Annotated in this window: 44 protein-coding genes (1 of these 44 running past the window's edge); 21 read left to right on the top strand and 23 right to left on the bottom strand. The window is 61.8% G+C overall.

What is annotated here, in order from left to right; translation table 11 throughout:
• Positions 1 to 2,001, bottom strand: the 5' portion of a protein-coding gene (locus J2X24_RS12975) for an NAD(+) synthase (protein WP_209722185.1). It extends 42 nt beyond the left edge of the window; only the first 2,001 of its 2,043 coding nucleotides appear in the window; it begins with the start codon at positions 1,999 to 2,001; its stop codon lies off the left edge, out of view.
• Positions 2,002 to 2,221: 220 nt separating this feature from the next.
• Here J2X24_RS12975 and J2X24_RS12970 point away from each other — a divergent pair, with 220 nt between their 5' ends.
• Genes J2X24_RS12970 through J2X24_RS12960 form a run of 3 tightly spaced genes read left to right on the top strand, consistent with a single transcriptional unit; the run spans position 2,222 to position 4,422 of the window.
• The gene (locus J2X24_RS12970) at positions 2,222 to 3,424 is read left to right on the top strand and encodes a threonine ammonia-lyase (RefSeq protein WP_209722182.1); all 1,203 of its coding nucleotides are present in this window, start codon (positions 2,222 to 2,224) and stop codon (positions 3,422 to 3,424) included.
• A gap of 16 nt (positions 3,425 to 3,440) precedes the next feature.
• Complete coding sequence (locus tag J2X24_RS12965) at positions 3,441 to 3,896, top strand: FKBP-type peptidyl-prolyl cis-trans isomerase (RefSeq protein WP_245344677.1); 456 nt, start codon at positions 3,441 to 3,443, stop codon at positions 3,894 to 3,896.
• Position 3,897: 1 nt separating this feature from the next.
• Positions 3,898 to 4,422: an FKBP-type peptidyl-prolyl cis-trans isomerase gene (locus tag J2X24_RS12960; protein ID WP_245344676.1), complete on the top strand. Its 525-nt coding sequence runs from the start codon at positions 3,898 to 3,900 to the stop codon at positions 4,420 to 4,422.
• On the opposite strand, the gene J2X24_RS12955 is transcribed toward J2X24_RS12960, so the two are convergent.
• The 7 genes from J2X24_RS12955 to J2X24_RS12925 all read right to left on the bottom strand — a co-directional run bounded on the left by J2X24_RS12955 (position 4,423) and on the right by J2X24_RS12925 (position 13,868).
• The gene (locus tag J2X24_RS12955; protein ID WP_209722177.1) at positions 4,423 to 6,594 is read right to left on the bottom strand and encodes an FdhF/YdeP family oxidoreductase; all 2,172 of its coding nucleotides are present in this window, start codon (positions 6,592 to 6,594) and stop codon (positions 4,423 to 4,425) included.
• A 56-nt stretch (positions 6,595 to 6,650) separates the two neighbouring features.
• Positions 6,651 to 8,081: a serine hydrolase domain-containing protein gene (locus J2X24_RS12950; protein ID WP_209722174.1), complete on the bottom strand. Its 1,431-nt coding sequence runs from the start codon at positions 8,079 to 8,081 to the stop codon at positions 6,651 to 6,653.
• A gap of 70 nt (positions 8,082 to 8,151) precedes the next feature.
• Positions 8,152 to 9,765, bottom strand: a complete 1,614-nt coding sequence (gene pgi, locus J2X24_RS12945) for a glucose-6-phosphate isomerase (protein ID WP_209722171.1) — start codon at positions 9,763 to 9,765, stop codon at positions 8,152 to 8,154.
• Positions 9,766 to 9,799: 34 nt separating this feature from the next.
• Positions 9,800 to 10,756 (bottom strand): glycosyltransferase family 2 protein, encoded by a 957-nt coding sequence (locus J2X24_RS12940; RefSeq protein WP_209722168.1) that lies wholly within the window; start codon positions 10,754 to 10,756, stop codon positions 9,800 to 9,802.
• Between the two features lie 152 nt (positions 10,757 to 10,908).
• Entirely contained in the window at positions 10,909 to 12,168 is a 1,260-nt protein-coding gene (queG, locus tag J2X24_RS12935; RefSeq protein ID WP_245344675.1) for a tRNA epoxyqueuosine(34) reductase QueG, read from the bottom strand.
• Positions 12,169 to 12,189: 21 nt separating this feature from the next.
• The gene (gene fzlA / locus J2X24_RS12930) at positions 12,190 to 12,891 is read right to left on the bottom strand and encodes an FtsZ-binding protein FzlA (RefSeq protein ID WP_209722165.1); all 702 of its coding nucleotides are present in this window, start codon (positions 12,889 to 12,891) and stop codon (positions 12,190 to 12,192) included.
• 17 nt (positions 12,892 to 12,908) lie between these two features.
• A complete protein-coding gene (locus J2X24_RS12925) occupies positions 12,909 to 13,868 on the bottom strand; it encodes a cation diffusion facilitator family transporter (protein WP_245344674.1) in 960 nt (319 codons plus the stop codon).
• 165 nt (positions 13,869 to 14,033) lie between these two features.
• Here J2X24_RS12925 and J2X24_RS12920 point away from each other — a divergent pair, with 165 nt between their 5' ends.
• Together J2X24_RS12920 and J2X24_RS12915 are read left to right on the top strand one after the other, a co-directional pair.
• A complete protein-coding gene (locus J2X24_RS12920) occupies positions 14,034 to 15,296 on the top strand; it encodes a citrate/2-methylcitrate synthase (RefSeq protein ID WP_310003694.1) in 1,263 nt (420 codons plus the stop codon).
• 52 nt (positions 15,297 to 15,348) lie between these two features.
• On the top strand, positions 15,349 to 16,146 hold the full coding sequence (locus J2X24_RS12915; RefSeq protein ID WP_209722162.1) for an undecaprenyl-diphosphate phosphatase: 798 nt from the start codon (positions 15,349 to 15,351) through the stop codon (positions 16,144 to 16,146).
• An 87-nt stretch (positions 16,147 to 16,233) separates the two neighbouring features.
• Here the strand turns inward: J2X24_RS12915 and J2X24_RS12910 are convergent, their stop codons facing one another.
• Together J2X24_RS12910 and J2X24_RS12905 are read right to left on the bottom strand one after the other, a co-directional pair.
• Positions 16,234 to 17,190 (bottom strand): complex I NDUFA9 subunit family protein, encoded by a 957-nt coding sequence (locus J2X24_RS12910; protein WP_209722158.1) that lies wholly within the window; start codon positions 17,188 to 17,190, stop codon positions 16,234 to 16,236.
• 137 nt (positions 17,191 to 17,327) lie between these two features.
• The gene (locus J2X24_RS12905) at positions 17,328 to 19,361 is read right to left on the bottom strand and encodes a glycoside hydrolase family 43 protein (protein ID WP_209722155.1); all 2,034 of its coding nucleotides are present in this window, start codon (positions 19,359 to 19,361) and stop codon (positions 17,328 to 17,330) included.
• 162 nt (positions 19,362 to 19,523) lie between these two features.
• Here J2X24_RS12905 and J2X24_RS12900 point away from each other — a divergent pair, with 162 nt between their 5' ends.
• The 3 genes from J2X24_RS12900 (at position 19,524) to J2X24_RS12890 (ending at position 23,538) form a co-directional block, all read left to right on the top strand.
• A complete protein-coding gene (locus J2X24_RS12900) occupies positions 19,524 to 20,909 on the top strand; it encodes an alpha/beta hydrolase family protein (protein ID WP_209722153.1) in 1,386 nt (461 codons plus the stop codon).
• Between the two features lie 133 nt (positions 20,910 to 21,042).
• On the top strand, positions 21,043 to 22,314 hold the full coding sequence (locus J2X24_RS12895; RefSeq protein WP_209722150.1) for a type III PLP-dependent enzyme: 1,272 nt from the start codon (positions 21,043 to 21,045) through the stop codon (positions 22,312 to 22,314).
• Positions 22,315 to 22,482: 168 nt separating this feature from the next.
• Positions 22,483 to 23,538: a 1,9-bis(guanidino)-5-aza-nonane synthase gene (locus tag J2X24_RS12890; protein ID WP_209722147.1), complete on the top strand. Its 1,056-nt coding sequence runs from the start codon at positions 22,483 to 22,485 to the stop codon at positions 23,536 to 23,538.
• Positions 23,539 to 23,966: 428 nt separating this feature from the next.
• On the opposite strand, the gene J2X24_RS12885 is transcribed toward J2X24_RS12890, so the two are convergent.
• Entirely contained in the window at positions 23,967 to 28,961 is a 4,995-nt protein-coding gene (locus J2X24_RS12885) for an alpha-2-macroglobulin family protein (RefSeq protein ID WP_209722145.1), read from the bottom strand.
• A 201-nt stretch (positions 28,962 to 29,162) separates the two neighbouring features.
• Here J2X24_RS12885 and J2X24_RS12880 point away from each other — a divergent pair, with 201 nt between their 5' ends.
• The 3 genes from J2X24_RS12880 to ubiB all read left to right on the top strand — a co-directional run bounded on the left by J2X24_RS12880 (position 29,163) and on the right by ubiB (position 32,092).
• Positions 29,163 to 29,657, top strand: a complete 495-nt coding sequence (locus tag J2X24_RS12880) for a response regulator (protein WP_245344673.1) — start codon at positions 29,163 to 29,165, stop codon at positions 29,655 to 29,657.
• Between the two features lie 145 nt (positions 29,658 to 29,802).
• Positions 29,803 to 30,576 (top strand): bifunctional demethylmenaquinone methyltransferase/2-methoxy-6-polyprenyl-1,4-benzoquinol methylase UbiE, encoded by a 774-nt coding sequence (gene ubiE / locus J2X24_RS12875; protein WP_209722143.1) that lies wholly within the window; start codon positions 29,803 to 29,805, stop codon positions 30,574 to 30,576.
• 13 nt (positions 30,577 to 30,589) lie between these two features.
• Complete coding sequence (gene ubiB / locus J2X24_RS12870) at positions 30,590 to 32,092, top strand: 2-polyprenylphenol 6-hydroxylase (RefSeq protein ID WP_209722141.1); 1,503 nt, start codon at positions 30,590 to 30,592, stop codon at positions 32,090 to 32,092.
• Here ubiB and J2X24_RS12865 read toward each other — a convergent pair.
• A complete protein-coding gene (locus J2X24_RS12865) occupies positions 32,089 to 32,706 on the bottom strand; it encodes a hypothetical protein (RefSeq protein WP_209722139.1) in 618 nt (205 codons plus the stop codon). The genes ubiB and J2X24_RS12865 overlap by 4 nt on opposite strands.
• Before the next feature lie 67 nt (positions 32,707 to 32,773).
• Between J2X24_RS12865 and coaBC the strand changes: the two genes are divergently transcribed.
• The 4 genes from coaBC (at position 32,774) to J2X24_RS12845 (ending at position 35,959) form a co-directional block, all read left to right on the top strand.
• Positions 32,774 to 33,964 carry a bifunctional phosphopantothenoylcysteine decarboxylase/phosphopantothenate--cysteine ligase CoaBC gene (gene coaBC, locus J2X24_RS12860; protein ID WP_209722137.1) on the top strand — a complete coding sequence of 397 codons (1,191 nt, stop codon included), beginning with the start codon at positions 32,774 to 32,776 and terminating at the stop codon, positions 33,962 to 33,964.
• Between the two features lie 252 nt (positions 33,965 to 34,216).
• Positions 34,217 to 34,699, top strand: a complete 483-nt coding sequence (gene dut, locus J2X24_RS12855) for a dUTP diphosphatase (RefSeq protein ID WP_209722135.1) — start codon at positions 34,217 to 34,219, stop codon at positions 34,697 to 34,699.
• A gap of 368 nt (positions 34,700 to 35,067) precedes the next feature.
• Entirely contained in the window at positions 35,068 to 35,436 is a 369-nt protein-coding gene (locus tag J2X24_RS12850; RefSeq protein ID WP_209722133.1) for a hypothetical protein, read from the top strand.
• Positions 35,437 to 35,620: 184 nt separating this feature from the next.
• Positions 35,621 to 35,959 (top strand): hypothetical protein, encoded by a 339-nt coding sequence (locus J2X24_RS12845; RefSeq protein WP_209722132.1) that lies wholly within the window; start codon positions 35,621 to 35,623, stop codon positions 35,957 to 35,959.
• Between the two features lie 52 nt (positions 35,960 to 36,011).
• Here J2X24_RS12845 and dapB read toward each other — a convergent pair whose 3' ends face one another.
• The 5 genes from dapB to J2X24_RS12820 all read right to left on the bottom strand — a co-directional run bounded on the left by dapB (position 36,012) and on the right by J2X24_RS12820 (position 43,807).
• On the bottom strand, positions 36,012 to 36,767 hold the full coding sequence (gene dapB, locus J2X24_RS12840; protein WP_209722130.1) for a 4-hydroxy-tetrahydrodipicolinate reductase: 756 nt from the start codon (positions 36,765 to 36,767) through the stop codon (positions 36,012 to 36,014).
• A 265-nt stretch (positions 36,768 to 37,032) separates the two neighbouring features.
• Entirely contained in the window at positions 37,033 to 38,205 is a 1,173-nt protein-coding gene (gene dnaJ, locus J2X24_RS12835; RefSeq protein ID WP_209722128.1) for a molecular chaperone DnaJ, read from the bottom strand.
• Positions 38,206 to 38,401: 196 nt separating this feature from the next.
• On the bottom strand, positions 38,402 to 40,303 hold the full coding sequence (dnaK, locus tag J2X24_RS12830) for a molecular chaperone DnaK (RefSeq protein ID WP_209722126.1): 1,902 nt from the start codon (positions 40,301 to 40,303) through the stop codon (positions 38,402 to 38,404).
• Positions 40,304 to 40,540: 237 nt separating this feature from the next.
• Complete coding sequence (locus tag J2X24_RS12825; RefSeq protein ID WP_209722124.1) at positions 40,541 to 41,722, bottom strand: alpha/beta fold hydrolase; 1,182 nt, start codon at positions 41,720 to 41,722, stop codon at positions 40,541 to 40,543.
• A gap of 69 nt (positions 41,723 to 41,791) precedes the next feature.
• A complete protein-coding gene (locus tag J2X24_RS12820; RefSeq protein ID WP_209722122.1) occupies positions 41,792 to 43,807 on the bottom strand; it encodes a M3 family metallopeptidase in 2,016 nt (671 codons plus the stop codon).
• A 133-nt stretch (positions 43,808 to 43,940) separates the two neighbouring features.
• On the opposite strand from J2X24_RS12820, the gene J2X24_RS12815 reads away from it, so the two are divergent.
• Positions 43,941 to 44,402: a BLUF domain-containing protein gene (locus J2X24_RS12815; RefSeq protein WP_209722120.1), complete on the top strand. Its 462-nt coding sequence runs from the start codon at positions 43,941 to 43,943 to the stop codon at positions 44,400 to 44,402.
• A 106-nt stretch (positions 44,403 to 44,508) separates the two neighbouring features.
• Positions 44,509 to 44,781, top strand: a complete 273-nt coding sequence (locus J2X24_RS12810) for an usg protein (protein WP_209722118.1) — start codon at positions 44,509 to 44,511, stop codon at positions 44,779 to 44,781.
• Here the strand turns inward: J2X24_RS12810 and J2X24_RS12805 are convergent.
• The 4 genes from J2X24_RS12805 to J2X24_RS12790 form a co-directional block, all read right to left on the bottom strand.
• Complete coding sequence (locus tag J2X24_RS12805) at positions 44,778 to 46,682, bottom strand: PAS domain-containing hybrid sensor histidine kinase/response regulator (RefSeq protein WP_209722117.1); 1,905 nt, start codon at positions 46,680 to 46,682, stop codon at positions 44,778 to 44,780. The genes J2X24_RS12810 and J2X24_RS12805 overlap by 4 nt on opposite strands.
• Before the next feature lie 115 nt (positions 46,683 to 46,797).
• Positions 46,798 to 47,310 carry a GNAT family N-acetyltransferase gene (locus tag J2X24_RS12800; RefSeq protein ID WP_209722115.1) on the bottom strand — a complete coding sequence of 171 codons (513 nt, stop codon included), beginning with the start codon at positions 47,308 to 47,310 and terminating at the stop codon, positions 46,798 to 46,800.
• A gap of 14 nt (positions 47,311 to 47,324) precedes the next feature.
• The gene (locus J2X24_RS12795; RefSeq protein WP_209722113.1) at positions 47,325 to 47,891 is read right to left on the bottom strand and encodes a helix-turn-helix domain-containing protein; all 567 of its coding nucleotides are present in this window, start codon (positions 47,889 to 47,891) and stop codon (positions 47,325 to 47,327) included.
• 95 nt (positions 47,892 to 47,986) lie between these two features.
• Positions 47,987 to 50,398, bottom strand: a complete 2,412-nt coding sequence (locus J2X24_RS12790) for a glucan 1,4-alpha-glucosidase (protein ID WP_209722111.1) — start codon at positions 50,396 to 50,398, stop codon at positions 47,987 to 47,989.
• A gap of 343 nt (positions 50,399 to 50,741) precedes the next feature.
• Between J2X24_RS12790 and J2X24_RS12785 the strand changes: the two genes are divergently transcribed.
• The 4 genes from J2X24_RS12785 (at position 50,742) to grpE (ending at position 55,593) form a co-directional block, all read left to right on the top strand.
• Entirely contained in the window at positions 50,742 to 52,850 is a 2,109-nt protein-coding gene (locus J2X24_RS12785; RefSeq protein WP_209722109.1) for a glycoside hydrolase family 97 protein, read from the top strand.
• Complete coding sequence (locus tag J2X24_RS12780) at positions 52,850 to 53,746, top strand: alpha/beta hydrolase (protein WP_209722094.1); 897 nt, start codon at positions 52,850 to 52,852, stop codon at positions 53,744 to 53,746. The genes J2X24_RS12785 and J2X24_RS12780 overlap by 1 nt, the downstream gene beginning before the upstream one ends.
• Positions 53,747 to 53,862: 116 nt before the next feature.
• Entirely contained in the window at positions 53,863 to 54,939 is a 1,077-nt protein-coding gene (hrcA, locus tag J2X24_RS12775) for a heat-inducible transcriptional repressor HrcA (protein WP_209722709.1), read from the top strand.
• 45 nt (positions 54,940 to 54,984) lie between these two features.
• Positions 54,985 to 55,593 (top strand): nucleotide exchange factor GrpE, encoded by a 609-nt coding sequence (gene grpE, locus J2X24_RS12770; RefSeq protein ID WP_209722091.1) that lies wholly within the window; start codon positions 54,985 to 54,987, stop codon positions 55,591 to 55,593.
• A 131-nt stretch (positions 55,594 to 55,724) separates the two neighbouring features.
• Here the strand turns inward: grpE and J2X24_RS12765 are convergent, their stop codons facing one another.
• Both J2X24_RS12765 and J2X24_RS12760 read right to left on the bottom strand, forming a co-directional pair.
• Positions 55,725 to 56,972 carry a serine hydrolase domain-containing protein gene (locus J2X24_RS12765; protein WP_209722088.1) on the bottom strand — a complete coding sequence of 416 codons (1,248 nt, stop codon included), beginning with the start codon at positions 56,970 to 56,972 and terminating at the stop codon, positions 55,725 to 55,727.
• 45 nt (positions 56,973 to 57,017) lie between these two features.
• Positions 57,018 to 57,671 (bottom strand): phosphohexomutase domain-containing protein (locus tag J2X24_RS12760; RefSeq protein WP_483415017.1); only part of this gene is annotated, 654 nt, incomplete at its 5' end.

The raw sequence follows: 57,671 nt of genomic DNA, 5'->3' as shown, positions 1-57,671 counted from the left end.
CAGCTTTGCATTGGCATCCGAAGGCATCCGCCAGTCGCCACGCGGCGACAGCGCGCCGCCGGAAATCAGCTTTGGACCATTCGGCACGGCAGACCGTTTGAACTGCGATGTGGCAAAAAAGCGCCATACAAACACCTCCAGCCACTTCTTGACCTCGGTAAGGCTATAGGCCCGCCGCTTGGCCTCGGGGAAATCTGCCGGCCACTCGCCCGCCGCCGCGTTGCGCCATGCTTGCCAGGCCAGAAAAGCGACTTTGGAAGGCCGCAGGCCGTAGCGGGTGATATAGTAGAGCGAAAAATCCTGCAGTTCGTATGGCCCAACCTTGTCCTCAGTCTTTTGCAGCTTGCCGTCCTCGACCGGGATCAGCTCGGGCGAAATCTCGCGTTCGAGCACCGATTGAAGAATGCGGCCGGTTTTGGGATCGAACTCCTTGACCGCCGCCCAGCGGATCAGATGTTGGATCAGCGTCTTAGGCGCGCCGCAGTTGACATTATAATGGCTCATATGATCGCCGACGCCGTAGGTGCACCAACCCAGCGCCAGTTCGGACAGGTCGCCCGTGCCGACAACGAAGCCCTTCTTCTCGCCGGCCAGCCGGAACAGGAAGTCGGTGCGCAGCCCCGCCTGGACGTTCTCGAAATTGATGTCGTAGACCTTTTCGCCCTGCGCGAACGGGTGACCGATGTCCATCAGCATGCGTTTGGCCGCAGGCCGGATGTCGATCGTCTCTGCACTTATCCCCAGGGCCTTCATAAGTTTCAGCGCATCGTTCTTGGACCCCGTGGTCGTGCCGAAACCCGGCATGGTGTAGCCATGAATATTGGCGCGCGGGATACCCAGGCGGTCGAACGCCTTGCAGGCCACGATCACCGCATGGGTCGAATCCAACCCGCCCGAAATGCCAATCACCACATCCTTCGTGCCGGTGCTTTCCAGCCGCTGCATAAGGCCGTGGACCTGGATGTTGAAGGCCTCGTAACAGTCCTCATCCAGTCGGTCGGCTTCAACCGGCACGAACGGAAAGCGCGGCACCTTGCGATAAAAGTCGGTCAGGCCGTGCGGTTCGCAGGCAAACAGCAGCGGGCGCGGTACGACATCCTCGCCCTTGCGCGCATCGTTGAAGGTCCCGGTGCGCAGGCGTTCCGAGGCGATGCGTTCGACATCAACATCGGCCAGGGTCACCGTACCGGAATGAAAGCGCTCGCCTTCGGCCAGCAGGTCGCCCATCTCATAGATTAGCGATTGACCATCCCAGGCCAGGTCCGTCGTCGACTCGCCCGGCCCTGCCGCCGTAAACGCATAGGCGCACATCAGGCGCTCGGAGATCGACGCGCATATACGTTTGCGCGTCCGGGACTTGCCGACCGTCACGGGCGAGGCCGACAGGTTGACCACGATATGTGCCCCCGACAGCGCCAATCGGGTCGACGGCGTCACCGGCGCCCACATGTCTTCGCAGATCTCGACGCCGAACCGGAAGGCCTCAAAGCCCGCCGCCTGGAACACCAGATCAACCCCGACCGCCGTCGCCTGCTGATTAAGCGTGACGAAATTGGTCTTGAGGTCGAATGCCGTCGCAAACCAGCGCTTCTCATAAAATTCGCGGTAGTTGGGCAGGAAGGATTTCGGCACCACGCCCAAGGCTCGGCCGCGATGGATGACGATGGCACAATTATAGATGGCTTCGAGAATGCGCAGCGGCACCCCAACCACCATGACCGTCCGGATATGCGTCGATTCCCGGATCAACTCATCGAGCGCTTTTTTCGCCGCATCGATCACCAGTTCCTGCATGAACAGGTCGTCGAGCGTATAGCCTGTCAGGCTAAGCTCCGGGAACACCACCAAGTCCGCGCCGGCCGCTTCGGAGCGCCGCGCCAGATCGAGATGTTCCGCCAGATTGGCCATCGGATCGGCGATATGCACCCTTGGCGTCACACAGGCGACTCGCACAAAGCCATGCGAAGCAGGAGAAGCGAAAATTTTTCCGGAATTGGGCATAAAGACAGCTCTCAAAACGTAATATCGATATTTCTAATGGAAAACCGTCAAGCGATCGCGTAAAAAATCGAAAAAGGATCGATAAATTCGGTCAATACGAAAAAGTTAGCGACAAGATCGAAAAATAAGTTTCAATAGAAATTATATGCAGGAGGCACAGTCTCCTGCACCTCATAACTTATTCTTTTTTAGACCCCTCACCTCTGTTAAGGAGGCCCTCATGAGCGTTACCCTTGCCGATATCCAGGCGGCCGCCGGCCGCATCGACGGCCACGTCGTCCGCACCCCCTGCACCTTCTCGCAGCGGCTGACTGACGCAACAGGCGTCCAGCTCTGGCTCAAGGGGGAAAACCAGCAGTACACCTCGACCTTCAAGGAACGCGGCGCGCTCAATAAACTGTTGCAACTCAGCGAGGCCGAACGCGCGCGTGGCGTCTACACGGCCTCAGCCGGCAATCACGCGCAGGGCCTGGCCTATCATGCCCAGCGCCTCGGCATCCCCGCCACCATCGTCATGCCCAAGGGCACGCCCTTCGTCAAAATGCAGAAGACGCAAGGCTTTGGCGCACGTATCGTCATCGAGGGCCAGACCTATGACGAGGCCTCCGCCCACGCCACGGCCCTGTGCGAAAAGGCCGGTGGCGTCTACGTCCACGCCTTCGACGACCGCGACGTCCTCATCGGACAGGGGACGATCGGCATCGAAATGCTGGAGCAGGCGCCCGAACTCGACACTCTGGTCGTGCCGATCGGCGGCGGCGGGCTAATCGCCGGCATCGCCATCGCCGCCAAGACCATCAAACCCTCGATCGAGATCATTGGCGTCGAAGCTGCCATGTTCCCGTCCTTCCACGCCCGCCGCAATGGCCTTGAGCTGGCTTCCGGCGGATCGACCATCGCCGAGGGCATCGCGGTCAAGGGCGTGGGCGACATCCCCTTCGCAATCGCCAATGCCTTGGTCGATGACGTCCTGATCATCGACGAAGCCGATTTCGAACGCGCCGTCGCCGCCTTCGTCAATATCGAAAAGACAGTCACCGAAGGCGCGGGTGCCGCCGGCCTGGCCGCCATCATGCGCTTCCCCGAACGCTTCCATGGCCGTAAGGCCGGTCTTGTCCTGTGCGGCGGCAATATCGACCTGCGCCTGCTGGCCAGCGTGTTGCAACGTGAGTTGGTACGTGAAAAACGGCTTGTCACCTATCGCATCCTGGGCGACGATCGCCCCGGCATGCTGTCGCTGATGGCCGCGGCCATCGCCAGCAAGGGGGGCAATATTGTCGATGTCGCGCACAACCGCCTGGTTCTCGACGTGCCCGCCAAGGGCGCCGAGTTCGACATCATGGTCGAAACCCAAGGCCCCGCCCACGCCTTTGAAATTGCAGAAGCCCTCAGGAGCACAGGTTATGCGGTCCGCATGGATTAAAGTGATAGGTCTTTCATTGGCGTTGGCCGCACCCGCCGCCATGGCGCAGACGTCAGGGAATTTGGCCGCCGAAGACAATCTGAAGATCGGCCAGGACTTCCTGGCTAAGGTCGAAAAGCAGCCGGGCATCGTCAAGCTGCCGTCGGGCGTCATGTACCGCGTCATCTCGCGCTCCAAGACCCCGGGCGCGCAACCGACCGTCCAGGACGTCGTGACCCTCCACTACGAAGGCAAGCTGATCAATGGCAGCGTCTTCGACTCGTCCTATGCCCGCAATGAACCGGCAACCTTCCCGCTCGGCCGCCTGGTGCCGGCATGGCAGCAGGCCATACCGCAGATGCATGTTGGCGACGAGATCATCCTCTATACGCCCCCGTCCGAAGCCTATGGCGAACGCGACCTGAGCCCGGACATCCCGCCCAACTCGACGCTGATCTTCCGCGTCCGTCTTTTCAGCATCGGTCAACAGTAACATGGCTTTCAAACGCTTCTTCCTACCCGCCGTCGCGCTGATGCTGGCCCTCACCGGCTGCGGCGAATCGATGGATAAGATCGAACAGGAAATGGCCGCACGCGAGGCGTCGCAAGCCTCCATGGCCGCCGCCAACCTGGTCGAAGGCGAAAAATTCCTGGCCGAACGCGCCAAGGAGCCGGGCATGATCGTCCTGCCTTCAGGTGTAATGTACAAGGTCGTGTCGCGCGCTGCCGCTCCGGGCCCGCAGCCTCTGGTCAGCGACACCGTTACGATCAATTACGAAGGCAAGCTTCTGAACGGCACAGTTTTCGACTCGTCCTATGCCCGTAATGCGCCGGCCACCTTCCCGCTCGGCCGCCTGGTCCCGGCGTGGCAGGAGGTTATTCCTCTGCTCAAGACCGGCGACGAGATCATCATGTATACCCCGCCCAGCCAGGCCTATGGCGAGCGCGACGCCGGCGACATCCCGCCGAACTCGACTCTGATCTTCCGTATTCAGCTGCTGGGTGTCCAGGGTAAATAGTCAGCGGATCCGCACCGGCGTTGCCTTGAACGCCGGTGTCTTGCTGCGTGGATCGACTTGGGTGCCGGTCAGCACATTGGCTTCCGGGAAGTAGGCCAGGATACCGCCGCGCGCCACGTCGAAGGCGTGCACCTTCACGTTTTCCATCACGCCATGATCGGATTCGACGGTCGCCACATCGCCATCGCTTAAGCCGCGCGCCAGCATGTCTTCGGCATTCATCATGATGCTCCACCGCCCGATCTTGCCGCGATAGCTGTCGGTGCGCTCATAGATGATAGTGTTGAACTGGCCTTCCGAGCGGATCGTGCTGAGCAGCAGTTCCGCCTCTGAGCGCGGCGGCAATGGCCGCACGACAAAGTGCGCCTTGCCGGATGGCGTGTGAAAGTCCGGCGTATGCAGCAAGCGGCCACGCACATGGAATTCCTGGCGCGCCACATCGATATCGGCCAGCTCTTCCATACCTGGAACGATGCGCGCAATGGCTTCGCGAATGGTGCGGTGCTGTTTGAAAGCCTGAAAGTCGATCGGCGTATCCAGCAGCCGCGCCGCCAGGTCGCACAGGATATCGCTTTCCGGCCGCACGGTCCTTAAGCGCCGGATGCCGCCATCGGACAGGCGGACAAAGTTGAACATCGATTCCTGCGTCGTCGGTTGCCATTCCTCGTCGCGCGCCGTCACCGGCAGGATCAGCACCTCGCCGTCGCCCAGCCCATTGACATGGCCGCGATTGAGCGTCGTCGTCAAATAGAGCTTGAAGCCGATGCGCTCAAAAGCCTCACCCGCAAACCGGCTGTCGGGATTGGCTTCATAGAGATTGCCGCCCATCATCATCGCCGCGTCGATGCGCCCATCATGCGCCGCCTTCATGCACGACATGGTGTCCATGCCGCCGCCTTTTGGAAGCGTGACGCCGAACGCCTCTTCCATGCGTTTCAGCACCTCGGCGGCCAGCACCGGCTTAACGCCGATCGTACCGATGCCCTGAACATTGGAATGTCCGCGTAAGGGCAAAAGCCCGGCACCCGGCCGGCCGATCTGACCGCGCAGCAGGGCCAGATTAGCGATATATTCGACATTGTCGCTGCCGTTCAGGTGATGGGTAATGCCCATGCCCCAGGCGACGACGGCCTCCTTGGCTTTCGAATAGAGCGCTGCCACGCGGACGATGTCGGCCTGCGCCAGCCCTGTCCGGGCTTCGATTTCCGGCCATGATGTTGCGGCGATATCATCGCGGAATGCCTCAAACTCCAAAGTATGACCGGCGATAAAACCGTCATCCTGCGCGCCGATTTCCAGCACGGCCTTGGCCAGCCCCTTCAGCAGCGCCAGATCTGAGCCGATGCGCGGCTGCAGATAGTCCGAGGCAATGAAATCGCCGCCTTTCAGCATCGACTTGGGACTTTTCGGGATGGCAAAACGCACCAGTCCCGGCTCCTTGGCGGGATTGAGGATGACGACCTCGCCGCCCCGGTCGCGCACGCCTTTCAGCTTATGGATAAAGCGCGGGTGGTTGGACGACGGATTGGCGCCAATGACCATGACGAAATCGCAGCGGTCAAGGTCTTCCAGTTCGACCGTCGACGTCCCCGTGCCGATGGTCGTGCCTAAACCCACCCCCGTCGCCTGATGGCAGTAGTAGGAGCAGTTATTGACATTGTTGGTGCCATAGGCGCGTGCCAGCAATTGCAACACGAACCCAGCCTCGTTCGACGACCGGCCGGACGAATAGAAGAAGCTGCGATCCGGCGAAGTTGCCTTGAACCGCGCCGCCGCCAGATCGAGCGCCGCGTCCCAATCTATGGCTTCGAAGCGATCGGCGCCCGCGGGCTTATAGATCGGAAAGGCCAGCCGCCCGAGATGCTCCAGTTCATGACCATCCAGCTCATGAAGGTCCGTCAAGGGATGCGTCAGGACTTCGAGCGGAACGCCTGGCTGGATGTCGGTCGATTGCGCCTGGATCGACTTGTTGCATACCGACGGGAAGTCACCGGATTCGTTGGTCATCCCGCCCTTCTGACCGCCCATGCCAAGCCCGCACGCCTTGCAGGTATTCTTCGCCGTCAGCGCCTTGGCGGTGTTGTCTAGCCCGATACGCGTCGCGGTTTGCAGCGCATAAAGCACCTTCTTGGCGCCACCGCCGACCGTGGGTTTGTGGGATTGTCCTGACACGTCACTCGCCTGTTCTTATCCACATTAGAAAGCGAATGACGCGTTGGGTCAATGCGTTATCCGCTGGCCAGCCCCGCCGCAGCCGCGCCCGCGGCCACCTTGCTGACGGCTGCCTGGGTCTGTGGCGCGGCGTCATTGGCCGCCGCAGCCGCGGCAATGCCTGTCTTCGGATTGAACAGGGCCTCGGCATACCACAAGGTATTGGAGCCATTATGCCACAGCGTGCCGTCGCTCTTCACCATCCAGCCCAGCGCATAGTCGCCACCGAACGGCGGTGTATGCAGCTTGGCCCAGCTGTCGGGCTTCAAATAGACTTCCGGCTGATCGCGATGGGCCGCCAGATAGGCCAACATGTCGCCCACCGACATATGCACGCGGCCCGCGGGCCCCAGCGCCGTCGGATTGTCATTCCACGCTCCCGGCCCGACCTTGGCCGGCACGCGACGCTCGCCTTGTACGCTGTGGCCAAGCGGCTGATCGATCTTGCCGAGAGTTCCGGGCGCCCCGAAACCGGCCGTGTTCAACCCTAGCGGGCCGAACAGCTTGGCCTGGATCAGGGATTCCCACGGCTTACCCGTCACCGCCTCCAGCATGGCGCCGGCAACGATGAAGCCGTTATTGCTGTAGATCATCTGCTCGGCCAGTCCTGCCGCCGGCTTTTGATCGAGCGCTGCCAGGGCATAACGCAGGCGTTCGGCGCGCGCATCGGGCAGGGCGTCGCGCGTATAGAACAGCATGGCCGCCGGGTTGAGGTTGGGCTGAAGGCCGCCGCGATGGCTCAGCAGGTGCAGCAGGGTAACAGCCTTATATTCACTGCGAATCTTACCTTTTGATCCAAGCATCTCACCCACGGTCGCGGTCCACTTGATCTCGCCCGCTTCGACCAGGCGCGCCGCCACGGTCGCCGTCATCGACTTGGTGATCGAGCCCCAGTGCCAGCGGTCATCAACAGTCACCGGCGTAGCGGCCTCGGCTGACCGCATGCCGTCGCACAGGATGACGCTGGCGCCGCCGCGCTTCTGCCAGCCGGCGATCATTCCGGGGGCGCGCGCATTGCGGCGGGCGTCATTCAGGACGGCCTGGGTCAGGGGCTCGGCCGGCGGGACATCGTCTATGGCCTCGCCGCGCTTCATGGTGATAGGTATGGCGCCGCCTTGCGTAAACACGCCTTCGATCGTATCGCGGCCTTTCAGCCTGCCTTCGAACCTACCGCCGATCGACTTGAACTCCAGCACGATCGATGTACCGCTGATCTCAACCTTGCTCGCCGGAATTTCGGCATTGCCCTGGTCGAGGCTGATGACCTTTGCTGTCCTGGCGTCAGTAATGATCAGACGCAGCCGCAGTGATACCGCTCCGGCATTCAGCCGTCCCGACCAGGTGCCTATGACGTCTGGTGACGGCGGCTCAGCGGCCCGCACTGAAAATCCGAACAGGCTGGCAGCCAGGATCAGGCCTCCGGCGGTCGTGCGGCGCGTCATGGCCATGGCGTCTCTCCCTCTCGGTGCAACAGTAGCGAGAGATCGGGACGCCTTACAAGTGAACTTTAGATAATGTTCAGCCCTTCACGCGCTTGATCAGAGCGGCGGTCGACGGATCGTGCTCGGCTGGCTCGGCAGCGGCGAAATCCTTGAGGACGGCATTGGCCAGGGTCTTGCCCAGTTCCACACCCCATTGGTCGAAGCTGTTCAGGCCCATGACGATGCCCTCGGCAAAGGTCTTGTGCTCATAAAGGGCCAGAAGCGCACCGAGCGTTTCCGGCGTCAGGGCGTCGAGCAGGACCAGGGTGGATGGCTTGTTGCCCGGGCAGACCTTCTGCGGCGCGATCTGGGCGGTCTTGGCGTCGTCGAAGCCCAGGGAACGGCACTCAGCTTCCGAGGTCTCCATCGACTTGCCGACCATGAAAGCTTCGCCCTGGGCGATGACGTTCGACAACAGCTTCTTCTGCATGTCGTCCGACGCTTCGGGGTTCGACTGGACGGCGATGAATTCCAGCGGCACGACGTCCTCGGACTGGTGCAGCATCTGGAAGAAGGCGTGCTGGGCATTGGTGCCTTCGTCGCCGAAGACGACCGGGCAGGTCTTCATGTCCAGCAGGTCGCCGTGCGGCGAGGTGCGCTTGCCGTTCGATTCCATTTCCAGCTGCTGCAGGAAGGCGGCCAGGCGGCGCAGGCGGTGGACGTAAGGGATGACAGCGCGGCTGGGGCGATCGAGGCCGATACGGTTATAGACCTGGGCGGCAGCCAGCAGGACAGGCGCGTTCTTTTCGAACGGAGCGGTCAGGAAGTGCTGGTCCATCTGACGGGCGCCCGTCAGCAGGCGCTCATAGATGTCGTAGCCGAGCGCGATGATGACCGACAGCGATACGGCCGACCACAGCGAATAGCGGCCGCCAACCCAGTCCTTGAAACCGAAGACGCGGTCGGGCGCGATGCCATAGGCACCGGTCTTGTCCGGTGCGGCCGAGACGGCGGCGAGATGTTTTTTCGCGCCGTCTTCGCCGAGGCCCTTCACTAGCCAGTCGCGGGCGGCAAGGAAGTTGGCAAGCGTTTCCTGGGTCGTGAAGGTCTTCGACACGGCGATGACAAGCGTCTCTTCCGGATCGAGGCCGGCGAGTGCCAGCGCCAGTTCCGAGCCGTCGACATTGGCGACGAAGCGGATGTCGATCTGCGGGTTCAGCGCCGTCAGCCCCTGGAAAACCAGGCGCGGGCCGAGGTCGGAGCCGCCGATGCCGATATGGATGATGGTCTTGAAGGCCTTGCCGGTCGCACCAGTGATCGCGCCCGAACGGATAGCGCCGGCATAGTCGCGCATGGCGTCGCGCGCCGACTTGACGTCGTGGGCGATCTCGTCGCCGCGCAGGCGCTTGTTTTCAGCGTCGTTGTCGCGCAGGGCGACGTGCAGGACGGCGCGGTCCTCTGAAACGTTGATCGCCTTGCCGGTCCACATCTTTTCGCGCGCTTCGACCAGGCCAGACTTTTCGAACAGTTCAATGGCGCGGTCGAAACCGGACTTCGACCAGCTCTGCTTGGAGACGTCGATATAGAGGCCGCAGATGTCGAGGCTCATGCGCGACAGGCGATCCGGATCGGTGCGGAACTGATCGACGATCCGGGCGTTGGTATCGACAAAGGCCTGGGTCTTGAGGGCGTCGAGGGCAGTGCTGGACATGGCAGCTCCTAATAATTTTCAAAACGCCCGATCACTAGCCACGCCGGGCAATCGTCAGGGGGTTCCATGTCAAAACTTTCGCCAGCCGTAAAGCGCCGATTCGACGTTCCGCCTGAATTTTTTTGCGGTCGCGAAGAATTGGTCCCATGCCGGCAAAAGCATCACTTATGGCCTTCCACACCAGGCCACCCTTGCCTTTCAACGTGTCCTTGGCCGCGCCCAGGCATGTGACCACGGCATGAACCGGCAGGGTCAGGATAAGCAGGCTAAGGGGCATGTTCTTGGCGTAAAGCCAGATGCGGTTGCGATAGCCGTGATAGAGTGCAAAGTCCGAGCGCACGCCTAGCGCCGCCGATCCGATATGGCGGATGCGGGCTTCGGGGACCAACTGGCAGCTGTGGCCGAGCAGCCGGGCGCGGAAGCCGAGGTCCGCGTCTTCGCAATAACAGAAAAAGCATTCATCGAAGCCACCCAGCTGTCGATAGAGGTCAGCGCGGATGACGAAGGCTGCGCCACACGGGGAAAAGGTTTCGCATGCTTGGACCTGCTGCGGCAAGTGCTGGCCAAAGCCCGAGCGATACGGAAAGCCGAAAAAGGTCAGGCTGTCGCCAAGGCCGTCGAGGCGTGAGGGATCATTGTCCTCGATCTGCAAGGCCGTGAACATGGCCGTGTCGGGATGGTTTCGGATGGCAACGCGCATGGCGTCGAGCCAGCCGGGCTCGGCAAAGGCATCGGGATTGATAAAGCCCAGCCAGTCGCCGGTGGCCATGGCGGCTGCGCGGTTATTGCCTTCGGCGAAACCGAGATTGCCGCCGTTATCGATGATTTTGATGGTGGGATATTTCGCCCGCAGCGCGTCGAGGTCCATATCATTCGAGCCGTTGTCGGCGAGAATGACCTCATCGGCGCCCAACGCCGTCGTGGCGTCGAGGCAACGTTCGATATAGGCACCGCTGTTGTAGCTCAGGATGATCAGGCTAAAGGTGGGCATGCGTTGCCTCGCCCGTAATGCCCCTCACCCTAACCCTCTCCCCGCAAGCGGGGAGAGGGGACTTAAGGCTAAGCATTGGTCGCTTCATAGCCCCCTCTCCCTGCTTGCGGGGAGAGGGTTGGGTGCCTGCCGGCGAGGCTGAGGGGCTTCTTTCAGCGTGCATAATCGCCTGCCCATTCCGCTCGAACGGCTTCATCACCCTCACTCACAACGTACCGGTCCCGCAGCTCGGCAAACGCGTCTTCCGACAACACCTGCTTCAACCCCCACACCGCAGACCCGCGCACCACAGCACTGTCATCGGCCAGAATCTGCAGTAGCGCCGCTTCGATTTCCGGGTCTTGCGAAGCCTTACCAGCATTACCGAGCGCGTAATTCACGTTGCGCAGGAAGGATTCCCGCCCGATCCGCTTGATCGCCGACTTGCTGAACAGCGCTCGGAACTCTGCGTCACTCAGCTTCGTCAACTCCGTCAGTTTCAGCCCGGTAAAACCCTCGCGCGCCTGCAACTTCATATCCTGCGACGCTTGCGCGAACTTGTTCCACGGACACGCCGCCAGGCAATCATCGCAACCATAGATGCGGTTGCCCATCTGATGCCGGAACCGTTCAGGCCACGGACCGCGCAGTTCGATCGTCAGGTACGACAAACATTTGCGCGCATCCAGCTGGTACGGCCCGACAAAGGCATCGGTCGGGCAAGCAGTGAGACACGCCGAGCACGAGCCGCAATGATCGCGCTCGGCACCATCGTCGCCCAAGACCCGGTCGAACAGGATAACCCCTAAAAAAAACCATGAGCCCAGCTCACGCGATACCAGATTGGTATGCTTGCCCTGCCAGCCCAGCCCTGCCAACTGCGCCAGCGGCTTTTCCATCAACGGCGCCGTATCGACAAACACCTTCAACTCGCAGCCGGTCTGGCCCACGATCCATGTCGCCAGGGTTTTCAGCTTCTTCTTGATCAGTTCGTGATAGTCGTCACCGCGCGCATAGACGCTCAGGTTCGCGGCCTCGGGCCGGGCCAGCCCTTCGCGCGGATCGCTGTCGGGCCCGTAATTATAGGCCAGGACCAGCGCGCCCTTGGCGTCGCTCCACATATTGCGCGGATGGCGGCGGCGCTCGTGCGTCTCCTCCATCCACTGCATATCGCCGTGGAAGCCCGCGTCGATAAAGGCGGTCAGCCGATCTGCCGCGCCCCACACATCCGGAAGCGCGGCAAAGCGCGCGGCTGAAAAGCCGAGCGCCAAGGCTTCCTCACGGATGGCATTGGCAAGCTTTTTCTCCGCCACCGCGTTAGCGAAGGAGGGGGAACACGAAGTGATGGAGGGGGCTTGACCGGCGGCGGCCCCGCCCACCGCCTGACGGCGGTCCCCCCTCCCCATGAATGGGGAGGGCGAGTCGCTACTCATTCCCTTGTTCCCAGCATCGAACTAAAAATCCAGCTCCCGGTAATGCGCCGACGCCGGCACACCCGGCATCTTGTCGTTCAGCAGCGGCCGGAAGCAGGGCCGCGACTTGATGACCATGTACCACGTCTTGAGCGCCGGGTAACGCGACCAGTTGATCTCATCGAGATAGTCGAGCACGCTTAGCTGGCCCGCCGCGGCGAAGTCGGCATAGGACAGCGAATGGCCCGCCAGCCAGTTGCGCACCTGGAGCAGGCTTTCGAAATAGCGCAGATGGTCCTTCAGCGCCTCGCGACCGGCGCGCATTGAAGCGATATCCGGCGCCCCACGCCCCATCAGCCGCTTCTCCATCTTTTCGTGCAGCAGCAGGGCGTTGACTTCGTAATCGAACTTGCGGTCAAACCAGCCGGTTAGCCGGCGGGCCTCGGCGCGTTCGTTGACGTTGGACGGCCACAGCGCCGGCTCCTTGTAGCACTCTTCAAGATGCTCAAGAATCGCGCGGTCTTCGCACACCTTATGCGTCTGGCCGATCGAACCCGGCTCGGGCGTTTCGACCAGGATCGGCAGCAGGCCCGACGGGTTCAGGCGCAGGATCGTGTCGTCCGGCTCCCAGTAGCGGACATTGCTTTCCTCGAACGCCAGCTTCTTTTCGCCAAGCGCCAGTCGAACGGCGCGGGAATGGGGATCGAAGGCGAAATGGTAGAGCTGGCGCGAATAGGCGGTCATCCAAGGTCCCTTTGGCGTTATCCCTGCGCCTGTTCCGAAGGCGGACTATCCTGAAACACGCTCGCATGCGGTTCGGCAAGTCCCCTTGGATCAGGATGGATGATTATATCGGCATTCGGGTAGACCTCAATGAGCCTGTTTTCCGCCGCGATGATGATCCTGTGAGCAGCATCGAGCGTCAGTTGCGGGTCAAGTTCGACATGCATCTGGATCAGGACGTAGGGACCTGCCTGGCGCGTGCGCAAGTCATGGACGCCGAGGATCTGTGCATCTTCAAGCGTCAGTTTACGTATGGCCTCGACATCCTTGTCCTCCAGCGCCCGGTCCATCAGGTGACCCGAGGCTTCGCGCAGGACGCCGACAGCGCCCCAGACAAACCACGCCGCCATCAGCACACCAGCAATGGCGTCGAACATGGAAAGGCCCAGCGCCGCCAGGCCGACACCGATAATGGCGACGATATTGGTAACGAAGTCGGTCAGATAGTGCATTCGGTCGCCATGCACCGCTACGGAGTTTTCGGCACGTAATGCCCGGTTCTGAAACCACACCAGTACGGCCGTCAAAACGATCGACAAAATGAGCACGGCCAGAGACAGGCCCGATGCCTTGGCCGGCCGCGGGTCGGCGAAATCGCGGATACATTCCTGCAGAATGATGGCGGCCGACGCAAAGACCAGAGCCGCCTGGAACAGGGCACTGAAGGCTTCGGCCTTACCGTGACCGAAGGGGTGCTCCTTGTCCGGCGGCGTGCGGGCGTAGCGGACGGCGAACAGGGTGGCGACCGACGCCAGAAGGTCCAGCGCGGAATCCGTCAGCGACGCCAGCACCGACGGAGAGCCCGACAGATAAAGTACGACCGTTTTCGATACCGTCAGCACGCAGGCCACGACCACAGACAGGATCGACGCCAGCACTACCGGCGAAATCGTCCCTGATTGTTGGCCCCGTGATGCGTTCATGTCCTTGTGTAACATGGCTTTTCCGGCAGGCAAGCCACGTTCGGTTTGCGCTGCAAAATGGCACTGGGCCGAACCTGTTAATAAAAGGTAAATAGCACGTGTCAAACACGGCCAAATCGGCATAGGGTGCAGCGCAGAATCAATCTTGACAATAAACCGCCTTATTCGCGGAGTCTTGTCGTGGTGAACATCGAAGGTGTGCCCATGTCTCGTATCTGGATCAGCCGCACGGAGGCGCTGCAGCGCCTGGAAGTGAAGCCGCAGACGCTCTACGCCTATGTGAGCCGTCAGCGCATTGCCGCCAAGAGCGACCCCAGCCATCCGCGCAAGAGCCTCTACGCGCTGGATGATGTCGAGCGGCTGTCGCGCCGTGCGCCCGGCCGCATGCCAGGGCAGCGTACGGGCCAGCCCATGTTGCCTGCCGTCCCGTCTTTGAGCGGCGGCACGATCACACGCGGCGAAGCGGCCATTGACAGCGAGATCTCGCTGACTCTCAACGGCCGTCATTATTATCGCGGCCGCGACTGCGTTGCCCTGGCCGATAGCGAAAACTTCGAGGCCGTCGCGGCCTTACTGTGGCAGAGCGCCAGCCAGAACCCGTTCGGCCCGCTGAAGCCGCGCCCGGACGTCAACTTCCCGGGCGGCCCGCGCCTGCGCGTCTTTTCCGTGCTCAGCCGCCGCATCGAGGAAGACGCCCAGCCGGACATCAATCCGGACCGCGACCTCAACCTCGAAGCCGCCAGCCTTATCAACGAGATGGTCGATTCGGTCACCAATGGCGGGCCGCGCCTGTTCTTCCACCAGCGCCTGGCGCGGGTGTGGAAGGTCTATGAAAACCGCGACATCGACCTGCTGCGTCGCGCCCTGGTCCTGTCGGCCGATGTCGGCCTCGACGAATCGACCCTGGCCGTGCGCAGTGCCGCCGCTTCGATGGGGCCTTTGGCTGTGCCATTGATGGCCGGTTTCGCCACCGTCATGGGTCCGCGCCTCGGCGCCCGCATCTCGCGCGCCGAGCTTTACGTCACCCAGGTCCGCCGCTCCGGCAACCCGCAACTGGTCGCCCGCACCCTACTCAACCAAGGCCTGGAGCTGCCGGGCTTCGAGAAAGACCCGGCGCCGTCCGAATACCTGCGCGCGCGCAACCTGATCGATGCTGCACCGCACATCGGCGAGGACCTGAAGACCATCCTGAAGGTTGGCGAGGACATGACGGGTCAGCCGGTCGGCATGTCGCTGGCGCTGGCCTTGATCGGCCGCCACCTCGACCTGCCGCGCGAAGCGCCCGTGACCCTTTATGGCATTGGCCGCAGTGCCGGCTGGCTGGCCCACGCCATCGAACAGGTCCACACCGGCGCCGCGCCCAAGGCCCGCCTGCGCTATATCGGCGTGACCCCTGCCCTGCCCGATCCGGCCTTCGACGAAAATATTGCGGTTGCTAATTAACATCGCGCCGGTTCTGCGCTAAGACCCTGAATACATATTTGAAGGGGTCGGCATGGACTATCTGATCGCGGCGTTTCTGGGCTTTGTCGAAGGCATGACCGAGTTCCTGCCGGTGTCTTCGACAGGCCACCTGCTTCTGCTCACCCACTTCCTCAAGTTCGGCACGACGGGCAAGACCTTCGAAGTCCTGATCCAGTTGGGCGCTGTCCTGGCCCTGCTCAGCCTCTATTTCAATCGCCTCTGGAACGTCGTTGTCACCCTGCCGACCGAGCCGAAATCGCGCGGCTTCGTCATTTCCGTTCTGGTCGCCTTTCTGCCGGCCATGGTGCTGGGCGTATTGCTGCACGACTTCATCAAGGGCGTGCTGTTTGAAACGCCACAGGTCATCTGCATCAGCCTGATTGTCGGCGGTATACTTTTGTGGGCAGTCGACAAGTACGCGCCGACGCCGACCAAGGACGATGCGATGCGGCTCGATTGGAAGACGGCGCTGACCATTGGCCTGTTCCAGTGCCTTGCCATGATCCCGGGCATGTCGCGTTCGGGTTCGACGCTTATCGGCGCCATGCTGTGCAAGGTCGACAAGAAGGCGGCGGCGGAGTTTTCGTTCTTCCTGGCCATGCCGACCATGGCCGGCGCTTTTGCCTACGATGTCTTCAAGACCTACAAGCAGATGGACTTCACCGATATCGGCCTGGTGGCGGTCGGCTTTATCGCGGCTTTTGTCACGGCTTTGCTGGTCGTCAAGGCTCTGCTCGACTTTGTTTCAAAGCATGGCTACGGCATTTTTGCAGTGTGGCGCGTCGCGGTCGGCGTGATCGGACTGGTGCTGTTGCAGCTCGGGTTTTAAACTTATGGGGTGTGGGGTCGTGACCCCACAAAACCTTACTGATACCAAAGAAAAAACCCAGCCTTTAGGCCGGGCTTTTTCTTTGGTTTAAGCCGGAACGGCGAACTGGCCATTCTTGCGGAAGCGCCACAGATAGGTCGGCACGATCGATTCCACCGCCGTCGGCGCGATGTCGAGGTCGCGCAGGCCCTTGGCGCCCTTGGACACCGTATTGTCGGTCTGCAGCATTAGCACCTGGTCCGAGGTCAGGAACGGCGTCAGTGGCGTGATCGCGCCAAGAATATCGCCACCGACACCGATCAGGCTGGCGGCAAAACCGGGCAGATAGACGAGCGGGCGCGGGTTCATCACCTCATTGCCGACATAACGCAGCAGGTCCTTGAAAGCAAAGACTTCGGGACCGCCCAGCTCATAGGTTTGACCGTAGGCCTTTTCGTTGCCGAGCGTCCGCGCCACGGCAGCCGCGACATCGGCGACATAGACCGGCTGGAACTTCGTGTTGGCGCCATCGATTGCCGGCAGGACCGGGAACATCTTCACCTGATACGCCAGCAGGGTGAAGAAGCTATCGCCATTGCCGAAGATCACCGACGGACGCAAGATCACCGCGTCCGGCACGTGACGGCGCACGATCTCTTCACCGCGCCCCTTGCTGGCATAATAGCTTGATGACGAATCGGGCTTGGCGCCCAGCGCCGAGATCTGCACCAGGTTGCGAATGCCGCGTGCCACACAGGCCGCGGCGATATTGCTGGCGGCATGACGGTGAATGGCGTCGAAGCTCTGGCCGCCCTTCTGGTACATGACGCCGACCAGGTTGACGCAGGCGTCGGCGCCTTCCAGCGCCCTGGCGATGTCCGATTCCTTGCGGATGTCGCAACGCGTGACCTGGATCTGGCCGACATCGCCGGCCGGCTTGAGATCATAGGCTTCGACGGCGCGGCGCACGGCCACACGAATACGCCAGCCCTGTTTCGCGAGTGCCCGCACGACCTGTTTGCCGACAAAGCCCGAACCGCCGAAAACCGTGACCAACTGTACCATGACCGCTTTCCTGAAAAATCCTGCGTCACACGCCTTGAAACGCGTTACGCCTCGATAACCCAAGGTGTCTGGCTTCGCAACAGGATGTGTCGAAAACCCGCTGTCGATTGTCTTGTTACCGGCCTGTCGTGCGCGACCTATTTCCAGGTAAACCGCACGCCATCCTTGCCGTCCGACTGCGGCCCTGGACTGTCGGCCTTGACCGCTCCCGTCGCCGGATCGATGCGCAGGAAGCGGTTCGTGACAAGCGACATCAGGACCAGTTCGCCATAGGGCGTTTCGATCCACTGAAAGCTTTGCGCAGTCCCCGGCGTGCCGGCGGACAGGCTGACGCTGGCATCCGCCCCGACCGTTACGTAGCCGCCACTCGTTTTCAACGCGACCCGGCCGAGCCCCATATCTTCCACCGCATAGCCCGCGGGCAGGCCCTTTGTGCCGTTGGCCGATAATCCGGTCTTGGCGCCATAGGAGGTCAGGGTGATCGTCTTGCCGACCGGGATCGGCCGCATTAGCCCGTTAGGATGCGGCTCAAGGACCGTAATGGCGTCAAAGTCGGCATGGCCGCCGGCAACGCCCGACGTGTTATATGCAAACAGGCTGTAACGCACGCCCTGGAAGGTCTTGAGTTGAAAGGCCATGGTGAACTCCGGCCCCAACGGCGTGAACGTCTTGCCATCGGCCGACCATGACAGTTGCGCTCTTTCCGTCAGGAAATTAGCGTTGGCGCGTAGCCAGACGCGTGTGGCTTTCACTGGCACACGCACCGTCTCGCCGGTCGACTGATCATACCGCGCGACCGCGAAGCCGTTGGCCGTCTTCTCGATGCCGATCCAGGTGTAGGGCCGGTTCAAAAGGGCCAGGCCCGCCACGTCGCCGTCTTTTAAACCCGACGCGTCCAGCACCACGGTTGGCTGGGATTGCGGCCCGATGGCGCGCTGGGTCAGGGTGTTGCGCGCCTGCCAGAACGTGTCCGCTGGCAAGGTATTGAGCCGCAGGTAACCCGGCCGCGCCGACAGCGACCACTGACCGTCGACCGGCACATGGTTCCATTGCCATACCGCCTTCAGGCTGCTGCCTGAAAAGTCGTCACTACGTTCATAAGGAGCGTGCGGCGCCTGCGGTGTTTTCGACGCCGGCTTGACCCAGGTGCGCGGTGTCCGCCCCAGATTGCCTGGCAGCCCGAAATAGGGCCAGCCATCCTTCCAGGTGATTGGCGACAGGCCTGTCAAGCGTCCGACGGAGTTATAGTCCATCATCGAAAAACCCCACCATTCGCCGTTTTCACCCTGGACGATGCCGCCCTGGTGCAGGGACATGCGGCCATCGGGCGCCGGATTGGGTGGATTGAGCGTAAATGGCCCCGCATCGCTGCGGCCCCAAATATCGGCCAGGCGATAGCCTTGCATCAGGCCGAAATCCTCATCGATACTGATGGCCTTGTTGACCTCGTAGGGCCCCCAGATGCTGTCTGCGCGCGCCGCCGGCATCTTCATTCGTCCTTCGTACCAGGCCGAAGTGATGAAGTACTTGCCATTGAGTTTATAAAAATGGACGCCCTCGCCCATGCCGGCGCCGGCCGGGATGATTTCGCGCTCGGTGCCAGGCACGGCGTCGAGCAGGTCGTCGGTCAGCTGCACCATCTTAATGCCCTGATAGCCCCAGATGGCATAGGCCTTGCCGTCGTCATCGAACAGCACCGACAGATCGTGAAAAGACTTTTTCATCTCCTGCCGCGTCCATGGCCCCTTGGGGTCCTTGGCGGTGAACAGCTGCGTCTTCTGGCCGTTGACATTGCTGAAGATGTAGAAGGTGCCGTTATGATAACGGAAAGAGGGCGCCCAGATACCTTGGCCGTAGATGGACTTGCCGTCTTCGAGGCGAAATTGCGGCCCCAGGTCCAGCTTGTCCATCGCGTAGGTCAGGAAAGTCCAGTTGACCAGATCCTTGGAATGCAGGATCGGCACGCCCGGCATGGCGTGCATGGTCGTGCCGGTCATATAATAGTCGTCGCCGACGCGGATGAGGTCAGGATCGGAAAACTCATCGTAAAACAGGGGGTTGGTAAAGGTGCCATTGCCATTATCAGACGTCCATGTCTTCGCCGGTTCGGCGGCCATGGCCGACCCTGCCAGCAATATACCCGCCATCACAGCCGTCAGAAGGTTGCGCATTATCGTGTCTCCCTGTTTTTTCGCGAAACTAGGCCATATATCCGCGTACCTCAATCACTATTGTCGGACAATTGAATTTTAGTGCCTGAGGATGAGCAAGAATTAACTTGCTCCTCCTGCATCTTTCCCATTGTCTGTCGGTCCGATAATGAGGATCTACGGATGAAAGCCTTTCTGTTCCTGTGCGCGCTCCTGGCCACCAGCCTTCCCGGCATGGTCATTGCGGAAGAGGCTGCCGGCGACTGGATCGGCTCTATGGACAGCGGCTTCAAGGTCATTGTCCATATCGATAAGGACGCTGCGGGTGCCTATTCGGGGACTCTGCGCACGCCCAACGGCAATGTGACCGCCTTCGACACGATCACCTCCGACGGACAGCGTTTGCGTTTTGCCATCGCGCGTTTGGAACTCAGCTATGACGGCGATTGGGATTCTACCGGAAATATCTGGGCGGGTAAGCTGACATTGGGGCAGACCTACCCGCTGGCTTTTCGCCGCGCTACGCCCGAAGACCTGGCGCTGAAAGTGCGCAAACGGCCACAGGAAGACGCCATCAACGCCGGTCCCCGCCCCTACGCCGAGCGCGATGTCGCCATCCCGTCATCCGGTAATATCAGTCTGGCCGGCACTTATAGTGTGCCAGACGGCAAGGGTCCCTTCCCGGCCATCGTCCTCGTCTCAGGGACCGGCCCGAACACCCGCGATGAAGACGTTGAGGGTCATAAGGTTTTTCAGGTTCTGTCCGATGCGCTCAACCGTCAGGGCGTGGCCGTTTTGCGTTACGACAAACGTGGCGCCGGAAAATCAACCGGCAATTACGGCATGGCCACAACCAACGACTTCACCGATGACGCCGAGGCGGTGCTTAACTGGCTGTCGCAGCAACCCGAGGTGAAGGTTGAATCGATCGGCATTATCGGCCATTCCGAAGGCGGCATCATCGCCCCGGCCGTCGCAGTCAGAAATGCCAAAACCGCCTATGTCGCCGTGATCGCCGGGCCCGGCGTGCGCGGAGACAGGCTGTTTCTGCTGCAATCCCCGCTGGTGTCGGCGTCATACGGCACACCGCAGGACCACATTACCAAGCGGCAGGCCTTCGATGAAAAGCTGTACGCCGCCGCCCTCTCCTCACCGGACCCTGTTGTCGCCCGCACGCGGGTTCAGGCGGTTGTCGATCAGGGCCTGAAGGACAAGGTCATTGATGCCGGTGAAGCCAAAAGCCTGCCGGGATCGACCACGACGCCGTGGATGCGTCAGTTCCTGGCCAATGATCCGGCAAACACACTAGCAAAAGTCCGCCAGCCCATACTGGTATTGAATGGCTCTTTGGATTTGCAGGTCCCCGCCAAGGAAAACCTGGCAGCGATCCGGCAAGCGCTCAAGAACAACCCCCGTGCCGATATCCGCGAGCTGCCAGGACTTAACCACCTTTTGCAGACCGCAAAAGCCGGCTCTCCAGCCGAATACGGCGACATTGACGAAACCATTGCTCCGTCAGCGCTTGAACAGATTACCACCTGGATTAACCGCGTTGCTGAACAACGATAGTTACAGCCGCAAATTGGCTCTTTACATAGAAGTGAATATCCCTATATGTGGCCTTCTTCCGGCGGACCCCTAGAGTTCATCGCAACGCTGCTAACGCCGGTCTGGGTTTAACACTATCAATCGGGGTACCGAAGTGGATCAATACACTTCCGCCCTGGACCTGGTCCGCAAGCAGCCTCCGGAACGTCCCGTCGCCCTCGTGCGTCGTGCGCCCGTAACTGTTGCGGCGCAATGGTTCCAGGCCAATTTCAAAGGCGATGTCTTTTATGCCGTCAAGGCAAACCCGTCGCCATGGGTGCTGGAAACCCTGTGGGCCGCGGGTGTGCGCTCCTTCGATGTCGCATCGCTGAATGAAGTCCAGCTCGTCCGTTCGACCCTGCCGTCGGCGCGCCTGGCCTTCATGCACCCGGTCAAGAGCCGCGTCGCCATTGCGCAGGCCTATTTCGACTACGGCGTGCGCACCTTCAGCCTCGATACCCACGAAGAGCTGGCCAAGATCCTCCAGGCCACCGGCAACGCCAGGGACCTGAACCTGATTGTTCGCCTGGCGACGTCGGGTGAAGGCTCCAACCTGCCGCTGACCAACAAGTTCGGCGCCCAGAGCCACGAAGCGCCGTCGCTGCTGATGGCGACGCGTCAGGCGACCTCCGGCCTGATGGGCGTATCCTTCCACGTCGGTTCGCAGTGCATGCGCCCGACGGCTTACGCTGCCGCCATGGCGGCGGCTTCGCGCAGCCTAGTCCGCGCCGGCGTCTTTGCCGACGTCGTCGATGTCGGCGGCGGCTTCCCATCGGTCTATCCAGGCATGGTGCCGCCGGCTCTGTCCGAATATATGGACGTCATCAACCGCGCCTTCGACGAAATGAAGGTGCATGAGGAAACCCAGCTGTGGGCCGAACCCGGCCGCGCGCTGGTGGCGGAATCGACCTCGGTCCTGACCAAGGTCGAGCTGCGCAAGGGTGACGCGCTCTACCTCAATGACGGCTCCTACGGCAACCTGTTCGATGCTACCCACGCCAAGTGGCCCTTCCCGGTGCGCCTGCATCGCCAGGACGACGCCGAGTCGGACACGCTGAAGCCCTTCCGCTTCTACGGTCCGACCTGCGACTCGATCGATAGCATGCCTGGCCCGTTCTGGCTGCCGGCCGATGTCGAAGAAGGCGATTACGTCGAAATCGGCATGCTGGGCGCCTATGGCGTCACCATGGGCACGCGCTTCAATGGCTATGGCGAGACGGAGACCGTCTTCCTGGATGACGCGCCGATGGCGTCGCTGTTCGGACTGGGTCCGCGTTCGATCAACAATCCGCGCGGCCTGCTCGAAGCCGACGACAACAAGGTCGTGCGCCTGAACCGTCCCAAGGGCGGCAAGCGCGGCAAGAAGCGGGTCAAAGCGAAAGCCTAACCCTTCTTTATAAAAGCTTTGTTTGCCAAGGCGGCGCCTATCCGCTATAGGGGCCGCGCTTCCGGAGGCCTGTCCTCCGGTTCAAAGTTACCCTCCCCATCGCACCGTCTGGGGGGTCAAGGGGAAATGACGGGCGTCCACCTTTTCCTCTTCTTAAAGGATCAAGAGATGAACGCTGAAACCAAGCCGCAATCCAACATGAAGGCCAGCCTGCTCGCAGAAACCGTCGAGCACGTTGACATCACCTCGTACGACGCCCGCCCGATCATCGATTCGATGCGCAAGATGTCGTTCTCGTCGCGCGACACCGCTCGCGCCGCCGACATCTTCAATATGGCGCTGGAAGACAAGTCCTGCTCGCCGTGGCTCATCCTGGCCGGTTCGACTTCGGCCGGCGGCTGCATGCACGTCTATCGCGACATGGTGAAGTTCGGCATGATCGACGCCGTCGTCGCCACCGGCGCCTCGATCGTCGACATGGACTTCTTCGAAGCGCTTGGCTTCAAGCACTATCAGGCCGCCGGCCCGGTCGACGACAATGTGCTGCGCGACAACTATATCGACCGCATCTACGACACCTATATCGACGAAGAAGAGCTTCAGGCCTGCGATCACACGATCCTCGAGATCTGCAACCGCCTGGAGCCGCGCGGCTATTCCTCGCGCGAATTCATCTGGGAAATGGGCAAGTGGCTGTCGGAAGGCAATGCCAAGAAGCCTGGCTCGCTGATTCAGACGGCCTACGAAGAAGGCGTGCCGATCTTCTGCCCCGCCTTTGTCGACTCGTCGGCCGGTTTCGGCCTGGTCAAGCACCAGAAGGAGCGCATCAAGGAAGGCAAGCCTTACCTGATGATCGACGCCGTGGCGGACTTCCGTGAACTGACGGATATCAAGATCGCGGCCGGCACCACCGGACTGTTCATGGTCGGTGGCGGCGTGCCCAAGAACTTCGCCCAGGACACAGTTGTCTGCGCCGAAATCCTCGGTATTGAAGCAGATATGCACAAGTATGCCGTGCAGATCACGGTGGCTGACGTTCGTGACGGTGCGTGTTCATCGTCGACGCTCAAAGAAGCCGCCTCGTGGGGCAAGGTTTCGACGACCTATGAACAGATGGTCTTCGCTGAAGCCACCACTGTCGTGCCGCTGATCGGTTCGGATGCTTACCACCGTGGCGCGTGGAAAAATCGCACCAAGCCCAACTGGGCCAAGCTGTTCAAGTAAGTGTGATCGATTTTTTTGCGCTGCACACTTGCCTTACCAGCAGAAAGGTTTACTTAGGAGGAAAGGCGGTGACTCGTATTAACGAGTCGTTTTCCTCTCTGAGGTAAACCTGAGCCTACAAGTTCGTCACCGGGATCATCCCCCCCCTCGAAACCGGTGGCATGCGACGGAGACCATTGCCCCCCAATGGTCTCCGTTTTGCGTTTCTAGGGGCCATTGCGCCCCATCAGGGTCTCTCATCGTTTTGCGTTTTGGGCTGGTCAAGTCGCGGGGTCGCGGACCCCGCACCCCATATATTTGTCCGGGTACGAATAATCCTGGTAGCCAATAAAAAAGAGCCTCCGAAGTGGGGCCCTTTTTTATTGGCTAATAAGACTGTTCACACGCGGGCGAGTATCGGGGTGTGGGGCCCTCGGGCCCCACGACCTTTACCTTCTCCCAATCACAACGCGACCACCGTTGGTGCGGCCGAACGTGTCCGTCTTGTAGAAGTCCTTCGCTTCGACGCCCGGCAGGTAGTAGTCACCCGGCGTCACGGCGCGGGCGATATAGGCCACGCTGAAGTTCTGCGACGACGACACATCCAGCGCCGCGACATAGCGGTCGTCGCGGGCTTCCTGCGCCTTGGCGCCCGTCAGTTGGCCGACAAAGCTGAACGGCCCGTTCGACGTGTCTTCGCTGGTCAGGGTCGAGTCGATCTCGAAGCCCGCCGGCAGCGGATCGTCGATGACGATCGGGCGCGTCTCCGCCTTGTCGCTGCCGCCCGAAATGACCACGATGACGCGGTCGCCCTGGCGCAGCTGCGACGGATCGATACGCTGGCCACCCAGGGTGTAGAAGGCCTTCGACAGGTTGAGCCCGTTCGATGCCGCCCCCGGAGGCGCCACCGGCGTCCCGATAACCGTCACCGTCCGCCAGATCGGACCGGAACCCGTATTCTTGAACTGGGCGCCGGCGAACTTGGTCACACCGAAGCGCTGGACATTCTGGCTACCCGGCAGGGTTGATACGCCATTGGCGTCGATCCGGGTCTTGCCGGCCGCCTTCAGCATGTAGGACGCCGCCTTGAGGATATAGGCCTGCTCGATCGTGTTGAGCTGTGATGGGCTCTTCATGGCGTTTTCCAGGCGCGGAATCAGGGTGGCGCCGATGTCTCCATTACCCGATTCATACGCCAGGGCGATGACGCCGGCCAGGTCGCGCAGCGGCGACTGGTACCAGTCATAATGATCCGTATAGCCGATCTTTTCGATCGCCTGGCGGAAGGCCTGACGGGATCGCGCGCGATCGCCCATCATGCCGAGACCGGCGGCCACCTGGGCGCGCGCCAGGGGCGACTGCTCCTCGGCGAACTGCACGTCGCGATACCAGCGCAGGCGCGCCAGGTCGCCAGATCGGCCCTTGGCCATCACATACAACGCATAGGCCGAGGCGCGGCTGCGCATCTGCTTGGTCATCTGCTCCCGCGAAATGCCGCCCCAGTACCAGTATTCCGGCGCGCTCAAGCGGTAATTGACCGAAGTGTAGCCCTGCGGTTTCGACAGGTCGCGCATGGCGTTCATGGCCTTGTCGATCGCCTCCTGCGGCACATAGGCGCCACGCGCACGGGCTTCCAGAAGGAAGTCGGTGGCGTAGGCGCCGATAAAGCCATCGGCATCGCCGTCACCGACGCGCCACAGGCCAAACGCACCGTCCTGGGCCTGACGGTCCAGCAGCTTCTGCACGGCGATTTTCAACGCCCCTGCCGACGGCCGCGCGCGGTCCTTGCCGACGATCGATTCATCGGCATAGAGCCACGGCATCGCCGCCGACGTCACCTGTTCGGTGCAGCCGTAAGGATACTTGTTGAGCGAGGCCGCGATCGGGCCCGGATCGACATTGCGGAACGGCGAATAGCTGACCTCGACCGTCGCTGAGCCCGGTTGCAGGCCGGCCAGCAGGGCGTTCGACGGCGTATAGGTGGCATTGACCGGCTGCTGTTCGACCGAAACCCGCGTCTGCGGACCCCAGCCGTTGCGCGTCTGGATCTGGAACGAGTCGACGAAGTCATAGCCCTGACCGTTCAGCGCGATATTGACCGTCGAAATGCCGGTCGTGTTCGGCGCATTCATCGGCACGGCTTCGATGACCTTCTGGCCCTTGCCGAGGTTGAACGCCTTTTCGAACGCCAGCGCCAGCCCTTGCAGCCCCTTGACGATAGCCTTGTAGATGCCGGGCTTGCCGTCGACATTGTTCAGTTCCAGCGTCGCGAACGCCTTGTCGCCGGGATTCAGGAAGCGCGGCAAGGCCAGGTCCATGACGACCGGCTCACGCACCACCAGCTTCTGCTGGCTGGAACCAACGGCTTCGTCGGTCCACGCCACGGCCATGACACGCAGCTCGCCATTGAACTTCGAGATTGGCAGACGCACCACCGCCCGCCCATCCAGGCCGGTGTCGATGACGCCCGACCACAGGGCGACGGTGCGGATCGGCGTCGTCGTCAGGCCTTCGCCACCGATCGAGTCGGCGCCGAATGTGTCGGCGGCGGCGGCCAGGTTCGGATCCAGCAGGCGACCATAGTCGTCGTTGAAATCGACGCCCAACGCACGCTTGCCGAAGTACCAGCCGACCGGATCGGGCGTCTTGAACTTGGTCAGGTTGAGGATGCCCTGATCGACGACCGCCAAAGACACCTTGGCGCTGTCGCCCAGCTTGGCGCCCTTGATGTGGACCGGCACTTCGATGAACCGCTTGCCGTCCTTTCCGACCTGCGGCTTGAACGGCGTATCGCCGCCCGGCAGCTGGATATCCAGCTTGCGCGACTTGGCGTCGAGCGGCACATAGATCAGGCCGACGGCGCGGCGCGGTTTCGACGACTCGACCGGATCGCGCGGCTGGATGACCGACACCAGCACGTACGCGCCGCCGCCCCACGCCGCCGAGGTCTTCAGGCGGACACTGGTGCCGTTTTCCCCTACGCTGACCGTCTTCATCTCGATAATACGGTCGGTGGCAACGGCGATCTGCGCCTCACCCTTGTATGGCGCCTTCAGCGTCAGTTCGACCGTGTCACCCTGGCTGAACTTGCGGTTGCCGGTCGACAGGCGGACCATGTCGGGCGCGTCCGTGCCTTTCTGCGCTGAACCCCAGCCCGAGGCGAAGCGCACGGAGCTGCGCGCCTTGCCCGGCACCTCGACCTCAAGGCGGTAATCGCCCCAGTCAAGCCCGCGTTCCAGCGTGAAGCCGGTATTGGCGCTGAGATCCACGGTCTTGGTGGAAACCACAACGTCGCGGTGGGTCGAGCGCCACTGCCACCGGCCGTTGGCGATATACCAGTCATAGTCCCAGTGCTCGGCGATCAGCTTGACCACCGCGCCCTTGACGGCCGTCTTCTGGCCTTGCGGCGTGACGCCGATGACATTAAGCGCCACCTGCGGCGTATCGCGCCACGACTTCGCTTCCTTCTGATCGACCTTGACGCCGAGATAGAGCGGCGCCGGCTTGATCTTCAAGGTCTGGCCTTCCTTGACCGGACGGCCGCCGGGCTCGAAGACCGAGGCGGTCAGCTGGACGATCAAGGGCTGAGACGTCTCGCCGGCCAGGGCGGCATTGAACGGGAACAGGGCATTGCCCTGGCCGTCCGTTGTCGCCGACGGCAGATCGACGTACTTTTCCTCAAAGGGCTTGGCGGAATCGCCAAACATGTAGTCCTTGAAGGCCGGGAAGGGTTCGGCATCCTGGCGGATGCGCGCCTCGCCGGTCACCTGCAGGTCCGAACCCACCGCGCCATAGAGGTAGCGCGCTGTCACGCGCACCGGCCGCTGTTCGGTCAGCGACAGCAGAGGCCGTTGGCTGTCGGCGACGACGTCGACGCCCAGGCGCTGAGGCGCGAAATCCTCGACAGCGAAGCTGGCCGAACCGGCGGCCTCTTCCAAACCGTCTATCTCCAGCCGCGCCTGCCACTGGCCGCGCGGCGCCGTCTTAGGCAGCACGATATTGGCGCCGGCAAAGCCGTCCTGGGTCTTGTCGAAACGGAAGCGGAAGGCTTCGACGCCCGAGGGCCGGGTGACGATCAAGGCACCCTTGCGGTCCTTGACGGCCTTGCCTTCGTTGTCGCGCATCAGGGCGACCAGACGGACGGTTTCACCCGGGCGATAGATGCCGCGGTCGGTATACATAAAGCCGTCGACACCCTGGGCATTGGCGCGGCCATCGGTCACCACGGCCTCGTCCTGACGGCCGCCGACGCCATGCTGGGTCAGATCCATCGGCGTGCGCTGGACGTCGACCGCCGTGTAATCGTCGTTCGGACCATAGGCCATGATCATCTTGGCGGTCAGGGCGTCGGTCCCTTTCAGCAGCGCGCCACCGAAGGTCGCGCGGCCATCGACGCTAGATCGCGTCTCGGCCAGGATGTCGCCGTTCGATGCCACCAGATCGACCTTGACCCCGCTCATCGGCTTGGCGGATTTCAGCGACCGTACCACCACGTCCATGCCGTTCGGACTCTTGTAGGTCGTCATCGCCATGTCGGTATAGAGGATCCAGCGCCGCGCCTGGGCCGGCTGGTCGTATTCCTTCTTGTCGCGGCCGCCGGAGCCATCGCGGACCTTGACGACATAGGCGCCCGGCTTCATCGTTTTCAGCACCGCGCCCAGCGGAAAGACCGTCGTGACACGTTCGCCATTGCCCGTCTTGACCGCCATCTTGCCGGTCCAGATCTTGACGCCGATATCGTCGGCGGAATCTTCACCCCACGAATAGTCGTAGTCGCCCTCAGGGGTCGGGTCGGGCGCGGACACGCTCTTGCGCACCAGGTTGCGGTCCGACACATGCCAGACCTCGACGGCAAGCGCCGAGACATTGACGGTTTCGATCGCCACGCCGTCGGCTTCCTCGCGCGGCAGGATGACGCCATTGCCCTTGAAGCCGACATAGGGCGGCTTTTCACCAAAGGCGAAGTCGAAGTCGCGGTTCTGCTTGAGGGTGTCGCCACCCTTGCCGGGCAGGCCTTTCAGCAGCGTGATGCGGCGATCGGTAAAGCCGAAGCCGGAGACGCACAGCTCGTCGCCCTTGGCGGAGACCGCCGGAGCGGACGGCAAGGCAGGCGAGACCACGACGAAGTCGCCGTAAGGCTTTGCGGGATCGAGCGGCCTGGAGAACTGCACGCAGGCCTTGGGCGTGTCGCCTGTCGTGTCGAGGCGCTGCTTCCAGCTATCGAAACCGGCGGGTTTAGCGTCACCGGCGCGGCGGGCATTCTTGTCGCGGACCTTGCCGAACAGGCCGGTCGCCGGCTTGCCGGGCACCTCCGCGACCGCCGCAGCCTCACCCTTGCCCGATATGCCGTCGGTGGCTTTTGCCGTGAGAAAACCGACGCAGAAGCCCGAAATCAGCACCGCCGCCGCGCTCGCGATCAGCGTTCTGTTTTGCCAGTCGATCATGGAAAAAGTCCCTGCCTGTAGGGCACGGGTCAAGCCGCCCCTCAACGCCTTAACTTCGCAGAGAGAAGCGCGGAATTGCGTGAGAATCAATCTTTGTTTTACGTTTCCGTCAAATAAGATAGAAGTGTCGCGTTATTTGATGCGGGATGTGTTCCGTCCCCTTGTATTTCAATCGTTTCCATTTCCGGAGCCGGAAGCCCCTTGAGCAAATTTGCGCGCGTTATGGTGCTCGTGGTCGATGACAATCACTACATGCGAGTGATCGTCTGTACCATGTTGCGGTCGATGGGCATTACCCTGATCCGCGAAGCTTCCGATGGCATCGAAGCCCTGGAAATCGTCCGCGACTGGCGCCCCGACGTCATCATTCTCGACCTGATGATGGAACAGCTCGACGGGCTCGAATTCACCAAGCTGCTGCGCAAGGGTTCGGACAGCCCACACCCTTATGTGCCGATCATCATGATGACCGGTCACACCGACCGCCGCCATGTGCTTGAGGCGCGCGACGCCGGCGTCAACGAGATCATCGCCAAGCCGCTGACCGCCAAGGCGCTGATCGACCGCATGAAGAGCGTCATCAACAACGAACGCGGCTGGGTGAAATCGAGCACCTATGTCGGCCCCGACCGGCGGCGCAGGAACAATCCAGAATACCGCGGGCCGTTCCGCCGCGCCTCGGACAAGGCGGATTAGGCAATCAAATCGGGTTCTGACAGCGTTACAAACTGCGTCGCGATTCCGGGTGCAGGGGCCGTGCCCCTGCCCGCGACGCTGGGTCACACGACGCGTTGCGCGAAACGTATTTCATTCTCAACCTTTTGCCGTTAGAACAGCGGCCATGTCCGATACCGCAACTTCCCCCTTCGGTTTCCGGGACCTCGACCCGCGCGAAAAGGTGTCGCGCGTCGCTGAGGTCTTCGCGCGCGTTGCCCCGAAATATGACCTGATGAACGACGTCATATCGCTGGGCGTCCACCACGTCTGGAAGGACGCCGCCTGTGCGCGCCTCAATCCGCAGCCGGGCGAAATCATACTCGACGTTGCCGGCGGCACTGGCGACATCGCCCGCCGCCTGGCGAAAATGGCACGCGCCGCCAAGGCCCGGCGTAAAGGCCGCGGCTATGACGCCAGGGACGTCGAAATCCGCGTCATCGACTATAACGAACAGATGATCCTCGCGGGCCGGGAAAAAGGCACGGAGCCGGAACTCAGCTGGTCGGTCGGCGACGCCATGAAGCTGGCCATCGACGACGCCAGCGTCGATGCCTACATCATCAGCTTCGGCATCCGCAATGTCGCCGATGTGCAGGTGGCGCTGAACGAAGCCCGCCGCGTGCTGAAGCCCGGCGGCCGCTTCTTCTGCCTGGAGTTTTCGCACCCGACCGCGACGCCGGTGGCCAAGATCTACGAGGCCTATAGCTTCAATGTCATCCCGTGGATGGGCAAGCTGGTCGCCAACGATCGCGACAGCTACCAGTACCTGGTCGAAAGCATCCAGCGCTTCCCCAACCAGGAGACGCTGAAGGACATGATGACCACGGCCGGCTTCCGCAATGCCCGCTACACCAACTTCTCGGGCGGCATTTGCGCCCTGCATGAGGGCTGGGCGTAAGCTCGCACGATCGATGGCCAGTTTCGCTTCATGGATGCGCATGTTCCGCACGGGCCTTGTCCTGCTGCGCCACGACGCATTAGTCCCTAAGGAACTGTCGCCGCTTCTCCCCCCCTTTCCGCGCTTTGTCGCCGGGCTTTTGCGCGCCCTGTTCGCCCGCCGCAGCAACCTGCGTCCCGGCGAGCGCTATGCCCTGGCGTTTCAGGAACTGGGGCCTGCCTTTATCAAGCTTGGCCAAATCCTGTCGACGCGCGGCGATATCTTCGGCAAGACTTTCATCGAAGACCTGAGCCACCTCAAGGACCGCCTGCCGCCGTTTTCCGAACGCGTCGCCATCGCCTCGGTCGAGGAAGCGCTAGGCAAGCCTTTGGGCGACATCTTCAGCGAATTCGGCGAAGTGCTGGGCGCCGCGTCGATCGCCCAGGCGCATCGTGCGGTGCTGCTCGATGGCCGCAAGGTGGCGGTCAAGATTCTGCGCCCCGGTATCGAAGAGGTTATCGCCGCCGATATCGCCATGCTGACCCTGTCGGCGCGGCTCATTCATCAGTTCGTGAGCGTTGCGCGGCGCCTGGAGCCCGAGGCCTTTGTCGCCACGGTGGCGCAATCGCTGATGCTCGAGCTCGACCTGCGCCTGGAAGCGTCAGCCTGCGACGAGATCGGCCAGATCATCAACGCCACTCCCTATATGCGTGCCCCTAAGGTGGTGTGGCATCAGGTCGCGCGCCGCGTTATCGTGCTGGAATGGGCTGACGGTACGCCGCTGTCCAAGCCCGAAGCCCTGGCGCTGCCGGGCCTGGACCACAAGGAAACCGCCGACAATCTCATTCGCGCCTTCCTGTCGCAGGCGCTGGACCACGGCGTCTTCCATGCCGACCTGCACGAAGGCAACCTGTTCGTCGCGGCGCCCGCGCGGCTGATCGCCATCGATTTCGGCATTATCGGCCGGCTGCGCCCGCAGGAGCGGCGCTATCTAGCCGAGATGCTGTGGGGCTTCCTGCAGCGCGACTATAAGCGCGTCGCCGAGGTCCATTTCGAAGCCGGCTATGTGCCGCGCACCCACAATGTCGACAGCTTCGCCCAGGCCCTGCGCGCCGTCGGCGAACCCGTGCTGGGCCAGAAGGCGACCGAGGTGTCGATGGGCCGGCTCCTGACCCAGCTGTTCGAAATCACCGCCCAGTTCGACATGCACCTGCGGCCCGAACTGGTGCTGCTGCAAAAGACCATGGTCAGCGTCGAAGGCGTGGCGCGCCGCATCTATCCCGAGCACAATCTGTGGGAAGCCGCCCGCCCCGTCGTCCGCGCCTGGATCTCGCGCGAACTGTCGCCGGTCACCGAGGCCAAGCGTCTGCTGGAAAAGCTGATCCGCAAGCTGGATGAGCCGGCGACCGAGACGATCATTACAACCGGCAACGACACCATGCGCGCCGAACTGCGCCACAGCCGCACCCTCGGCTATATCGCGCTGGCGACGTCGGTGCTGTCGCTAGCCATGATGATCTGGCTGGCGATTCGCTAATCGGCACCCTTGCGGATCGTCCGGCGCTCGGATTCGATGATCTTCTGCCGGTTCCAATAGGCCATGCCGTCGTCGGGCCGGAACATGGTCCGGGGCGCGCCCTTTTTCGTCATGACCGCGAAAACGTTGCCCTTCGGATCGTAGAACAGCGTGTCACCATTGTTGCGCTTGAGCGTTTCGGTGCCCGGCGGCGGCGCATGGATAAAGCCGTGCACCATGGCCATATGGTCCTCGAACGACTTGGCGCCGAATTCCGGACCGTGGCGTTCGAAATGATAGCGGGCGTTTTCTTCGGTCGAGTATTTGCGGTTGGACGACCACAACGGCCAGTCGCCATAGTGCGTGGCAGTGATGGCGGCGCGATCGGCGGCGATCGGCAGGGGCTTGCCGAAATGGGGCGCATCGGCGTTCTGACGGACGGGTTCGGGTTCGGCGGACTGTTCAGGAATGGCGGCAGGTGGCGGCGCTTCCTTTACTTCCACGGGCGCGGCCGCTACGGGCGATGACGCCGCCTTGCCCTCGCCGTCCTTGAGCACGGCTGACGGTCCGGCGTCGCACGCGGCCAGGCCCAGCAACACGGCGATCAATAAGAACCTTTTGTAACCGCCTGTCATCCTTGCCCCCTGAACCCCATCTATGGCACACACCGGCGCGACCGGAAAGAGTACAGGAAGGCATCTCATGACCGAGCCCAAGCGCATTCTCCTGATCATCGGCGGCGGCATCGCGGCCTATAAGTCGCTGGAGCTGATCCGCCTGATCAAGAAGGCCGGCCTGAATGTCCGCGTCGTCCTGACCAAGGCCGCCGAAGCCTTCGTGACGCCGCTGACGGCCGCGGCCCTGTCCGGCGACAAGGTCTATGGCGAACTGTTCGACCTGACCGATGAAACCGAGATGGGCCACATCATGCTGTCGCGCCAGGCCGATCTGGTCGTCGTCGCGCCGGCCACGGCCAACCTGATGGCCAAGGCGGCCTCGGGTCAGGCGGATGATCTGGCAACGACCCTCCTTCTGGCGACCGACAAGCCGGTACTGATGGCGCCGGCCATGAACGTGCGCATGTGGCACCACGCGGCGACCCAGCGTAATCTGGCGCAATTGATGGCCGATGGCGTGGCGTTTGTCGGCCCTGAAGAGGGCGACATGGCGTGCGGCGAATTCGGTCTTGGCCGGATGAGCGAGCCGGAAGCGATCTTCGCCGCCATCCTGGAGCGCCTGACCGCCGGCCAGCGCCTGAAAGGCAAGAAGTTTGTACTGACCGCCGGCCCGACGTTCGAACCCCTTGATCCGGTGCGCGGACTGACCAACCGCTCTTCCGGCAAGCAGGGCTATGCCATCGCCGAACGGCTGGCGCGCGAAGGCGCCGAGGTGACCCTGGTGTCGGGGCCGGTTGCGCTGCCGACGCCGCCGGGCGTCAAACGCGTCGACGTCGAGACCGCCCAGCAGATGTTCGACGCGGTCCATACCAACCTGCCGTGCGATGTGTTCATAGCTGTCGCGGCGGTCGCCGATTGGCGCCCGAAGGAAGCCGCAACCGAAAAGCAGAAGAAAACGGCCGATGCCGAACTGTCGGTCACCTTTGTCAAGAATCCCGACATTCTTGAAGCCGTGTCGAAGCACCTTGAAATGCGCCCGCGCCTGGTGGTCGGCTTCGCGGCCGAGACCAATACGCTCGAAGAGTATGCCAAGGCCAAGCTGGCTTCGAAGGGCTGCGACGCTATCCTGGCCAACAATGTCTCCGAAGGCGTCTTCGGCTCGGCGCGCAATGCAGTGTCACTGGTCGATCTCGACGGCTTTACGCCTGTGCCGGGGCAGACCAAGGCGGATGTGGCGAGCTTCCTGGCCGACTATATCCACAGGCGCCTCAGTTAGCTGTTAACTGTTCCAATGGGCGGTTTTGCGGCGCGCCGTTTCGTGAAATGATGCTGTTTAACTACACCCTCCCTGCTCTGCGGGGAGGGGGGACCGTTTGTTGAGCAAATGGTAGGCGGGGTGACCGCCGGGTGTTTCAAGCTCCAGCATTGGAGTTGTGGCTGATCGTGCTGGCCCCGCCCACCGCCTGACGGCGGTCCCCCCTCCCCATGAATGGGGAGGGCGAATCCTGAACAGCCCACGAGTTTCACCATGAACGCCCACGTCGTCCCGACCGCCGAACCCGAAGTCACCGCCCACGTCGTGCAGTTGCCGCACGCCGCAGGCCTGGCGCTGCCGGCCTATGAGACCGAGGGTTCCGCCGGGCTCGACCTGCGTGCGGCGATCTCCGAAGGCGAAAGCCTGACGCTGAAACCGCTGGCGCGCGCCCTGGTGCCGACCGGCCTGAAGATTGCCGTGCCGCAAGGCTATGAGGTGCAGGTCCGCCCGCGCTCCGGCCTGGCGTTGAAATTCGGCATCACCTGTCTGAATTCGCCCGGCACCATAGATTCCGACTATCGCGGCGAGGTCGGCGTCATCCTGATCAATCTGGGTTCGGAAGACTTCGTCATCAACCGCGGCGACCGGATCGCCCAGATCGTCGTCGCCCGTCACGCCCGCATTGCGTGGCAGGCTCAGGAGTCGCTCGACGAAACCCAACGCGGCGGTGGCGGCTTCGGCTCAACCGGCCGCTGAGCATTTCCCAACGAAAATTCACCTGGCTGTTTCTGCTGTTTTAAAAAACGAAAGCCCTGACCTTGGTCACGGAACTCCCCAATAAGATGAATTGCGCTCGCCCGACACACGCATCTGTGATCACATAACCACATTATTTCAATTTACGGCAACACCGAAGCGCCTCAGTCTTCACATCTGACGTATCCATATCGATTTCTTATCGTGAGATTCCCCTGATAGCTGAAACCCGCCTGAATATGAACGCCGGGTGAACGGCCGCCTAAAGGGGAATTCAGGTAGCCGGGATTTAAATGGACACGTCGGGTTTGTACCGCCGCCTGCACTCAAGAGACTTATAAGCAGCGGCGCTTTTGAAAGACTTTCAAATGGGCGAGTTTGTACAATTTTTCTGGGCCATCGTGGATTCCACCTCGGCCGCGCTGATCGGTCTTAACCTGGTGCCGGTTCTGGTGTTCAGCCTGTTCATAGGATTTGCCCTGCCGCGGGGACGAAGCTGGCTGAAGGCGCCCTTTGCCGTCATTCCCGCCATGCTGGTCGTCGCCGTCTGGCCCGCGATCTATGGCGCCGAGCCGATCTGGCCCGACCTCATGCAGATGGAAACCGAGATCCAGACCGTCGTGCTGCTCGCCGTTGCCTGGGCGATCATCTGGCTGTGCGAAAAGATCAAGGCCCTCTTCATGCCGGTGAACCTGAGCCGTCCGCTCATTCCCGTTATCATCGCTTCGAAATCCTGAGCGTTTTCAATTTGGATATCGCGCATGGCGCGTGGTCTGACCCGCCGCGCGCCATAACTGCGTTCGGAGAACATGGACAACCACATTGAATCATTATTTATGGTGAATAGGTATTAACCTGTGGGGCGAGCCAGACGGTTCGATCCGATCTCCGAACCTGACATGAACCTTGAGAGGGTAACTCATGAACGATATCTGGAATTTCATTCTGTCGCTCGGCGACGGACTTCAGGACTCCCTGGCCGCTGTGAACCTTATGCTGGTCCTGCTGATCGGCCTGGTCATCGGCATCTTCCAGCAGAAGAATGACAGTCTGGCGCTTAAGGCGCTTCTGACCGTGCTCGGTGCCTATGCGGTAAGCATCTTCCTGCCGCGTCTGACTGGCGATCCGCTCCACATTCCCGATTTCCGCCGTCTGGCGGCCATTGTCCAGGTGATTATGATGTACGTGTTTGCCTATGGCGTTGTTGGCGTCGTCGGCACGACCAAGACAGCGATGAAGTTCCAGGCCAAGAAAGCCTGAGGCTCTATCATTTCCATCTAAGAAGCCGCCTGCATCGCAGGCGGCTTTTTTGTTAAAACCCCAGGACGTCCTGCATGTCGTAGAGGCCCGCCGTCTGCTTGCGGCCCCAGATCGCCGCCTGGATGGCGCCCCGCGCGAACAGTGTGCGATCCCTGGCCGAATGCGACAGAGTCAGGATTTCGTCTTCCGACGCCAGTATAGCCGAGTGTTCACCAACAATGCCGCCGGCGCGGATGACCGAGAAACCGATTGTGCCGGCCTCGCGCGCGCCGGTGATACCGTCTCGGGCGACAACCTTGGCGTCCTCGAGCTTGACACCACGGCCATAGGCGGCCGCTTCGCCCAGCATGAGAGCGGTGCCCGAGGGGGCATCGACCTTGCGCTTATGGTGGCCTTCCAGGATTTCGATATCCCAGTCTTCGGCCGACAGGCGGGCGCTGGCCTGCTTGAGGAGCCCCATCAGGAGATTGATGCCCAGCGAGAAGTTGCCCGAGCGGATGATGATGACCTGGTCGGCATATTGCGGAATGCGCGCCAGTTGTTCCTGTGTGAAACCGGTCGAGCCGATAACGTGCACCAGCGGACGCGGGCGGCTCAGGCCTTCGTTGGCGCAGGCTTCCAGCAGGGCAAGCGACGCTTCCGGGGTCGAGAAGTCGATGACACAGTCGGCCTTGACTAGGTTGGGATGCTCGCCCTTGTCGAACTTCGCCGCGATGGAATGCTTGCCTTCTTCCAGCACACGCAGGATGGCCTGGCCCATGCGGCCCTTGTATCCATTGACGGCAAAACGAAGCGTCGGCGCGGTCATAATCGGTCCTTACAAAGTTTCGTAGTCCGATAGGGCGTGTGCGGCATCAGGTCAAATTGTTTGGTGTGGAGAGATATTGGCCCCCACCACCATTTGCTCCGCAAATGGTCCCCCTCCCCGCTCACACCATTGCGTTGAAACAGTTGCGACGCTCGCAGGGAGGAGTAAGGGGGAGCAGCTGGGCGTGACAACACCCGCCGGAGGCACCAGCGGGTGTTGCAAACTGCGTAGCGAGTCCGGGTGCAGGGTCCGCGACCCTGCTGCTTTAATTCGCAGCAGCGCCGGTGATGTCATCCCAGAAGCGCTTGGCCTTGTGCACGAAGCCCTGGCTCTGTGCGTAGGACTTTTCTTCGCAGATGGCCGCGAATTCCTTCATCAGTTCCTTCTGGCGGGGCGTCAGGTGCTTGGGCGTCTCGACGAACAGCTCGACGATCAGGTCGCCCTTCTGACGGGAGTTCAGACCCGGCATGCCACGGCCCTTGAGCTTGACCTTGTGGCCGGTCTGCGCACCTTCGGGAATAGTGACATTCAGCTTGCATTGGCCGTCGCAATTGTCGCCGCCCATCAGGCACGGTACTTCCATTTCGCCGCCCAGGACGGCCGTCGACATCGGCACAGGGATCGAGCAATGCAGGTCCAGGCCGTCGCGTTCAAAGATGTCGTGTTCGGCGACGCTCAGGAATATATAGAGATCGCCCTTGGGCCCGCCCTTGGCGCCGGCCTGGCCTTCGCCCTTGAGCAGAATGCGCGCACCGTCATCGACGCCGGCCGGGATGCGGACATTGAGCGTCTTGTTGTGGCGGACCTGGCCGTGGCCCTTACAGGCGTCGCAGACGTCCTTGATGATCTGGCCCTGGCCGTTACAGGTCGGGCAGGTGCGCTCGACGGCGAAGAAGCCGTTGGAGGTGCGGACGCGGCCGTGGCCGGCGCAGGTGCCGCACGTCTGAGGCCGCGTGCCCGGCTTGGCGCCCGAACCGTTACAGGCTTCGCAGGTCAGGGTGGTGGGGACGGTGATTTCGACGTCGGCGCCTTTATAGGCCTGTTCCAGCGTGATTTCGTAGTCGAAACGGACATCTGAGCCGCGCTGCGGGCCAGATGGCCGGCGCTGCTGGCCGAAGATGTCGCCGAACATCTCGGAGAAGATGTCTTCGACGTTGGAGAAGCCCTGCGCGCCACCGCCAAAGCCGTTGAAACCGCCGCCGGCGGACTGGCCGTTCATGCCGGCATGACCGAAGCGGTCATAGGCCGCGCGCTTTTGCGGATCCGAAAGGACGCTATAGGCTTCGTTGACTTCCTTGAAACGCGCCTCGGCCTGGTCGTCGCCGTGGTTGCGGTCCGGATGGTGCTGCATCGCCTTCTTGCGGAAGGCCGACTTCAGAGTGGCGTCATCGACGCTGCGCTCCACTTCCAGCACTTCATAATAACAACGCTTGCTCATGATACTCGCCCCGATGACATTCCCACTGCGGCCGCAAAGGGTTTCGCGCGCCCTGGTGTCGTGGTCGTTTTCAATGTCGGATATAGGTTTTGATGCAGCAGCGGCAAGGAGTCAAACCTTGCCGCCGCATTGGCATCATTTGCGAACGCCCGATACATCTCCGAAGAGGAATTCCCGGCGTTCATGACGAGGCCTCTTAGGCGCTCTTCTTGGAGTCGTCGACTTCCTCGAACTCGGCGTCGACGACATTGTCGTCGTCCTTCGAGTCCTCGGCGCCGCCGTCGGCGTCACCGCCGCCCTGGCCGTACATGGCTTCACCCAGCTTCATCGAGGCCTGGATCAGGGTCTGCGACTTGGCGCGGATGTCTTCGGCGTCCTCACCGTCCTTGGCCGTCTTCAGGTCGGCAAGAGCGGTTTCGATCGCGGTTTTGTCGGCCGGCGAGACCTTGTCACCGAATTCCTTCAGCGACTTTTCGGTCGAGTGGATCATGGCGTCGGCCTGGTTGCGGGCTTCGATCAGCGCCTTGCGCTTTTCGTCCTCGCCCTTGTTGGCTTCGGCGTCCTTGACCATCTGTTCGATGTCGGCGTCCGACAGACCGCCATTGGCCTGGATGCGGATCGAGTGCTCCTTGTTGGTCGCCTTGTCCTTGGCGTGGACGTTGACGATGCCGTTGGCGTCGATGTCGAAGGTGACTTCGATCTGCGGCACGCCGCGCGGCGCCGGCGGGATGCCGACCAGGTCGAACTGACCCAGCAGCTTGTTATCGCCGGCCATCGGGCGTTCGCCCTGGAAGCAGCGGATCGTCACGGCCGACTGGTTGTCGTCGGCGGTCGAGAAGACCTGCGACTTCTTGGTCGGGATCGTCGTGTTGCGTTCGATCAGCGGGGTGAAGACGCCACCCAGGGTCTCGATGCCGAGCGTCAGCGGGGTGACGTCGAGCAGGAGGACGTCCTTGACGTCGCCTTGCAGAACGCCGGCCTGGACGGCGGCGCCGAGCGCGACGACTTCGTCCGGGTTGACGCCCTTGTGCGGTTCGCGGCCGAAGAAGGTCTTAACGGCGTCGACGACCTTGGGCATGCGCGTCATGCCGCCGACAAGGACGACTTCATCGATGTCCGAAGCCTTGAGGCCGGCGTCCTTGAGCGCCTGCTGGCACGGGCCGATCGTCTTGGCGATCAGGTCTTCGACCAGGCTTTCCAGCTTGGCGCGGGTCAGCTTGAGGTTCAGGTGCAGCGGGCCCGACGCGTTCATCGAGATAAACGGCAGGTTCAGGTCGTACTGGGCCGTCGTCGACAGTTCCTTCTTGGCCTTTTCCGCTTCTTCCTTGAGGCGTTGCAGGGCCAGCTTGTCGGAACGCAGGTCGACGCCGTTCTCCTTCTTGAACTCGTCGGCCAGGTAGTCGACGATGCGCATGTCGAAGTCTTCACCACCCAGGAAGGTGTCGCCGTTGGTCGATTTCACTTCGAAGACGCCGTCGCCGATTTCGAGGATCGAGACGTCAAAGGTACCGCCACCGAGGTCGTAGACGGCGATCTTCTTGCCGTCATTCTTGTCGAGGCCATAGGCGAGCGCGGCCGCGGTCGGCTCGTTGATGATACGCAGGACTTCGAGGCCGGCGATCTTGCCGGCGTCCTTGGTCGCCTGACGCTGGGCGTCGTTGAAGTAGGCCGGGACCGTGATGACGGCTTGCGTGACGGTTTCACCCAGATAGGCTTCGGCGTCTTCCTTCAGCTTTTGCAGGATGAAGGCCGAGATCTGCTGCGGTGAATAGTCCTTGCCGTGAGCCTTGACCCAGGCGTCGCCGTTCGGGCCCTTGGAGATTTCGTAAGGGACCATGCCCTTGTCCTTCTGGACCATCGGATCGCTGTAGGTGCGGCCGATCAGGCGCTTGATGGCGAAGAAGGTGTTGGCGGGGTTCGTGACGGCCTGGCGCTTGGCCGGCTGGCCGATCAGGCGTTCCGAATCGCTGGCGATGGCGACAACCGAAGGCGTGGTGCGAACGCCTTCGGCGTTTTCGATGACCTTCGGGTTCTTGCCGTCCATGACGGCGACACAGGAATTGGTCGTACCAAGGTCGATGCCGATGATTTTAGCCATGGGTCTTAAATCTACTCCGTTTAAGGCGAATGGACGTCGATGTGTCTCGTTACTGAGACTCGTTGGGCAGCCTTATTAAGAAAGCACCGCCCTTGTCCATCCCCGTTGAGATGAAAAGTTTCAATTTTCCAGATGCGCCGCATGCGCGGCGTCTTCCGGATCACAGCGGATATGGGTAAGCCGTCGCACCTCGCAAGAGGCAATGTCCCTAAAAAATTTAGGGGCTGGACGGGTTTTTCAGACCGTTACGGGATGGCGCTGCGGCAGCTCGGTCGTCGCTTTAGGCGTGGAAGGCGATTTGAGCACCACGGCGGCAAAGGCGGCGATGGCGCGGTTATAGGCTTCGGAACGCTCGACAAAGCCCATGTGATTGACTTCCTCGACGATTTCGAGGCCGGCATTCGGCGTGGTCGCGGCAATGGTCCGGCTGGCTTCAGGCTTGGTGACGATATCGCCCTTGCCGCCCAGGACCAGCACCGGCGCATCAACGCCTTTCAGCGCACCGGTGGCGTCCCAATGGATCATCGACAGGTTGCCGAGCGCCTGGGCGCGCTGCGAATTGCGCGTCGCCAGAAGCGTAACATAATTAAGCTGGCTATGCGTCACGTGCGGCCCGAAGCCCAGGCGATTGCCGATATGCGCCATGCCATTGAGATAGCTCTGCCAGGCGCCGACAAAGGCCAGCGGCTCAAGCCACGCCGTCAGCCGCAATTGCAGGATGATCAAAGGACGCAGGGCCTGCACCAGGCCGCTCAGGATCATGGTCTTCAGTGGATTGGTATGCGTCGTATTGATCAGCACGGTGCCGGCGATGCGGTCGTTAAAAAAGGCCGGATTGTCGCGCGCCAACGTCTGGATCGTCATGCCGCCGATGCTGTGGCCGGCAACGACGACCTTGCGCGCCCCGGTATAGTCGATGACCCGCCTGAGGTCTTCCGCGAATGCCGACAGGTGCACGCCATCCGGGCCGGCGCGCGAACGCCCCATGCCGGGCAGGTCCCAGACAACGACGCGGAAGGTTTGCGACAGTTCGCGCTTGGCATAGGCCCAGATCGTGCTGTCAAGGCCCCAGCCATGGGTCAGGACAAGACAGGGCGCGTCCTTCGGGCCGATTTGTTCGACATAGAGTTTTGCGCCGCGCGCGCCGTCGATCACCTCGCCGTCGCCGCGACGCGCCTCAAGCGGCTTGCGGTCGGGCTTGGCCAGGAACGGCCGGACGATGAAGCCGCCCAGGAACGACCAGGCCAGAAGACCCAGACCCGTCCACAGCCGCCAGTCTTCGCGGGCGGTGGCCAGCAGGCCATCCGGCCTCAAGACCTCTTCGCCTTGGTACCATGTCCACAGCAAATAGGCTGATGCCCCCAGAATGACCCAGGACAGCATAGACAGCCAGAAACGGACGATCATCAGAAGGGGCATGGCGGGCATCCTTTGCGCGATGCCGCCATGTGCCCAGATTTGTCGTAAGTTTTCAGTGAGAAGGATGCTTTATTTCTTCTGCAATTCCGTTTTGAATGCCTCGAGGCTGAGCGGCCGGCCAAGGAAGTTCTGGATCAGGACATTGGCGTCCTGAGACCCGCCGGGTTCCAGCACCAGCTTGCGATAACGGCCGGCGACCTCTGGATTGCGGATACCCGCCTTTTCGAACGCGGTGAAGAGATCAAGCGCGATCGCCTTGGACCAGACATAGGTGTAGTAGATCGACGAATAGCCATCGAGGTGACCGAAGCTGGCATAGTCGTGCGCGCCTTCCAGCGGCGGAAACTGCGAATAGCGCGCCGTCTGCTGGTCGTACATGCCGTCGAGATCGAAGTCGGGCTTGCGGTTATAATAGTTGAGCGACACGGCGGCGAGGCCCAGCTGGCGCTTCCACATGCCAGGTTCACCGAAGCGGCGGCCGGCATTCATCTTTGCGACCAGATCCTGCGGGATCGGCTTTCCTTCGGGGTTGGAGGCAAAGGTCTTCAGCGTGTCGTAGTCCCAGGTCCATTCCTCCAGCAGCTGCGACGGCGCCTCGATGAAGTCCCATTGCAGGTTGCCCATCGACTGGACGCCATACTGGGTGTGGCCGGAATAGAGGGCGTGGATCAGATGGCCGAATTCGTGCAGGAAGGTCACGACATCGTCGTGGTCCATCGGGCCGGTGCCCGGGAAGTTGCAGATCAGGGCGCCGACGGGAATCTGGCGGCCTTCGATGCCCGTGCGGATCGGGAACTGGGCGGCATGGTTATACTTGCCCTCGCGCGGATGCATGTCGAGATAGAAGCGGCCGACCAGCTTGCCGCTCTTTTTGTCGTAGAGTTCCCAGGCCGAAACGTTTTTGTCCCAGGTCTGCGTGTTCCACGGCTTGAACTCGGCGCCGAACAGGTCGCCGATCAGGCCGAAAATGCCGGCGCGCGCCTTGTCATAGGTGAAGTACTGTCGAACCTCGGCGGCGTCGACCGCATATTTCTGCTTGCGCAGCAGGTTCGACAGATAGGCATTGTCATAGGACTGCAGCGTCGTGATGGTCGGGTCGACCGTCTTTGCAAAGGCCAGCAGCTCGGCATAGTCGGCCTCGGCGCCGGGCTTGGCGGCGACATTGACGTCGTCCAGGAACTGGGCGGCACGCTGAGGATTGCCGATCATCTTGTCGGCGGTGACCAGGGTCGCGTAGTCCGGATAACCAAGGGTCTGGGCCAGCTCATAGCGCTTTTCCAAGAGCGACTTCAGCACGGTCTCATTGGCCGGCCAGGCGCGGTTGCGAAAGCCGGTCAGGACGGTTTTGCGCGTCTCGCGCTTGCTGGCGAAGTCGAGCACAGGGAAAACGTCCGGATAGTCGTAGGTCAGGTGGACGAAGCCGTCGGCGGCGGGCTTATGCGCGTCAAGATAGTCTTGCGGCAGGCCAGCCAGGTCCTCCGGTTTCAGCTTGATGTCGCCCTTGTCGTCGCGGATATTGGCGGCGAACTTCAGGCCGATCTGGGTGATCTCGGTCTGCAGCGCCGCGACCCTGGCGCGCGTCGCATCGTCCTTGTCGACGCCCGACAGCTTGTAGTTGGTCAGCATCTTTCTGAGCGTGAAGGCCGTCTTTTCGTCCAGCCCCTTGGCCGGGATGGCGGCCAGGCGGTCATAGATCGGCCGCGACAGCGAAATGGCGGTCGACAGGTCCGACAGTTTGGGAATGCAGGCCTCGGCGGCGTCGCGCGCTTCCTTCGAGGTCGAGGTCTGCGAGATCAGATACATCTCGTTGAAGCCGTCCCCCAAGCCCAGCAGCAGGGTATCGAAGGCGGCAAAATCGTCTTTCAGGGTCGCTGTTCCTTTACGCGCCTCAAGCTCGGTCTTGGCGCGGTTGGACAGGGTGTAGATGCCGTCACAGCGCGCCGCGATCGCGGTCGCCGAGGCCTCTGTGACAGGCAATGCTTTCAGAAGCGCATCGACTTCGGCGTCGGTCTTGGTGGCGGCGAAAGCGGGGCTGGTGAACAGGACACCGGCAAGGAGCGTCGTGGCAATATGAAGACGTGACATAATGGTTTTCCTCGAAATCGTTTCAAAAGGAATAGAATGAGAAATTCACGCTGGCAATGCCCGTTTGTTTACCTAAGTTGAGCAATTTGTCCGGTAGAATTTGCCCGTTCTGTCGCGCATGGGAAGGCGTTTCATGGTTTATCAGCTTATCTACCGCAGCCGGTACACCGGCGCCCAAGGCAGCCTTTCGACCGTGCGCGAGATACTGACGGCGTCGCAGCGCAACAACTCGCGGCACGGCATTACCGGCTTCCTGATCTTCGACAAAACAAGCTTTCTGCAAGTCCTGGAAGGGGACGCGCCGGTCGTGCTTGAAACCTACGAACGCATCAAGGCGGACGAACGCCATGCGGACCTCAGCGTCATCGCGGCATCCGAGGTCGACGCACGCGCCTTTCCCGACTGGGCGATGGGCGGCTTCCTGCGTTCGCCGGAAGTGCAGCCTATATATATGCGTCACGGGTTAGATAAAGGCATGGACCCAAAGGATCTGAAAGCGGAAACGGTTATCGGTCTGGCGCACGACCTGATGGCGTTCGAGGCGCAACGCCACGGCGGGCGCGTCATCGATCTACTGTCACCGGACCACCGCTAGCAGCACTCATCGCAATGCGCTGCTAACATATTGTATTTAAATACAAATTCTCTTGAAATTTGGCGAAATCGCGATAGGCTTTTTGACTGTAAGGAGTCAAGTCAAAATGCGTGTTTCGCCCGAATTCCAGCTACAGATGATGGGGTATGGCCTGACCACCGCCCATATCCTCTACCACATGCCCGACTTCCGGTCCGTGCTCCAGACCTATGTCTGGCAGGACTACGACATCGCTCCGGACTTTCCGGCGCTGAAGAAGTTCCTCGACTTCTGGGAAGCCAATCTCGACGGGCCCCTGCATTCGGTGCGCTATGCCCACCAGAAACTGATCAGGCCCGGTGAATGGCGGGCTGTCGATGGCGAGTTCACGCTGCACTAGTGAAGCTGGTTGATCAGCCGGGACAGCACGCTTTCCAACTGCTTGGGATCGAAGGGCTTGGGGATGAAGTCGTCCATGCCGGCTTCCAGGCACTTGTGCTTGTCGCGGTCAAAGACGTGGGCGGTCATGGCGACGATCGGCGTGCGATGGGCGCCGCGTTCGCTCTCCATCTGGCGGATACGGCGCGTGCTTTCGAACCCGTCCATGCCCGGCATCTGCACGTCCATCAGGATCAGGTCATAGGCGCCGCGTTCGACCCGGCGCACACCTTCCATGCCGTTGGTCGCGACGTCATAACTGTAACCCAGTTCGTCCAGGACGCTCGATACCACCAGGACATTGGGCTCGAAATCCTCGACCACCAATACGTTGCGGCGCGCCTCGGCCGTTTCCGTATCGGCGTTCATTCGCTCGTCGCGCGCGCTGTGGGCCAGGCAGATATTGACGGTAAAGGTCGAGCCGAGGCCCGGCGTGCTCTGGACCGATATGGCTCCGCCCATGGCTTCGGCCAATGCCTTGCAGATCGACAATCCAAGTCCCGATCCGCCATGCGAGCGCGCAACCGACGCATCGGCCTGCATGAACTTGTCGAAGATGACATCAACCTTGTCGGCCGGGATGCCGACGCCGGTATCCGCCACCGACAGGCTAAGGCAGGACTGGTCGCTGTCTTCCGACCTCAGCGCGACCATGACGTCGATGCGGCCTTTGTCGGTGAACTTGACGGCATTGGCCAAAAGATTGGTGACGATCTGCTGCAGCCGCAGGGGATCGCCGACATAGTATTCCCGCAACGGTCCGTCATAGGTCAGTCCGAGCTCAAGCCCTTTCGACTTCACCTCCGCGTCCATCATCATCACGCACTTTTCGATCGTTTCCGGCAGGTCGAACTCTATGGCTTCGAGCTGAAGCGAGCCGGTCTCGGCCTTTGAGTAATCGAGCAGGTTGTTGATCAGCGCCAGCAAGGTGTCGCCGCTTTGCCGGATCATGCCGACGCACTGCTGTTCGCGGGGGTTCAGCCGCTCGGACTTGGACAGGATGTGGGCCAGGCCGATGACGGCGTTCAGTGGCGTGCGCAGTTCGTGGCTCATATTGGCCATGAACTCGTCGCGGCGGCGATTGCTCTCCTCAAGCAGGGCTTCGATGCGCTTGCGCTCGCCGATGTCGCGCGCCACCTTCGACGCGCCGATGATCCGGCCTCGCGAATCGAGGATCGGCGATACGGTCACCGACAGGTCGACGAGGCTGCCATCCTTGGCGCGCCGTACCGTTTCGAAATGGTCGACCCTTTGGCCCGCCTTGACCTTAGCGAGAATGCCATACTCCTCCTCGATCTTGTTCGGAGGAATGATCAAGGTAATGTGTTTGCCGATTGCCTCTTCCGGCGTATAGCCGAACACACGCTGGGCCGCAGCATTCCAAGACGTGATGATGCCGTCGAGGTTCTTAGACACGATGACGTCGTCCGACGACTCGACGATGGCCGCCAGATAGGCGCTGGTCCGTTCGGCGGATCTGGCTACCCGGATATCGCGTGCGACATTCGACGCGCCGATGACATTACCGTCGTCGTCGTGGATCGGTGAAATCGTCAGCGAGACATCCACCAGGGTACCGTCCCGGGCGCAGCGCAGCGTTTCAAAGTGTTCGACACGCTGGCCTGCGCGCACCTTGCCGATAATGATGTATTCTTCGTCCAGCCGGCTCTTGGGAATGATGAGCGAAATGTGCTGGCCGATCGCTTCTTCGGCCGAATACCCGAATATGCGTTGCGCGGCCGCGTTCCAGGAGGTGATAATGCCGTCGAGCGTCTTGGAGATAATGGCGTCGTCAGAAGAGTCGACGATGGCCGCCAGGTAACGCTTGGTCGTTTGCGCATCGTCCTGAGTTACAAAATTCATATTGGACGTCCGGTCCCCATCGTGCGGGTAGTATTAACCTGCCTATGCCCGCGAAAGGCAGAATTGACATGGAACGGAATAAAAAACCAATAAGACTCTGATCAGGCGGAAGAACTTATACGCCAAGCTTCTTCCAGTAGATCATCGTGCCGGTAAATCCACCGTGCGGCTTCAGCGCATAGTCGGGGATAATACCGGCCGGCACAAAACCCAGGCTTTCGTACAGGCCCATGGCGCCGCCGTCGGTAGCGGTATCCAGCACCAGCAGCGTGCGGTCATTTGCCACTGCGCGCGCCTGGGCCTCAATGAGCAACGCGCGCGCATACCCCCGGCCACGATGGCTGGGACGGACCATCAGTTTGGCGATCTCGGCGCGGTGCGGCTGGTTAGGTGGGCAGTCGAGCAGAACCGTCACCGTTCCCGCCAGAACCTCGTTCTCGAAAAGCCCCAGGACAATGCGTTCGCCGCGCTCGGCCGCCGCCAGCGACTGGTTCCAGAAGCGCGCCGCGGCATCGATCGCCAGCGGATGCATGAAGCTGACCGAGCCGCCGCCGGCCACGACTTCGACAAGGATCTCGCTCAATGCTTCCCGGATCGGCAGTGAGATATCCAATGCGCGAATGTCCATGCGCAACCCTCCCTTCAACTGCGCGCCAGAACGACGGCATAGGTGCAGGCCGTACCGCTCTCATTGGCAAAGGTCGTATCCGCCGGCGAACCGAATCCAAGACAATCGCCGGCCTTCAGTTCAAAGCGCTCGCCGCCTTCGGTAATGATCATTTCGCCATCCAGCACCCATACGGCCTGGCGGATACGGGCATAGGAGGAGGCCGGCAGGGTCACGCTCTTGCCCGCCGGCATTTCGACGCGCACGACCTCGACAGGATGGTCCGGGCGGACGAATATCTGGCGGCGGACATAACCGGTTTCGGGGTCGGTCCACAAAGGCTGATCGCCTGCGCGCGACACGCGACCGCCATTGCCTTCGGCGCGCAGCAGCAGTCCGGCAAGTGTCAGGTCGAAGGCCGCCGACAGCTTGACCAGCAGAACGGCGGTCGGGCTCATCTCGCCGCGCTCGATCTTGCTGATGCTGGCCTTGGCAACGCCCGACCGCGTTGCCAGATAGGCCAGCGACCAGCCGCGCGCTTCGCGCTCCAGCCGGATACGGCGGGCAATGCGCTCACCTGTTTCGTCTACAGAATCGTCCATTCGTCTCTTATAGTAGACGATTGGAGTTTGTGCAAAGAAAAAGCCCTCGCCGCGGGAGACACGGCGAGGGCTAAGTTGGGCCAAAGGGTTGAGACCTATTCCTTGACCTGAAAGTGACGCGCAGTGGTCGGGTTGCGGTCCCAGACCGCCTTGTCCCGCAGGCTGCGCAAAAGCTTGACGTATTCAGCGTGGCTCCAGGCCAGCGGCGTGGCACTTTCGGTGCCTTCGCCGACAACGTAGTCGTGCGGGCCCGGCTGACCCACGCCATCGAACACCTGTTCCGGCAGCATCAGCCCCTCATTGGCGAAGGCCTCCATGCCGCGCACATAGGTGGCGCGGATCGCCTGGATGTCGGCGTCGGTGGCGCCGCCGGGCTTAAGCCCATCGACCGCCAGCTCGTAATGACCGCGTTCGCCGGTAAAGATCGGCCACACCCGGCCGCGCTGGTCCGGGGTCATGTCGCCATAGTCACCGCCCGAGGTCTTGTCGCCATAGCCGTCATTGCCGTAGCGGCGGAAACCTGGAACGGTCAGGTCACCGAACTTGAAATCGTAGCGGACGCGTAAGGCATCCGGCAGGGTCTGGTCGTCGACCACGGCCAGCGAGCCGATGATGTTCTTGTCGTCGGCCGGACGCACGCCGTAGCGCACCAGCTCCAGGAAACCGGCGTCAACCATGAGATCGGCGCGCAGGCCCTTCAGGCCATTACGCTCATCGAGCACGCCCGGATTGTTGGCGTCTTCAGAACGCGAAATGCGCAGGTAATAGGTGTCGACCTTGTCTTCGCCGCGCACCTTGCCTGTCGTGGTCAGCAGGCGTTGATCGAGCTTTTGCGAATATTCATCGGCCTTGGCCGTATAGAGCTTGGCGCTGTCGGCATCGCCGGCTTGGGTTGCTATATCGGCAGCGGCGACCAGACCGGCGATGATCGCCGCGGTCGTCGAGGGCGAGTGGCCCTCCTGCTCTTCCCAGCGTTCCTGCTGGGCGTAGGGCGGCGTGATCGTCGCCGTGTTCCAGTCGAGCCCGACCTTGCCGCCGTTGCTCAGAAAATCGGCCGCCGGCTTCAACATGGTCTTGTAGGAGGACAGCAATTCGTCCTTTTTAATGAGGCCCATGGCTTCCAGACGCGCACCGAGCAGGATCGGCATGGCCGTCTGGTCAAGCTGGACGCCGACCCATTCCAGCGTGCCGTCAACGTGGGTTTTTTGCAGGAACCAGCCGGTGGCGCCGGTATTGCCCTTCATCTTGTCGGTGACCTGCACGGTCGGCAGGTAGCGATAGGCGGCAACCGGCGTCTGCTTGTCACCAAGCGCAGCCAGCGCCATGGCGACCTGATAGAAGTCGCGCGGCCACACGGCCTTATAGCCGGTGTGCGACACGTCGGTCTTCAGCGCGTCGCCCCATGGATTGGACAGCGAGGCGATCAGCGCGCCGGCATAGGTGCGGTCTTCCTGGACCTTGAGCGCTATGGCGCTGGAATAGAGCAGCTTGCCATTGTCGCCGGTCAGCGGAACCAGGCTCTTCAGGTCGGCCAACGAGGCCAGATAGCCATCCCAGTCGGCATTGAACCTGGCCAGGACCTTGGCGTAGCCGGTTTTCAGCGTGGCGGAGGCTTCCGCACTGGCGGCCTCAGCCGAACCGCCGAAGCCGAGCGCGAAGTCCTGCGTCGCCGACTTGGCGACCGGCGCCAGTTGCGCCACCATCAGGATATTGCCCTTGCCGTCCTTAAGCGTGCTGTTCAGCGTGCCCAGGGCCTGGCCCTTGGTCAGTTCGGCAATATTGTCCGAGACGCCTGTGTAACCGACCGTCGCTTGTCTGAATGGCGAATTGCTGCGCAGCACGATCGCGGCCTTACCCTGCCATGCGGTCAGGGAGGTGGAGCTGGCGCGTCCTTCGTCGTCGCCCGACGTATTGGCGACCGAGGGGTCGAGGATGAGATAAGGCGTGACCGGGCCTTTCAGCGCCTTGATCGTGACGCGCAAAACCAGCGACTGGTGATCCGGGTCGGTCAGCACGTCCTTGATGATGACAAAGCGGCCCTGCTTGTCGGTCGTTGTGACGCGATAGGCGGGCGACAAAGGCCGGCCGGCGGCGTCGGTGTGGATATAGACGATGTGCGACGTCGTGTCGGCGCCTTCGAAGGCGGTCCAGCCTTTACCCGTGACGGCGAACTTCAGTTCACGGATCTGCGCCTGGTCGATGCGGCCGAACATGGTCTCGGTGACAATGCCCTGAGCCAGCGAGAACCATACCTTGGACACCTTACCAGTCGCGGCCGTATCCGAATATTTGAAGTCCTTATAGGCTTCGTAGGACGACCCGATGCCCTGCTTCATGGCGTTCGACCATGGCGACGCTACGGCGGGTCCATTGGTCGCTGGTCCGGTCGAGACGATGGTCGGATTGTGGTCGCCAAAGAACTCTTCCGCCGCAAAGGCAGGCGTAAATAATGCAATGGCCAGGGCCGCACACGACACACCGATAACGCCAAATTTTGTGCGCAGCATAGACACCTTGTTCCTCACACCAATTCCCTGAGCCCGGCCGCTTGCTGGCGTAGCCATGGGCTTAACATTTCGTTGACAGCATCTATGCCGCAAGCCGGGCAATGAGTCTCACGGTATACGTATTCTTGAATTGGTTTTTTTGCAGACGATGCAAAAAACGACCCGCAAAGCCTTGTGTTTACAGGATCAGGCTTTGCAAAAAGTGGCGCTGCCGCGGCGTGAATACGTATTCACCCTGTTTTCAGCGTCGAAGTGCGGGGTTACAGTCGTGACGGGCTGAGTGGCACGGGAACCAGATTCACGCCTGACATCAAGTGTGTGCACAAACACCAGAGGAAACACCATGCAGGCCCTTATTCGTCCCTCGGCGATTGCCCTTTCGATTGGCTTAAGCCTTGGCTGCGGCGGCGCATTGGCGCAGGATGCGGCGCCAGCAGCCGACGTGTCGCAAAGCTCACAGGCGGCGCCGAAATACCAATCCATCGCCGGTGCGGATTCGCCCGACAAGGTGCTGCACGTCGATGTTCTGCTGAGTGGCGACGGCAACCTGTCCTATCAGGTGACGCGCAACGGCCATACGGTTATCGAGCCGTCGCGCCTGGGCCTGATCCTGGCCAATGCGCCCAAGCTCGATCGCTATTTCAGCTACGACACCAGCGCGACCACGTCACATGATGACACTTGGGAACTGCCGTGGGGCGAGCGCCGCGTCGTCAAGAACCACTACACCGAGCTGCGCGTCGATGTCGTGCAAAAGAAATGGCAGGACCGCAGGATGACGGTCGTCTTCCGCATCTATGACGATGGCATCGGATTCCGCTACGAATTCCCAGACCAGCCGCAGCTGAAAAAGCTCGAAATCATGGACGAGCTAACCGAATTCGCGGTCGCCGACACGGCTACGGCCTGGTGGAACGTCGCCGGCGAATGGAACCGCGAGGAATATGTCTATCAGAAGACGCCGCTGAAAGAGGTCGCAGAGGCCCAGTCGCCGATGACACTGAAGACCGACAAGGGCCTTTATATCTCGTTCCATGAAGCCGCCCTGGTCGACTACGCCGCCTACTGGTTGCGCCGCGTCGATGGCCAGCGCCTGAAAACGCGTCTGGCGCCATCGGCGCTCGGCGCGCCGGTCGTGCGCGAAGCGCCCTTCCCGACGCCGTGGCGCACCATCCAGATCACGGATTCGGCAGCCAAGCTGTACAATTCGTCGGATCTGATCCTGAACCTCAATGAGCCCAACAAGCTGGGCGATGTGTCGTGGGTCAAGCCGTACAAATATGTCGGCATCTGGTGGCAGATGCACCTGAACACCGGCACGTGGGAATACGGCCCGCGTCATGCCGCCAATAACGAAAACACCAAGAAGCATATGGATTTCGCCGCCAAGAACGGCTTCCGCGGCGTACTGGTCGAAGGCTGGAACAAGGGCTGGGAAGACTGGTTCGCGCGCGGCGACGACTTCTCGTTCACCCAGTCCTATCCCGACTTTGACCTGCCGGCCCTGTCGGCCTACGGCCTGAAAAAAGGCGTTCACCTGGTCGGCCACCACGAAACGTCGGGCAATGTCGCCGTCTATGAGCCGCAGATGGAAGACGGCTTCAAACTGTACGCCAAGTACGGCGTCGACTCGGTCAAGACCGGCTATGTCGCCGATGCCGGCGGCGCCAAGGTCAAGGCGCCCGACGGCAGCATCCGCTTTGCCTGGAACGACAGCCAGGAAATGGTCCGCCACTACGTGCTAAACGTCCGGACCGCGGCCAAGTACAAGATCGCCATCAACACGCACGAGCCGATCAAGGACACCGGCCTGCGCCGCACCTATCCCAACTGGGTGTCGCGCGAAGGCCAGCGCGGCATGGAATACAATGCCTGGGGTGATCCGCAGAACCCGCCCGAGCACGAAGCCAACCTGATCTTCACCCGCATGCTGACAGGCCCGATGGACTTCACGCCGGGCATCCTGTCGCTGCAGGGCCAAGGCAAGCCGTTGATCTCGACCCAGGCCAAGCAATTGGCGCTCTATGTCGTCCTCTATTCGCCGATCCAGATGGCCGCCGACCTGCCGGAAAACTACGCCAAGTACCCGAAGCCCTTCCAGTTCATCAAGGACGTGCCGGTTGATTGGGAACAGTCGATCATGCTCAATGGTGAAGTCGGCGACTTCGCGACGATCGCCCGCAAGGATCGCGCGTCCGACAACTGGTATGTCGGCGCCGTGACGGACGAACAGGCGCGCGATGTCGAAGTCCCTTTGAGCTTCCTCGACGCCAACCGCAGCTATACGGCGCAGATCTATCGCGACGGCCCCAACGCCGGCATGACCGGCGACGCACGCTTCGACATCGTCATTGAAAGCAAACCGGTCACCGCCGGTGAGACGCTGAAAATCCGTCTGGCGCCGGGCGGCGGCATGGCCATCCGCCTTGTTGCCGGCAAGGCCAAAAAGTGATGAAGCGCATCCTGATCGCGGCTCTGTTGCTGGCCTTTCCGGCGGCAGCGGAGCCGCGGCTTGATCGTCACCCGGCCTTTGCGTCGAAACACGTCGAACCGCGCGATGTTACAGTCTTCGTGCCCGACGAATGCCAGGGCACGACGCGCTGCGCCGTCCTCTACATGCTGGACGGCCAGAACCTGTACACGCCGTCGCAGTACAGCGGCGCTGACTGGGGCGTGAGGGATACCGTCCCAAAGCTGATCAAGGACGGCCGTATTCCGCCGACCATCGTCGTCGGCATCGACAATGTGAAGGAGCGCACGCGCGAATACATGCCGGAGCGTGTCTATCGCCTGCTGCCCAAGGACTATCAGGCGCGCGTCCGCGCCTTCGAGGACGGCAAGGCACCCAATTCCGACAATTTCCTGAAATTCGTCGTCACCGAGCTGAAGCCCTTTGTCGATGCCAAGTACCAGACCCTGACCGGTCCGGCCCACACCGCCATCATGGGGTCGAGCATGGGCGGCCACGTTGCGCTTTACGCCCACGGCGAATATCCATCCGTGTTCGGATCATCCGCATCCTTGTCCATGCCGTGGCTGATGGCGTCGTGGGCGACGGACGAGGCACACATCAAGGCCGATGCCGCCGTCTTGCGGACCGCCTGGAGCATGTGGCTAAAGACCTCAAAACTAAAGCCAGTAAAGAACCGCATCTATACCGATCAGGGAACGCTGGAACTCGACGCCCGGTTTACACCCTACGAAGCGGCTATCACGCCGATCTTCCCGGCGGCGGGCTGGGTTGGGGGCCGCGACTTCAAGGCCGAGATTTTCGAAAACACCAAACACTCCGAAACCGACTGGCGCCAGCGGTTGGATATACCGCTGACCTTCATGCTGAAGCGTTAAGGCGTCACTTCGCCCTCCCTGCTCTGCGGGGAGGGCGAAGAGCAACTTGTGGCATACTCCCCCTTGGCTGTCGCCGCCGATTTGCTACAATTGGCGCAATGACACGGTCTCCCCACATGTCGAGCCTGATGAATTCGGCCGCGCCGCTAAGCGAGCTCGACGCCCGGGCGCGCGACATCTTCCGCCACGTGGTCGAAACCTACTTAGAGACCGGCGAACCCGTCGGTTCGCGCACCCTGTCCAAAGGCGGTGTCCACCTGTCGCCGGCGTCTATCCGAAATACCATGCAGGACCTTTCGGCGCTTGGTCTCCTGTCCGCGCCGCACACCTCGGCGGGCCGCCTGCCGACCCATCAGGGGCTGCGCCTGTTCGTCGACGGCCTGCTGGAGATCGGCGACCTTAGCGAAGAGGCCAAGCGCGATATCGAAACCCGGCTAACGGCGCGCGGCAATACGTTTGATGCCGCGCTCCATCAAGCCGGCAACCTGCTGTCGGGCCTGGCGGGTGGCGCAGGGCTCGTCATGACCCCGGTTTTTGAAGCCGGCGTCAAGCACGTCGAATTCATCTCGTTAAGTACCGATCAGGCCCTGGCCGTGCTGGTATATGACGACGGAAGGGTGGAAAACCGCCTGATGCCGCTGCAGGGCGGCATGACGCCGTCGGTGCTGCAGCAGGCATCGAACTATCTCAATACTCGCCTGAAGGGCCGGACTTTAGCCGAAGCGCGCATGGCGCTAAAGACCGAGCTTGAACAGGAACGCCAGATGCTGGATGAGGCGGCGGCGACGCTGATCGAGGCCGGGCTGGCCGTCTGGTCGGGCGGTGACAAGGAAAAGCGCTCTCTGATCGTGCGTGGCCGCGCCAACCTGCTGGATGGCGCCGAAACTCAGGAGGACCTTGAGCGCGTTCGTTCGCTGTTCGACGATCTGGAGCAGAAGGAAGAGCTGATCGACCTGCTTGACGACGTCCGCGAAGCCCAAGGTGTGAGAATTTTCATCGGCGCCGAGTCGAAACTGTTTTCTTTATCGGGCTCGGCTGTTATTGCAGCGCCCTACATGATGAGCGACGGTCGTGGCAGCGGACCCAAGGTGGTCGGCGCTATCGGCATCATCGGCCCGGCCCGGTTGAATTATGCGCGCATCATCCCACTTGTGGACTACACCGCCAAGATTCTGGGCCGCCTGCTCGACTGAGGGCGGCCCCAAGACTTGAGAGATAAGTTTGAGGACCTATTCGATATGAGTGAACAGACGGAAACTCCTGAAACCGGCGACCTGGAACAGGACGGCACGGAGCTTCTCAACAAGGCGCTCGAAGAGCTGCAGGCGGAGAACGCCGCGCTGAAGGAACAGGCCCTGCGCTATGCCGCCGAGGCCGAGAACACCAAGCGCCGCGCCGAGCGCGAAGCCAATGACGCGCGTGCCTTCGGCATCCAGCGCTTCGCCACCAGCCTGCTCAACGTCGCCGACGTGCTGCAGCGCGCCCTGGCATCGGCGCCGAACGAGATCACCGACCCGGCCTTCAAGAACTTCGTCGCCGGTATCGACATGACCGAGAAGGAACTGGCCGGCGCGTTCGAAAAGAACGGCGTCAAGAAGATCGCGCCGATGAAGGGCGACAAGTTCGACCCGAACCTGCATCAGGCCGTCATGGAACAGCCGTCCGAAGATGTCCCTGGCGGCAGCGTGATCATGGTCATGCAGGCCGGCTACGAGCTGTTCGGCCGCGTCATCCGCCCGGCCATGGTCGCAGTCGCGGCAAAGTCAGCGGGCGGCACACCGGCTAAGAATGGCTATGACGGCGATGCCGGTGAAGCCGCGGGCGAGACGGTGAACACGCAGGCTTAACTTTCGAGGTTTGGGGCCTGTGGCCCCAAGACTTCCCTGATATCAACAGAAAAAGCCCAGCCTTTAGGCCGGGCTTTTTCTGTTGATAGTAGAAAGGTTTTGTGGGGTCGCGGACCCCACGCCCCGATTATTTAAGCCAGCATGCCCTGCTTGAACGCTTCGGCCCGAAGCCGCTTGTGCATGCCGGTAAAGGCCGCGGCGCCGGTACAGTCGCAATTATACAGGATGGCCACGCTCAGCTTCTCGCCCGTCAGGCTGCGCAGGTGGCCGGTGAAGCCGTTGACGCGGCCGCCGTGGGCGGCGAACGGTGAATTCTCGTAACGTCCCAGCCCCAGGCCAAAGCCGTATTCGAGGGGTTCGGGCCCGCCGCGCTCCAGCGCCGGCTTGCCGTTCTTCAGGACCGCAGGCGTCAGCATGGCCTGCACGCTCTCGGGTTTCAGCACCTTGCCGCTCAAAAGTGCATCGTGCCACAGCACCAGGTCCTCGGTTGTCGAGCGAATGGCGCCCGCGCCGCCGATGAAGCTTGGCGCAAGAGCCTGCGCCCGGTCGAAACCATGGGGCGCGCGGAAATTGTTGCGATAACCATGGCAGCCTTCGGACGCCTGGCAAGTCGCGTCGATCGCCGTCTGGGTCATGCCGGCACGATCGAACAGATGCTTTTTCGAGAAGCTGCCCAGCGACTGGCCCGACAGACGTTCGACCACGATCCCCAGCAACGAGAAGCCGCTGTTGGAATAGGCCCAGCGTGCACCCGGCTGCGCCTTGTACAACGGGCGGCTGGTGGTTTCGATGATGCGCAGCAGTTCGTCGGACGAGAAGTCGCGCATGCGCGCCTCCATCAACTGATCCTCGGACTTGCCGTTGATATAGTCGCCGAGACCCGCCGTATGGCTCATCATCTGGCGGAGCGTAATGTCGGCCGCGCGCGGAAACGCCGGCAGGAAGCGCGACAACGGATCATCGACCGACAACGCGCCGGCTTCGGCCAGCACCATAATGGCGGCGGCGGTGAACTGCTTGGAAATCGAGGCGATGCGGAAGCCGCTGCGCCCATTTGCCAAGGTGCCCGAGTCAAAGTCGGTAACGCCGAAACCCTTGGAATAGAGCAGATCGCCGGCGCGCATCACCGAGACGCTGACGGCGGGCGACACCTTCTGATCGACGATGTTCTGCGCCAGGGCATCGACCGACGGCCACTCATGGCGCGGCGTCATCACCTTGGGCTTGGATTGCGGTCCGAAGCTGGCGTATTTCCGGCCGTTACTGCCGGTGCTGGTAACCAGGTGATGGGTGGCGGCGCTGCCCGTCAGGCCGGCCAGAAGCACACCCACGGCGGCACGCCGTGACAGGGATACTGGCTTTTGGGGCTCGAAACTCATACCCGTGGTCCGTCTTACGCTTGCCTGGCCGTAAAGGCCGGGACTTTAGGCTTTCATGGCCTCGGCAATCTGGTTCACGACCGCCTTGACCTGTTTCTCGTCATCGCCTTCGGCCATGACCCGGATGAGAGGCTCGGTACCCGAAGGCCGGACCAGCACGCGGCCGGACCCTTTGAGCATCTCTTCGCCCTCCCGTATCGCCTGTTTCACGGCGTCGCTGTCCAAAGGACTTGCACCGGTGAAACGGACGTTTTTCAGTATCTGCGGAACCGTCTCGAACTGACGGCCCAGCTGGCTCATAGTCTTACCGGATTCGACCAGAACCGCCAAGACCTGTAACGCGGCCATGAGGCCGTCACCGGTCGTCGCGTGGTCGGTCAATATGACGTGTCCGGACTGTTCGCCACCCAGGTTGAAGCCGCCTTCGCGCATGCGTTCCATGACGTAGCGGTCGCCGACCTTGGTGCGTTCCAATTTCAATTTAAGATTGTTAAGAAAACGTTCAAGGCCGAGATTTGACATGACGGTCGCCACGACCCCGCCGCCCTTGAGCAGACCCTTCTTGGCCCAGTTGCCGGCAATGATCGCCATGATCTGGTCGCCATCGACGATCTGGCCGTGCTCGTCGCAGATCACGACACGATCGGCGTCGCCGTCCAGCGCGATGCCGATATCGGCGCGCAGCTCCTTGACCTTTTC

Origin of the sequence: Asticcacaulis solisilvae (genome assembly GCF_017875235.1) — a bacterium.
Classification (GTDB): domain Bacteria; phylum Pseudomonadota; class Alphaproteobacteria; order Caulobacterales; family Caulobacteraceae; genus Asticcacaulis; species Asticcacaulis solisilvae_A.
The sequence above is the reverse complement of the archived record's forward strand: the minus strand, read 5'-3'. Positions and strand labels throughout refer to the sequence as shown.

Coding starts and splice junctions, on each gene's coding strand:
- J2X24_RS12910 (WP_209722158.1), bottom strand. CDS start 17,190: ATGGTACAGTTGGTCACGGTTTTCGGCGGTTCGGGCTTTGTCGGCAAA.
- J2X24_RS12915 (WP_209722162.1), top strand. CDS start 15,349: ATGGACTATCTGATCGCGGCGTTTCTGGGCTTTGTCGAAGGCATGACC.
- J2X24_RS12925 (WP_245344674.1), bottom strand. CDS start 13,868: ATGTTACACAAGGACATGAACGCATCACGGGGCCAACAATCAGGGACG.
- J2X24_RS12825 (WP_209722124.1), bottom strand. CDS start 41,722: ATGCCCCTTCTGATGATCGTCCGTTTCTGGCTGTCTATGCTGTCCTGG.
- J2X24_RS12865 (WP_209722139.1), bottom strand. CDS start 32,706: ATGACAGGCGGTTACAAAAGGTTCTTATTGATCGCCGTGTTGCTGGGC.
- dnaJ (WP_209722128.1), bottom strand. CDS start 38,205: ATGAGCAAGCGTTGTTATTATGAAGTGCTGGAAGTGGAGCGCAGCGTC.
- dut (WP_209722135.1), top strand. CDS start 34,217: ATGAACGCCCACGTCGTCCCGACCGCCGAACCCGAAGTCACCGCCCAC.
- J2X24_RS12900 (WP_209722153.1), top strand. CDS start 19,524: ATGAAAGCCTTTCTGTTCCTGTGCGCGCTCCTGGCCACCAGCCTTCCC.
- queG (WP_245344675.1), bottom strand. CDS start 12,168: ATGAGTAGCGACTCGCCCTCCCCATTCATGGGGAGGGGGGACCGCCGT.
- J2X24_RS12765 (WP_209722088.1), bottom strand. CDS start 56,972: ATGAGTTTCGAGCCCCAAAAGCCAGTATCCCTGTCACGGCGTGCCGCC.
- J2X24_RS12785 (WP_209722109.1), top strand. CDS start 50,742: ATGCAGGCCCTTATTCGTCCCTCGGCGATTGCCCTTTCGATTGGCTTA.
- J2X24_RS12795 (WP_209722113.1), bottom strand. CDS start 47,891: ATGGACGATTCTGTAGACGAAACAGGTGAGCGCATTGCCCGCCGTATC.
- J2X24_RS12940 (WP_209722168.1), bottom strand. CDS start 10,756: ATGCCCACCTTTAGCCTGATCATCCTGAGCTACAACAGCGGTGCCTAT.
- J2X24_RS12820 (WP_209722122.1), bottom strand. CDS start 43,807: ATGTCACGTCTTCATATTGCCACGACGCTCCTTGCCGGTGTCCTGTTC.
- J2X24_RS12905 (WP_209722155.1), bottom strand. CDS start 19,361: ATGCGCAACCTTCTGACGGCTGTGATGGCGGGTATATTGCTGGCAGGG.
- J2X24_RS12810 (WP_209722118.1), top strand. CDS start 44,509: ATGCGTGTTTCGCCCGAATTCCAGCTACAGATGATGGGGTATGGCCTG.
- hrcA (WP_209722709.1), top strand. CDS start 53,863: ATGTCGAGCCTGATGAATTCGGCCGCGCCGCTAAGCGAGCTCGACGCC.
- J2X24_RS12815 (WP_209722120.1), top strand. CDS start 43,941: ATGGTTTATCAGCTTATCTACCGCAGCCGGTACACCGGCGCCCAAGGC.
- pgi (WP_209722171.1), bottom strand. CDS start 9,765: ATGTCCAGCACTGCCCTCGACGCCCTCAAGACCCAGGCCTTTGTCGAT.
- J2X24_RS12890 (WP_209722147.1), top strand. CDS start 22,483: ATGAACGCTGAAACCAAGCCGCAATCCAACATGAAGGCCAGCCTGCTC.
- J2X24_RS12800 (WP_209722115.1), bottom strand. CDS start 47,310: ATGGACATTCGCGCATTGGATATCTCACTGCCGATCCGGGAAGCATTG.
- J2X24_RS12805 (WP_209722117.1), bottom strand. CDS start 46,682: ATGAATTTTGTAACTCAGGACGATGCGCAAACGACCAAGCGTTACCTG.
- J2X24_RS12950 (WP_209722174.1), bottom strand. CDS start 8,081: ATGGCCATGACGCGCCGCACGACCGCCGGAGGCCTGATCCTGGCTGCC.
- J2X24_RS12960 (WP_245344676.1), top strand. CDS start 3,898: ATGGCTTTCAAACGCTTCTTCCTACCCGCCGTCGCGCTGATGCTGGCC.
- grpE (WP_209722091.1), top strand. CDS start 54,985: ATGAGTGAACAGACGGAAACTCCTGAAACCGGCGACCTGGAACAGGAC.
- ubiB (WP_209722141.1), top strand. CDS start 30,590: ATGGCCAGTTTCGCTTCATGGATGCGCATGTTCCGCACGGGCCTTGTC.
- J2X24_RS12845 (WP_209722132.1), top strand. CDS start 35,621: ATGAACGATATCTGGAATTTCATTCTGTCGCTCGGCGACGGACTTCAG.
- fzlA (WP_209722165.1), bottom strand. CDS start 12,891: ATGACCGCCTATTCGCGCCAGCTCTACCATTTCGCCTTCGATCCCCAT.
- ubiE (WP_209722143.1), top strand. CDS start 29,803: ATGTCCGATACCGCAACTTCCCCCTTCGGTTTCCGGGACCTCGACCCG.
- J2X24_RS12850 (WP_209722133.1), top strand. CDS start 35,068: ATGGGCGAGTTTGTACAATTTTTCTGGGCCATCGTGGATTCCACCTCG.
- J2X24_RS12790 (WP_209722111.1), bottom strand. CDS start 50,398: ATGCTGCGCACAAAATTTGGCGTTATCGGTGTGTCGTGTGCGGCCCTG.
- J2X24_RS12885 (WP_209722145.1), bottom strand. CDS start 28,961: ATGATCGACTGGCAAAACAGAACGCTGATCGCGAGCGCGGCGGCGGTG.
- coaBC (WP_209722137.1), top strand. CDS start 32,774: ATGACCGAGCCCAAGCGCATTCTCCTGATCATCGGCGGCGGCATCGCG.
- dapB (WP_209722130.1), bottom strand. CDS start 36,767: ATGACCGCGCCGACGCTTCGTTTTGCCGTCAATGGATACAAGGGCCGC.
- J2X24_RS12780 (WP_209722094.1), top strand. CDS start 52,850: ATGAAGCGCATCCTGATCGCGGCTCTGTTGCTGGCCTTTCCGGCGGCA.
- J2X24_RS12970 (WP_209722182.1), top strand. CDS start 2,222: ATGAGCGTTACCCTTGCCGATATCCAGGCGGCCGCCGGCCGCATCGAC.
- dnaK (WP_209722126.1), bottom strand. CDS start 40,303: ATGGCTAAAATCATCGGCATCGACCTTGGTACGACCAATTCCTGTGTC.